The organism is Streptomyces sp. NPDC048192 (assembly GCF_043202415.1).
In the GTDB taxonomy this organism is placed as follows: domain Bacteria; phylum Actinomycetota; class Actinomycetes; order Streptomycetales; family Streptomycetaceae; genus Streptomyces.
The window spans coordinates 57,672-115,342 of record NZ_JBIDAL010000017.1 but is presented as its reverse complement, the minus strand read 5'-3'; the positions used below and the strand labels follow the sequence as shown (position 1 = coordinate 115,342).

Sequence of the window (57,671 nt, the reverse complement as noted above, 5' to 3'; positions counted from 1 at the left end):
CCTGCGAGCATGCCGATGTAGCCCAGCCCGGCGACCCGGGAGACGTTGGTGCCCGCGGCCGTGGGGTCGGTGTGTCCGGCGGCGCTGAACAGTTGCGGGATGCAGCCGGACAGGCCCAGGCCGAACAGTGCCCAGCCGGTCAGCGCCGACCAGATCCAGGGCGATAGGGCCACGATGGTGATACCGGCGGCGGCCAGGGCCGCGCCGTGCCGCAGGACGGCGACCGGCCCGAACCGCCCGGAGATCCGGTCCGCCAGCAACCTGCCGATGGTCATGGACGCCGCGTAAGCCCCGTAGGCGAAGGCGGCGGTGCTCTCCGGCGCGTCAAGGACGGACTTGAGGTGCAGGACGCTCCAGTCGTTGGCGGCTCCCTCGCACAGCATGACCAGCAGAGCCAGGACGGCCAGGAGCCAGATCCGGCTGGGTACAGCGCGCTTGCGCCCCGCGGGGCCGCCCTCGGTTCCGGCTGCGGGGGCAGGGGACGCGGGGGGTAGGAGACCGCGAGCCGACACCAGGGAGACGGTGAGGCCGACGCCCGCGGCGGTGCCCAGTGTGGTGGCCGGCCCCCAGCCGATGTCGATGGCCACGGCGCCGGCGAGCGCGGCCAGGACACCCCCGACGGAGAACGTGGCGTGGAAGGCGGACATGACCGGTCGCTCGTACGCCTTCTCCACCTGCACGGCGTGTGCGTTCATGCTGACGTCGAGGGTGCCGTTTCCGAATCCGAAGAGCATCAGGGCCGCTGCGAGGGCCCACGGTTCCTGGGCGAGACCCGGCAGCACCAGGGTTGCACTGCATAGCGCTCCTGCAAGCGGTACGACGGCGCGTGTACCGAAGCGGTCGGACAGACGCCCGCCGATCTGCATGCCGGCGAAGGCCCCGGCGCCCAGCAGGACCAGGAACCCGCCGAGGGCCGCATGGCCGATGCCCACGCGTTCCTCGATGGCCGGGATCTGCACCACCCACATGCCCAGCAAGGTGCCATTGACTACGAAATAGACGAATGTCACAACACGGGACACCCGCAGCGCTCTCTCCATGCAGCCATCGTAACGAACAAAAGTTGTGTTTGTAAGGTCGAACTTCGAACACCTCCGTTGTTTAGTACGAGTGGTGTTGAATCTCGGTATGAGGACCGTGGAACGTCACCGAATGATCACGCAGGCCGTCCAGGAAGCAGGTACGGCCACTGTTACCGAGCTGGCCGACCTGACGGGGGCCTCGGAGATGACCATCCGTCGCGATTTGGACCACTTGGCCGCGCAAGGCGTCCTCGAACGGTTCCGCGGCGGCGCGCGCACCCTCCTCCTGCGGGGAGACGAGCCCCCCTTCGCGTTGCGCGCCCACGAGGCCGTCGATGCCAAGCGCCGCATCGCAGCTGAGGTTGCCTCACTCATCAACAGCGGGGAGACCGTCCTGCTCGACAGCGGCACAACGTGTCTGGAAGTCGCGCGCACGCTGCGCGGACGTCACATCACGGTGATGCCCCTGTCACTGCAGGCGATCGACGTGCTCAGCAGCGCACCGGAACCGACGTCACTGCTGGTCCCCGGCGGCCGACCCCGCGCCGGCGAAGGAGCCCTCACCGGGCCCCTCACCCTCGCCTCGCTGTCGGCGCTGCGCTTCGACACCGCCGTCCTCGGCTGCTGCGGCTTGACCGCCGACGACGGTATGACCGCCTACGACCTCGAAGAAGCAGCGGTGAAAAAGGCGGTCGTCGCCTCCGCACGTCGCGTCATCGCCGCCGCCGACGGCAGCAAACTCGGCCGCACCACCCACGCCTACGTCGGCCCCTCCACCTTGGTGGACGTCCTCGTCACCGACACCACCGCACCCGCCGATGAAATCACCGCACTCGAAAACAGCGGCAGCATGGTCAGGATCGTCTGAACCGGGCTACCGACCACGCTCAGTCATCGACGCCGTGTCAGCAGACAATGAGCACGCCGTCGGTCGTAAGCGCCGCTGGTACGCGCGATCGAGCCGGGCCGGGCTGCCGGCCAGTACGCGAATGCAGCCGAAGACCTGCCGCACCCCCGGTAGGAGTCAGCCGCGGACGTTCGCGCGGACCGCCTCTTCGATGGGTGTCGACCCGCTGTTGAGTTCGAGGATCTGCCGGTCGATCCGGGGCTCATGCAGCAGCTCAGCAAGGGTGGCGGCCACGTCGTCGCGAGTGATCTCACCGTGGAGCTCCGCCGGCCCGAGAGACACGGTGCCGCTTCCCGGGCCGTCGAGAAGGAGCGACGGACGCACGATCAGCCAATTCAGATCACTGCGGCTGACCGCTACGTCTGCCCCCTTCTTCACGGCGAAGTAGTACTCGACCTCGTCACCGAGATTGCGTTCCCGCCATGACTCCGGAAGCACCGACACCAGCACAAAACGCTCCACACCAGCGAGACCCGCCGCCTTCATCGCCTTCACGACCCCGTCGCCGTCGATGGCTTTCGTGACCTCCTTGCTGCCGCCATTCGACCCGGCACTGAAAACGATCACATCCACGTCGCCGGACACCGCCGCCAGTTCTTCCACCGTCATACCAGCAAGATCACCCACTCGCGCCTCACACCCTGCGCGGCGAGTTCGGCCTGCTGCTCGCCCCGGCGAACGAGCCCATACACGGCGTCTCCCCGACAGCGCAGTCTCTGTGCCAGCAGACCACCGATGCCGCCGGTGATGCCAATGATGAAGACGTCCACGTGCGATGCTCCCTTCTCTCCCGATGCAAACCTTCGACCCCGCCAGCGAGACAGCGCACACGAGCGACAACCCCGTCCGCGGATATTCCCGGCACACGGAGATCCTTCATCCGATGCGTCACGGAGCCACTCAGGTGTCCGGCAAGAGGACCGCCTTGATGTCGCGACCGCCCCCAGCGAGCCAAGTACCATTCGGAGTCGACCTTTTCCTCGGTCTCATCTGCGGCCCGGCTCCCTGCGGCACCATTGGCCGTCGCCACCATCGACCCGCCCGCCGTTCCCTCCTCCCACGTCCAGGCATACTGGCGCTCGGTGCCGCCCTGGCCCGGGAGCCGGCTGAGCGGGCCGCGGGCTCGGCCCTGATCGCCATGATGCGTGACCAGCAGAGAGGGGCACACTTGTGACAGACACGACGTCCTTCCTGCTCGAACGCCTGCACGCGGCCGGCCTGACCGACGTGCTCGCGGTCGAGCCGGCCAATGGAGGCTTCGCCGCGACCGCGGGGCTCGCGCAGCGCGGTGACGGCACGTCGGTGTTCGTCAAGGCGTTCGGCGAGCCGCCGTCGGACGACGCCTTCGCCGACGAGGCGGAAGGGCTCAGTGCGCTGCGCGAGGCAGGCGGCGTCTCCACGCCCGAGGTCATCGTCGCGGACCGCGATCTGCTGGTGCTGTCCGTGCTGCAGCCGCGGCCAGACACCGAGGTCTTCTGGGAGCAGCTCGCGCATGGGCTGGCCCACCTGCACACCACCACGCGGTACCCCCGATTCGGTTGGCACCGGGACAACTGGCTGGGCCGTCGTCGGCAGGTCAACACCTGGAAGGGCGACGGGTTCGAGTTCTTCGCCCAGCACCGTCTGCTGCGCTGGCTCGACGAGCCACGCGTCCAGGAGGCGCTCGACGCTGCGGATCGGGCAGCGCTGGAGCGGCTGTGCGACCGGCTGCCCGAGCTCCTGCCGGTCAGGCCCGCGTGCCTGACGCACGGCGACCTATGGGCGATGAACGTCATGGCCACCAACGACGGGCGGCCTGCGCTGATCGACCCTGCTGTGTCGTACATGTGGGCCGAGGTGGACCTGGCCCACCTGTGGACGACGGCACCGCCGCCCGAGGCCCGCGTGTTCTTCGGCCTGTACGCCGAGTTGACCGGGCTCGACCGCGGCTGGCGCGAACGCATGCCCATCCTCCAGCTACGCCAGCACCTGGCCGTGATCGCCCAGTTCGACCCCGACTGGGGCGCCGCCGACCTCGTGCGCGCCACGCTCGCCCCGTTCCGGAAGCGGCCCTCGACCCAGCTGAATGCCTGAACCGGGTCGTGAAGCGGCTCGCATCGTCTCGGTGTCATGCTGTGAGGGGCGAGCGGTCTGGTCACACTTCCCCCTGTCGCTATGAACCCTTGTGACCAAACAGCCGTTGTTCCGACTGGCCGGTGAGGGACGGCTCATGTCCAGGCCGGCGAAGCGGGTGCAGCGGTATGGACTACATGACTCAGCTGGCTGACTTCCAGGCAGGGCAAGTGCCTCAGCAGAGCCGGCTCCGGGCTCGAGGCCGCGAGCGACAGGGCGCGCGATGAGAGGCGGCACTCGCCGCAGAGCGCACGCGGTGCCGGCGAAGTGCTCCGAATTCCGGCACCACTCCATGAAGCCAGACCTGCCGTCACCAACGGCAGCCTGTTGGCGCTATCATTCCGGCCCCCGGTGATGGCGCGCCGACGCCGGTGGGGGCACAGGCTTTGGTTGCGCGGTGTGCTGGGCGGATGGGGGTCAAGTGGTGGTCCAGTCGCGCAGCTGACGGGCGATCCGGAGGACGCCGCATGCTCCGGAGGCTGCGCGCGCACGAGCGCGACGGCCGCCTTGGGGGAGTAGTCGAGTTCCCGGGCGTTGAGGAGCAGGTAGGCCTCAGACGCGTGCCAGGCGAAGGCCTCGTTGGAGTGCTCCAGGCACGGAAGTTTCGCCAGGGTCTGCAGCAGGGCCGCGGCCTTGAGGTACAAGGATCTGTAGATGTCGCGGCGTGCCCTCGCTCCTGGCCCTCGATCTCCCGCAGCGCGTCCAGCTCGGCCGCACGCTGCCCGGCGCCGGGATCCAGGGTGCTGGGCTCGGCCGCGAAGGCGGCGCCGCTGCGGTTCCTGGATGCCTTGAAGCCCCCAGGAACCGCTGCTCCACGGCGGTCGCGCGGTCGTAGGCGGCCGACAAGGTGTACTCGCATGCTCACCCCCGCCTGCTTGGCCGCTCCCGCGATCGTGGCCCGCTCGAAGGGTCGGGGCAAGCACAGACTCATCGCTTTGGGATCCCTCTTGGTATCTGCGGTATCAGCGATGCCACACCGCGCCTCGGAGAAGAGCGAACACAGGCAGGGCAGTGCTCCCGGGACCCGCGTGGCTGGCAGGCGCCACGGCCCCGCGCGGCCCGGCGGACCCTCACGTCCGGGCCGGCCGCCAGCCGGGCCGACGTCGCGCACCAGGCGCCTCCTAGAGGGATGATCGGATGAGAAGGCCCTGGCCGGGGTAGACGGACACCGGGCCTCTTCCCACCGTGGAAGTCCCCGCTACTCACCCGGCCGGGCACCCCCGGCAAGATCGAAGGACGCAGTATGGCCAGCGGCACCGTGAAGTGGTTCAACTCCGAGAAGGGCTTTGGTTTCATCGCCCAGGACGGCGGTGGACCGGACGTCTTCGCCCACTACTCCAACATCCGGGGCAACGGCTACCGGGAGCTGGTCGAGGGTGAGAAGGTCACGTTCGACATCACGCAGGGGCAAAAGGGTCCCCAGGCCGAGAACATCGTCCGCGGCTGACGCCCCCGCCGGCCTGCAGAGGCGTGCGGGCAGTGGCACCACCGATGAGCATGGAGCAGCTCGGTGGCTCGCTGGACTCATGACTCAGAGGGCCTGTCCCAACTACGCAGCCGACACGAAGGGGCCTGGCCGCTGTGGCGGTCAGGCCCCTGGGTCTGAGAAGAGCGGTGCGCTGACTGTGGTGCTGGTGAGCCTCACGGCGGGCTGACGGTGTCCGCTTCCACGCGGTCCGCCCAGGCGGCCGAGGGCTTTCGGAAGCCCAGTTCGACATTCCAGGAAGAGGTGGCAGTGACGCCTTCACCAGACGACCGACCTCGTGCACCGAAGCCAGCCACGGCGGCAGCAGGGCATGAGGTGACGTTCGCCGTGGTGTTGCTTCGCTGCGCCTGGAGATCCCCGAGGAGGAGATCTCCAGGGTGTCGGGGTACGACTGGTTCGGGTCAGGTCCGCTCGTTCCCGTCGCCACCGCGCTGGCCGGCCCTGCGGAGCGTCTTCGTCGGCCGGCCGTGCTGCGAGATCCGGCTGCGCGGTGCGAACAACCTCCACGGCTGCCTCAACAACCAGAAGGCCACCGACACGACCTGCACGACGGTTGGTTGGCCACCGGCGACCTGGGCTCCCCGGAAGAGGACGGCTATCTCACCGTCATCGGCGCAAGAAGGAGATGCTGGTGACCTCCGGCGGCAGGAGCGTCTCCCCCGGGGTGCTGGAGGAGTGGCGCGTGACCGCCGCTGGTCAACCGGATGCATCGTCGTCGGCAATGAACCGGCCCTACATCCCCGCGCTCGGCACCCACCCTCGACTACGAGGCCGTGGCGCACTGGCCGGCGATGCGGGGCAAACCGCAGGTACCGCCGCAGCAGTTGGTGCGTGACCCGGACGTGGAGCCCGAGGTGCGCCGGGCGGTGGCCGCCGCGACCACCCTGGCTTCGCAGGCGGAGGCGATCCGGACGTTCTGTATCCTGCCCAGCCCATCGCAGAAGAACACGGTCTGCCGACCCCGTCCCAAGAGCTGAGGCGCAAGGTCGTCGAGAACGCCTACGCCCATGAGGCCAAGGTCGCGAACCAGGCCTGACGGCCCTTCAGCTGATGTTCACTCGCAAGATCTCGTCCGATCCGTCGGGCTGGCCGCCGTTGTTGTCGCAGTTGGTGGTGGACAGCCAGAGTTGGTCGGCTCCGAGGACCTTGGTGACGGTGCGCAGTCGGCCGTAGGTGCCCACGTAGTAGGCGGTCGGCGTGCCCACGCTCTCGTTGTCGCCGTTGATCGGGATCCGCCACAGCCGTTCGCCGCGCAGGGACGCCATGTAGATGACGTTGCGGACGATGGCGATACCGCTCGGGGATGCCTCGGAGACGTTCCAGGTGGCCTTGGGGTTGGTCATCCCGGAGACGCTGCAGGTGCCCTCGCAGGTCGGCCAGCCGTAGTTGGCGCCCGGCTTGATCAGGTTCAGTTCGTCCTTGGAGCTGTTGCCGAACTCCGCCTCCCACAACCGCCCGTTGCGGTCGAAGGCGAGGCCCTGCGGGTTGCGGTGGCCGAGGCTGTAGACGTAGTTGCCGAACGGGTTGCCGGGGGCCGGCTTGCCGTCGGTCGTCATGCGCAGGATCTTGCCGTTGAGGGAGTTCTTGTCCTGCGCCAGGCCGGGCGTCTGGGCCTCGCCGGTGGAGACGTAGAGATAGCCGTCGGGGCCGAAGAGGAGCCGTCCGCCGTTGTGGTAGCGGTTCTTCTTGATGCCCTGGAGCAGGATCTTGTAGTCGCTGAGTTTGGTGCCGTCGTACGTCATGCGCACCACCCGGTTGCCCTCGGAGGCGGTGTGCATGAAGTAGACGTAGTGGTTGGTGTCCCACTTGGGGTCGACGGTGACGCCGAGCAGTCCGCCCTCGCCGTTGGTGGTGACGGCGTTCGGGACGGTGCCGACCTGGGTCTTCGTGCCGTCCCTGGTGACCTTCCAGACCCGGAAGTCGTCCCGCTCGGTGACCAGGGCGGTCTTGCCGTCGGGCATCCAGTAGGTGCCCCAGGGGATGGTCCAGCCGGTGGAGAGCGTCGTGATCGAGGACGGCACGCCGCCGTCGGTCGCACACGCCTTCGTGGTGAACGAAACGGTGTTGCTGGGGTCGGAGACGTTGCCGGCCGCGTCCCGGGCGACGACGCTCAGGCTGTACGGGCTGTTGCAGGCGAGGCCGGTGAGCGTGGTCGACGTGCCGCTGGTGACCGTGTCGTAGACGGTGGTGTCGCTGCGCACGTCGTACGCGACGACCGCTTTGTCGTCGGTCGAGGCGCCCCACTTGAGGTCGGCGCTGTTCGCGGTGACGTTACTCGCGGACAGCGTGCCGGGCTTGCTCGGCGGGGTGGTGTCGGAGCTGGGCTTGGTGGTGCAGTCGACGACCGGGCTGGCGGGCGAGGTGTTGCCGGCCGCGTCGCGGGCGATCACCGTGAGGTTGTAGTCGGTGTTCGGGGTGAGCCCGGTCAGCGCCTTGGAGGTCGAACTCCCCGGCGCCTCACTGATCTTGTTCCCGTGCTCGTAGATGTCGTACGCGCTCACGCCCACGTTGTCCGTGGCCGCGCCCCAGGCCAGAGTGAGCGCGTCCTCGCCGATGTCCGAGCAGCTGGGCTGTCCGGGGCGGGTCGGGGCCTGGGTGTCGGCGGCCGCGTCAAGGCTGACGCGGTCGAGGTTGGGGCCGCCGTTGGCGGTGGTGGCGGTGGCCCGGATCTTGTCGGTGCCCGCGGTCAGCGGCACGTTGACGGTCTTGGTGGCCCAGGTGTTCCAGTCGGCGGTGGCCGGGAAGGACACGCCGGAGGCGACGACCGTACCGTTCACGGAGATGTTCATCGGCCGGTCGGTGGAGGTCCCGTTGGCGTAGCGCAGGGTGAGGGCGGACGTGCCGGCGGAGGCCGCGCTCACCGTGAACTCCACATAGGCGCCCGTGACGTTGGTGTAGTCGACGAATCCGGTGCCGGTGTATCCGGTGTGGTTGGTGGCGACGGTGCCCTGGGAGATCTGGGCGTCCTCTGCCTGGTAGTCGGTGGCGGCCAGCGCGGTGCCCTGGCCGAGACCGGCGAGCGGCAGCGCCAGGGCCGCCGCGACGCCGTACGGAAGGACTCTTCTGATGTTCACGGTTGTTCCCCTCAGCCCGCGTACTGGGTGAAGACCTTGAGGTAGTCGTACGGCTGCTGCGTCACGCCGCTGCAGGCATCGCCGTCGGTGCCCGAGCCGCAGGCCCGGTCGCGGTTGACGGCCCAGTAGGTGAGCCGTCCGATGTGGTGCTGCTGGGCGTAGGCGAGCATGGTCTTGAAGTCGGCCACCCGCACGCGCTCACCGGAGTCGTCGGTCTTGCCGTTCATCGACGACAGCCCGATGTGGGTGTAGGCGGCGGCGTCGCTGTAGCCGTACGCCGACTTCACCTGGGCCTTGAGTCCTTCCATGGCCTTGGTGGTGAGGCTGCCCATGTTCGTGGTGCCGCCGCCGAAGTCGAACGGCATGATGCACCAGACGTCGTTCGCCAGACCGGAGTTGGCGGCCCGCTTGATCATGTCCTCGCCGGTGGAGTCGGGGCCGCCGGCGGTGGTGCCGAAGGTGATGACGGTCTTCAGGCCCGGGTTGTTCGACTTCACCGTCTTCAGCGCGTCGACCACCCGTTGCCGCACGGTCGCGTTGGACCACTCGGTGTTCTCGATGTCGATGTCGAGCGCCTTCAGCTTGTAAGCGTTGATCACCTTCTGGTAGGCGCCGGCGAGCGCGGAGGCGCTGGAGCACTTCTCGCCGAGCTTGTTGCCGCTCCAGCCGCCGACGGAGACGACGACGTCACCACCCGCCGCTCTGATCGCGTTGATGGTGGCCTGGTCGCTGCCTCCGGTCAGCGGGCGGGAGCCGTCCCACTCCGGGTTGCAGGTGCCGTCGGAGAGGATGAAGGCGAGGGTGAACCACTTGACGCCGGTCGCGGACATCACGGACGTGGGGTTCTGGGGGCTGCCCCAGCCGAGGTACTCGTAGGGGGCCACAGCGAAGCCGGGTGAAGCGGCCGCCGCCTTCAGGGAGTTGGTCGGCCTGACCCGGATGAGCCTGGTCTCGCCCGAACGCAGGGTGGCGCTGTAGGCGTCGGCGATCACGCCCTTGTGGGATCCGGACCACAGGTCGGTCACGTCCCCCGATCCGCTGAAGCCGACCTGCGACCAGTTCACGCTCACGGTGGCGTTGCCCGAGGTCCCGGTGTTGAACAGGGCCACGACGTACTGCCCGTCGCTCTCCTTCTTGCTCCAGACCTGTTCGACACCGCTGCTCACGATCCGCTTCGCGGCGACCCCGTCCTGGTCGACCCCGATCAGCCGGTCGTTGGTCAGCATCGCCTTGTCGACGGAGTCGAGTTGGGTGAGGTCGGTGCCCAGCAGCAGGGGGGCCGCCGCCATCGACCACAGCGTGAAGTGCGAGCGGCGCTGGTCCGCCGTCAGGCCCACCCGGTCGCCGTTGCCGATCTCCAGCGAGTCCAGGTCGTTCCAGCCACCGGGGCCGGCGTACGGCTGCCAGGAGGCGGCCGAGTCGAAGCGCTTGGAGACGTGGGACCAGTCGGTCAGCGGATAGCCGCTGCCGTTGCTCCCCGGCCCGCAGTAGCACTCGACGTCTCCCTGGGTGCGCCAGCTGTTCGCCAGTTTCCGCCAGGTGGGGGCGTCGGCGATCGGCAGGTTGTTGGACAGGGCGAAGTTGATGGGCCGTCCGCTGGCCCGCAGAGCCCTGTCCCAGGCCTGGACGTCGGGGATGTCGGCGCTGCCCACCCCGTCGATCTTCAGGTAGTCGACACCCCAGGACGCGAACTGCTTGGCCCAGGAGTTGACGAACTCCTGCGCGCCCGGCTTGGAGTAGTCGATGTAGTACATGTTCTTGCAGTTGTAGTTCTTCTCGGTCCTGGACGTGTCCGCGATGTCCTTCGCGTGGTACGAGGTGCCCTCGATCGGCGTGTTCTCGGTGACGGCGTTCTTCGCGATGCCGGGGGTGACGTAGAAGCCGAACTTCAGGCCCTTGGCGTGGACGTAGTCGGCCAGCCCCTTGATGCCGTCGGGGAACTTGCTCGTGCCGACGGCCCAACGGCCGTAACCGTCCACGGTGAAGCCGTTGGAGTCGCACTTCTGCCAGAAGTCGTCGAGGTTGACGTAGACGAAGCCGTGGTCCTTCAGGCCACTGGAGACCAGCGCGTCGGCCTGCGCCTTGATCTTCGCCTCGGTCGGCGTGCGGCGCACGAAGCTCCAGCTGGACCAGCCCATGGCGGGCCGGACGGACTGGCCGTTGTCGGAGGCGGCCGCCGGGTGGGCGGTGCCCACGAGCGGCACCGCCGCGGCGAGCAGCAGGCCCGCCGCCGCGGCCGTGAGCGATCTGACCCGGATCACGACTGTCCCCCGTTCGCGGGTGAGGCGTACGACGTGCCGATCCACGCCTCGTCGACCCGCAGTCGCTTGTAGCGGGTGGTGTCGCTGGAGGCGGCCCAGGTGGTGTCGACCTCGAGCCGGACGTAGCGGGCGTTGGCGGCGGTCAGGTCGATGCCCTGGATTCCCCGGCGGCTCGGCAGCTGGCCGGTCTTGACCGCGGTGCCCCAGGTCGAGCCGTCGTTGCTCAGGAACACCTTGTAGTCCTTGATCCGCGCGGACTGCTCGGTGCTGGAACGGGCGTAGGCCACGGAGTCCTCACGCTGGTTGAGCCCGATGTACTGCACCTTCTTGGCCGAGCCGAGGTCGAAGGTGAGGTTCACGGGCAGCGTCTTGTTGTTGTCCCAGTAGGTGAGGTAGTCGCCGTCACCGGCCGCCGCCGCGCCGTGTCCGCTCGCGGAGGCGCTCGCACTGACCTTGACGCCGGTGAGGATGCCCTGGCGGCCGGCCGTCGTGACCTTGAAGACCGTGTCGTACGGGTCCCAGTTGCCGAGCCCGTTCAGGGTGAGCACGCCGCCGGACTGCGACCACGAAACGGCCGCTCCCGTGCGGAGGTTGGTGACGGAGGCGATGCGGTAGCCGTTGTCCCGCACCCGCAGTGTGCTGGTGCTGGGCGGGGTCAGGACGTGGATGTACTGCCGGTTCGCGTCGTCCTTGGCGATGGTTGTCACGCCGTACGCGCCGTCGTTCCAGGCGCCGGGCTTGAGGCCGCCGTACATGTAGCCGCCGCCCTCGGTGCCGTGCAACGACTCCCAGATGGGGTCGAGGTAGGAGTCGGCGAAGTTGTTGAAGGCGGCCTGGTTCGCCGGGAACTTCCCGTTGACCTGGGCGGTCTCAGCCATCAGGGCCTTCACCGAGGAGCCCACGTTGGTGACGAGGCGGCCGAGGGTGAGCATCTTGTCGACGGACGGGTCGGAGCCGTCGTACCACCAGGCTCCGGTCGAGGGCAGCTTGAAGTCGGCTTCGGTCAGGCGTGGTTGGGCGGTGTAGATGGCCTGCGGGTAGTCGTAGGCCGGGGTCATGCCCGTCTTCTGCTCATTGCTGATCATGTCCATGATCGGCGTGTCTTCGTTGTTGTTGCTGAGCGTGTAGTTCGGGCGCTTGTCGTAGATCTGCTGGTAGAGGTTGTGGCTCTCCCAGTAGGAGTTGTCGTTGTCGATCCAGAAACCGCCGAGGTCGGGGTAGCGGTCCATGACCTCGAAGAAGTTGTCGTAACTGAACTGCCCGAAGCCTTCGTTGGTGGTCAGGTCGACGTTCTTGCCCTTGTAGGCGGAGTACGCGGCCGAGTCGAGCCACTCGTGGCCCCCCTCGTCGTGCCACTGGGGGTCGTTGGTCATGTAGAGGATGACCTTCATGCCCTTGGCCTTGGCGGCCGTGATCAGTTCGCCGAGGAAGTCCCGCTTGGTGGAGCAGGATCCGGGGATCTTGGACGGCCAGGGGCGGGCGTAGCCGAGGCGGCTGTGGAAGGTGGCGAGGACCAGGTACTGGGTGTGCAGCTTCTGCGCCTCGTTGACCCAGTAGTCAGGTGTCCAGCCTCCGCTGGTGACGTCGTTCTCCCAGGCCGTGCAACTGGTGTGGGCGGGCGCGGTCCGCAGACCCCAGTGCAGGAACAGGCCGCCGACGGAGGCGCGGAGAAAGTCCTGGCGGCGGTTCTCCAGGTCGAGTGGCTTCACCGCCGTACTACCGCAGTCCTGGCTGCCCGACACGCGGAGGGCTCCGCCGGAGGTGCTGTGGCTGTCCGTCAGGCAGCCGCCGGTGACGTCCTGGAAGCCCACGTCGAAGGGGGAGTCGTTGCCCTTCTGCGCGGTGAACCGGGTGAGCCGGATACCGCTGGCCGCGTTGGCGATGAACGACGGCCGGCCGTCGTTCGAGGCGAACTTCACCGAGCTGTCGGTGAACTGGACGTTGTCGGCGTTGTGCAGGTACCAGCCGTAGGCGGGCCGGGTGCCGATGCTCTTCGGGTTGTAGTCGGTCGAGTCGTTGCCCGGCACGCCGGTGGACATGGTGCCGTTGCCGCCGGGGACCGTGATGTTGACGTGGGTGAAGGTCACGTTGTTGATGCGGTGCCCGGACTCGCCCCACAGGGTCGGGCTGAAGGAGGGGCTGTTGCCGGTCGCGGTGATGTCGTCGTACGTCACGTTGCTGATCGATCCGACGCCGGGACTGTTGCCGCAGCGCTTGCGGGTGCCGATCTTCTGCATGATCGGCGAGTGGACGTTGGTCATCGTGATGTCGCGGTAGTGGACGTCGGAGATCTTCGAGCCGTCCATCGAGACCATGCCGAGGCCCGACTTGTCGGCGCCGTCGATCCGGATGTTCTCGAACTGGTAGTCCGAGAAGTCGCCGCAGGTCTCGGAACCGAACATCAGGGCGTTGCAGCACTTCGCTCCGAGGGCCGAATCACTCACGCGCACATGCCCGTTGGGCAGCTTGGCGCCGAGCGCGTAGTCGCTCTTGAACACCAGCGCGTCGTCGTTGGCGTGGATGGTGGCGTTGGTGATCGTCGCGTTGGTGGTGGAGATGACGTTCCAGCCGTCGCGGTCGCTCGCGGTGTCGATGGTCAGATGGTCGGAGGTCACGTTGGTGCAGCCGTTGATGAGGGCCGCGAAATGACCGCCCCGGCGCAGCGTGAGACCGTCGCCGATCCTGAGCCCGTCGCACCGGGTCAGCGAGATGATCTTGTCGGCCTCGCCGGACTTCGGGTTGCCCGTGATCAGGTTGCCCGCGCCGTCGATGACGCCCTGACCCGCGAAGCCGATGTCGGTCAGCTTGTCGCCGTAGATCATCGCGTCGTGGAAGTGGCTGTGGCCGTAGTCCTGGTACGCGTCGTACGGGTTGGACTCGGCCTTGTCGTAGGTGCCGGCGCTGGAGGCCTGGAGAGTGGCGCCCTTGTCGAGCTGGAGCGTCACATGACTCTTCATGTGAAGGGTGTTCTTGGACTTGTACGTGCCGGAGGGGAAGCGGACGGTGCCGCCGCCGGCCGCGTTCGCGGCCGTGATGGCCTTGTCGATGGCCGGGCTGTCGTTGGTGGAGCCGTCGCCCTTGGCGCCGTAGTCGCGCACGTTGTACTCGGCGGCGGCGCGCGGGGCGCCGGCCGGGACGGCGAGGGCCGCGGGGTGGGTGAGGCCGAGAACCACGGCCACCACGAACAGGATCACGGCCGCCGCTCGGCGGCCCGGACCGGTGGGGGGTTTCATGTGGCGTCTCCTCACATGAGCTGGTAGCCGCGGAGGTTGGTGAGAAGCAGGTAGGTGTCCTGCAGGGACCCGGAGGTGTCGCCGAGGGAGCGGTAGATGCCCCACTTCGGGCGCACACGGTCGGCCAGGAAGGTGTCGACGCCGGTCTTCGACCTGTCGATGACCGTCGAGCCGCCGGACCTCAGGATCCAGCGGACGGAGCCGGCCGAGCCGTTGCCGACCTTGATCTGGAAGTCGACGTCGGTCCACTGGTCGTGCAGCGGTTCGAGGTCCGTGCGGCCGATGAGGGTACCGGAGATGGGCAGGGTCAGCTCGATGGTCTGCTTGCCGTTCATCCGGCGCAGCGACTGCGTGACGATCGGGGACGAACCGGCACCGGGCTGCTTCATCTGCATGATGTGGGTGAAGGTGGTGGTCGCCTTCAGCGAGTTCGGGATGTACATCGAGTAGGTGACCCGCCAGGTCTGGCCCTCGTTCCACTTGAGGTAGCTGCTGGAGCTCGTGCGCAGACCCGTGACCTCCTGGCGCTGGCGGTCGGTCGAGGTGTCCCGGTCCACCATGTGCATGTTGAAGCGCCAGTTGTTGCCGGTGGCGAAGATGTGCGGATGCCCGGAGGGGTGCGAGTCGGCGCGGTCGTCCTCGATCGTCTCGAAGGCGCCGAGGCCGTCGTTGCTCGCGGAAGGAGCCCATTTCTGCTGCCAGGAGGCGGCGTGGGCGGTGGCGGGCAGACCCAGCGTCACCCCGGCCGTGCCCGCGACCGTGGCGCCCAGCAGTGTCCGTCTGGTCGTGCTCATGACACTAATCACCTCGCAGTTGTTCGTTCATGATCAGGAAGGCGCCCAGTCCGTGGAAGTCGTTGGTGGCCCGGTCACGTGCGATGTAGTACGCGTAGTCGCCGACGTTGGTGCCGATGGAGATGTCGGCGAGGCTGGTGCGGCCGTCGGAGCCGACCGAGAGCTTCGCCAGCACGCCCTGGTAGCCGCGGTGCGCGACGGCGGCGTAGTGCGGGTCGAGGTAGCCCTGCTGGACGCCGCGGGACAGGGCGTAGGTGAACATGCTCGAGCAGGAGGTCTCGGTCCAGTTGTCGGATCGGCTGCCCTTGTCCATCACCTGGAACCAGCGTCCGGTCACCGGGTCCTGGTACTTCTCCAGCCCGGCGGCCAGCTTGCGGAAGATGGTGAGGAGCTGGGGTCGTCGTGGTTGGTTCGCCGGAATGGCGTCCAGGACGCTGACGAGGGCCATGGAGTACCAGCCGACGGCCCGGCACCAGTGCTCGGGGGCGAGCCCGGTCTGCGGATCGGCCCAACTGACGCTCTTGGACTCGTCGAAGGCGTGCTTGAGCAGCCCGTTCGCGACCTGCAGATGACTGCCGTAGACGTACAGTTGCCTGGCCGCCTCGTCGTCGGTGTACGCGCTGTCGCCGAACTCCTTGCCGTACTCGACGAGGAACGGGTTCACCATGTAGGCGCCGTCCGCCCAGAGCTGGTGGGCGCGGCTGGAGGTGTCCGCGTGCCAGAAACCGCCGTCGGCGGTGCGCGGGTAGGTGTTCAGGCGGTCGCGGATCTTCTGGGCCGCCTTGCGATAGCGGTCCTGCCCGGTCTCGTGGTGCAGGATCACCAGCAGCCGGCCGGCCTGCATGCTGTCCAGGCTGTTGAAGGACTGGTCGATGGAGCCGTCGCCCTTCACGAACCGGTCGACATAGCTCTTGATGTAGGTGAGGTAGCGGGCGTCGTGGGTGCGCCGATAGGTGAGGTACTGACCGTAGAGGTAGAGGCCGACGGGATAGGACCAGCCGCCGATGCTGCTCGGCGTGTAACGGGCCATGGTGGAGTCGACGACGGCCGTGGACCAGTCGGTGGCGGCCGGACGGGCCGTGGTGGGGGCCGGGGGCGCTGGTGTGGCCGCGGGCAGGGTGGTGAGGGCCGCGCTGGTGAGGACCAGCCCGGTCAGTGCCATTCGAAGACGACGGCGTCTCATGTTCCTCCCTCTCGATCGGACGAGGCTGGAAACGTCGGAGGAATATCGAAGAAAGTGTTCACATTTATGGATGAGGTTCAGGAGCGCGTTCGCTCGGCTGGTCCAGGGTTGCGGTCGGAGGTTCAGCGGTCAATGGTCCGGACCGCAGACGTCGGATCATTTCCGGCCAATCTTGGCTTCGCGTACTGACCCATCGGTCAGTGCGACTCCGGTCGGAAGTGCGTTCACGCTCGTGATCGTTGGTGATGTGAGGTGTCACCTGTCGACGTTGGAAGGACCAAAGCTCGTGAGAGGCAAGGCCCCCCGATCACCCTCAACAACCGCGTCGAGATGCCTGTCTGGGCTACGGCGTCTGGCAACTGCCGGACGACGAGGCCGAGTCCACAGGCCGCCGGCGACACCAAGTACTTGTACGGACCCGACGGCAACCTGCTGAACCGTCACAGTCCCGACGCCACCACCCTCTACACCGGCGACGAGGGGAGCATCCTCAAGAAGGACGCCACCAGCGCCGACGGCGTCCGGTGCATCTCCATCGTCGGCGAAACTGTGGCCATCCGCTCCTCCGACGGCCACTTCACCTGCCTGGTCCCCGACTGTCAGGGCACCGGAACTGCCTGGCCATCAGTCATGGCAGGCACGGTCGCAGTACCAGCGCCGCAACGCCCGGACGGTGAGCCGCCCGGCTGCGTGTCCGGTCGGACGGTCTGCCATATATGAAGGTAACCTTTGTAGGTAACCTTCGTATGGGTTAGGCTGAACGCATGACCGAGATTGTTGACCTGGCGCAATCGCTGCGCGAGGTGCTTGGCCGGGCGCAGCGCACGCTGCGCGAACAGGGCGGCCGGATGGGGCTGAGCGCCAGCCAGTCCGAAGCGCTGGGGTACGTCGCTCGCGAGGGCCCGCTGACGATCACGGCGCTCGCGAAGCGGCAGCGCGTCCGTTCGCAGTCCATGGGTGCGACGGTCGGTGTCCTTCTCGAGCGGGGACTGGTCACGGTCACTCCCGACCCCCATGACGGCCGTCAAAAGGTCGTCGCCGTCACGGACGAGGCCCGGGCCTTGATCGCCGAGGGCCGCGGTGCGCGTACCGACTGGCTCACGAAGCAGCTCGGGGGCCTCTCCCCGGCCGAGCGGCGGACCCTCGCCGAGGCTCGCAAGATCCTCGATCGCCTGTTCCCTTAAGGAGTCCCGTTGCCCATCACCACCCTCGATTCCCGAACCGCTCTGGTCGTCATCGACCTTCAGGCCGGAAGCGTCGGCGTCGACATGGCGCCTCATTCCGCTGCCGACGTCGTCGCCCGATCCGCCCGGCTCGCCGATGCGTTCCGCGGCCACGGCCTGCCGGTCGTCCTGGTCAACGTCGCGGCCGCCCCAGGCCTGCGCAGCGACCACAATCCGCAGGGCACGCCGTTCGTGATGCCCGAGCAGGCGTTGCCGGTCGTGCCCGAGCTGGGTGAGGCCGGCAAGCGGATCACCAAGCGCACCCCGGGCGCCTTCACCGGCACCGGCCTCGAGGACTACCTCCGCAGCCAGGGCGTCACCCAGGTGGTCGTCACCGGTGTCGCGACCGGCGACGGTGTCGCCGCCACCGTCCAGCAGGCGTTCGAGCTCGGCTTCCACGTGACCACCCCGACCGATGCGATGAGCGACCCCGACCTGGCCCGGCACGAGTTCTCGGTGACCCGCCACTTTCCCCAGCGTGCGCAGACCGGCAGCACCGAAGATGTCATCAAGCTGCTCGCCGCGCGCGCCCGGTGACGCACACAGCCTCTTGGCCCCACCGCTCGGCGAAGACGCCCGACAGGCAGCGCGGATGCTGAGCGAAGATCCACACGATGCGCGGCCCCAACGGGCGTGGCAAGGGAGTTCAGCATGCCGACACAGGCCTCGTCCACGGCGCCGACCCGCACGGCACAAGACCACGCGTTCTCATGGCGTTTCCTCACGCCGTTGTACGTCGGCTCGGCGCTCAACCCGGTCAACAGCTCGTTGATCGCTACCGCCCTGGTCCCGATCGCGCACGGCATCGGTGTGCCGATCGGGCAGACCGCCACCTTGGTGACGGCACTGTACCTGGCCAGCGCGGTGGCGCAGCCCACGGCCGGGAAGGCCGCAGAGGTCTTCGGGCCTCGCCGCGTCCTGCTCGCCGGGATCGCGGCCGTAGGGGCGGGCGGGCTGGTCGGCGGCGTCGCCCCGGACCTGCTGACCCTGCTGATCAGCCGCATCCTGATCGGCATAGGCACCTCTTGCGCCTACCCGACGGCAATGCTGCTGATCCGTAAGCGTGCCCGCGAAGCGGCCTTGGAGCAGCCGCCGGGCGGGGTGCTCGGCGGCCTCCAGATCGCCGGCGTCGCCACCGCGTCACTGGGCCTGCCCGTGGGCGGTCTCCTGGTCAGCGGCTTCGGCTGGCGAGCCGTCTTCCTCGTCAACGTCCCCATCGCCCTGGTCGCCCTCGCGACCGCTTTGGCCTGGGTCGAGGCCGACGGGCCGCTGAAAGGTTTCCGGCTCCGCGAGGTCGCCTCGCGCCTGGACCTGACGGGAATCGTCGGCTTCGCCGCCGCGATGCTGACCCTGCTGGTCTTCCTCTTCGAACTCCCCAGCGCCCACTGGTGGATCCTGGCGCTCGCGATCGTGCTGTGGGTCGCCGACATCCTGTGGGAGCTGCGAGCAGCCAGTCCCTTCATCGACGTGCGCCTGCTGGCCACTCGCCCAGCGCTGACCAACACCTACGTGCTCTTCGGGCTGGTCATGCTCTGCCAGTACGTCGTGCTCTACGGCGTCACCCAGTGGGTCGAAGCGGTACGTGGCTACAGCGAGTCGGCCTCCGGACTGCTCCTGCTGCCCATGACGCTCGTCTCGGGGGTCGTGATCGCGCTGATCTCGCGCCGGAACATGGTGCGCGGTCCCGTCATCGCTGCCGCCCTGACCGCCCTGGCCGGCTCCGCCGGTGTGCTCCTGCTCGACTCCGGCGTCTGGATCGGCGTCGTCGCCGTCCTCACCCTTGTGTTCGGCGCCTCGACGGGATTCGCCGTCGCCGGCTACCAGACCGCGCTCTACACCCACGCGCCGCAGGAACAACTCGGCACCGCCGCCGGCCTGCTGCGCACTTTCGGGTACGTCGGCTCGATCGCCTCCTCCGCCATCACCGGCATCGTCTTCCACCACCAGGTCAGCGACCACGGCATCCACCTCATCGCCTGGATCATGATCGGCATCAGCCTGGGCCTCACCACCCTCACCCTGGCCGACCGAACCCTGCGAAACCGACCGGACCAGCCGACCGAGACCTGAAGCCGTATCGCCGCGCCAGGTACGGACGAGGCCGCTCCGCGGCCCGACGTCGGGATCAGCCGGTCTCGCATGATGTGACAGCTGACCGCCGGCCCGTGCGAGGTGCCCAGCGCTCATCCCTCTCCGCCCGGCCCGCACCGGCCGGAGCGACCTCACCGAGTGCGGCGACCACCCGGCCCCGACGTGGGGTTGCATCTCCGCCGAGCGATACGGGTGTCCGCGAGGGCAGGTGGGGAAAGGCTCACTTCCTTCGCTCGCCGCCCCGTCCTCGTCACCGGTGCGGCAGGCCTGCTGCTTTGCGGCACCCTGGCCTTTCTCTGCGGCGATCTGCGCCTGGATGCCTCATTGCCGACCGGGTCGGAAGACGGCCCGTACGCATCCGTCGAGCTTCTCCTTGAAGAGGTGGCATCCCTTCGGCCCGTCATCGAGGCACATGCTGTGGGTGGCCAGGTGGGCTGTCTTCGGCTGGCCCCTCTCCAGGCGCCCAGGAGGGGCTGCGAGTCGTTCGGCCTTGGTGGTGAAGGAGAGTCGTGAGGGTCGTTGGGCGCAGGCTCCAGCTTGGTCCGCGCGCGCCTCTCATGCTTCGGACAGGAAGCCCGGGATCACCCCTGCGTCCGCGACCCGCCTCAGTGTCTCCTCTACGCCGTCCAGGACGCGGTAGCGCTCCGAAGTCCTGATGTCGTCCGCCGGCTGCCGCAGGTAGGCGGCCTGCAGCCGGGCCGTTTCGTCGTGGGTCGGGTCGCGCCCGAGTGCGGCTCGGAAGATTGGTTTCCTGGACGAAGGGGATCGGGGCGGAGAGGTCGCAGAGGCCGGCTCCGAGCAGGGGGAAGGCGTCCGTCCCGCTGGTGGCGAGGGGCGCGGTGGCAGGTTCCGGATCCCGTGGATGGTTTCCGGGGCGGTGGCGTGGGGGCTGCTGCCGTGGACCAGTCGGGTGCCGGGTGGGTCTGCGCGGCGTGTCCTGCCGGTTCCACGGCGATGGCTCGGTGCGGCTGAAAAAGCCGAACAGAGGGACTTGACGCCTCACAGGCGCGGTGAGAACGTTCTCTCACCTCGAGTGGGAGAACGTTCTCCGATTCGAGGGAAGGGCGGCGCGCTGCACGCGCGATCACTCAGGTGGTCACGGTCTCGGACGCCGGCCGCTGCCTTCCAGCTCCAGCGACCATGTCATCTCACTGGCACCATCGTCCGTCCCGCGACTCGGAATCGGACGTCAGTCAGCGCACCATGTCCCAGCCTGCTTGGAGGAGCAATGACGAAGTTCGGTTCGGCACGGGGGGTGATCGCCGCGGTGGCTCTGTCACTGCTCACCGCCACCGGCTGCAGTGCCGGTTCGGCGGCCGGTACGGGCGGGTCGTCCGCGACGTCAGCAGGGGTCGCCCACGCGGGAGTCCTGAAGATCGGTACCTCGAACAACATGAAGCCCTACGCGTACGAGGAGAACGGCAAGCTGACCGGCTTCGAGATCGATCTCATCTCGGCAGCCGCGAAGAGGCTCGGGCTTCAGCCGCAGATCGTGTCGCTGGACTTCTCGGGACTGCTGCCCGCGGTCAGCAACCGGCAGTTCGATGTGGCCGCCGCGGCAATCGGCATCACCGCGCCGCGCAAGAAGATGGTCGACTTCTCCGACGGCTACCTCGCCGGCTACTTCGGCGTCCTCACCAGGGCGGAGAGCGGGATCACCTCCGCCGTCGCGAGCGTGAAGGGCAAGCGGATCGCCGTACTGCAGGGCTCCATCGAGGACGCCAACGCCGGCACGTTCCTACCGGGCGCGGACATCGTGAGGTTCCCTGACGACAACTCCGCCGACCTGGCGCTGAAGAACAACCGGGTCGCTGGATTCTTCAACGACTTCGAACCGAACCTCGGCATCGCCAAGAAGTACCCCGACCTGCACCTCAAGCAGCCGATCACCATCCCGGCCACCGCGTTCCCCGCCGGCTGGGCAGTACGCAAGGGCAACACCAAGCTGGCCGGCCGGCTCAACGGCGCGCTCAAGCAGCTGGTGGGTGACGGTACCTGGCTGAAGCTGTACAAGAAGTACTTCCCGCAGGATCCGGTCCCCACCGGCAGCCAGCTGCCCCCGTACACCGCCAAGGGGCAGTCATGAATGCACTCCTGCACAACTTCTTCGACTGGCAGCTGATCGGGCAGGTGCTGCCGGACCTGCTCACCTACGGGCTGCGCAACACGCTGGTCCTCGCGGTGTCCTCCGCGATGCTGGGCAGCGTCATCGGGATGGTGCTGGCGATCACGGGCCTGTCGCACCGCTGGTGGCTGCGTCTGCCCGCCCGGGTCTACACCGACCTCTTCAGAGGTTTGCCTGCGGCACTGACCATCCTGGTCGTCGGCGAGGGCGTTTTCTCCGCGCAGATCAGCTGGCTGACCTCGCCGTACCCGGTGGCCGTCCTGGCCATGAGCCTGATGTCCGGTGCGTACATCGGCGAGATCTTCCGCTCGGGCATCCAGAGCGTGGACAAGGGCCAGGGCGAGGCCTGCCGGGCCCTCGGGCTCACGCACGGCCAGTCGCTGCGCCTGGTAGTGGTGCCGCAGGGCGTGCGCAGGGTCCTGCCGGCGATGGTCAACCAGTTCATCGCCATCATCAAGGACTCCAGCCTGGTGTACTTCCTGGGCCTGGTCACCAGCCAGCGAGAGCTGTTCCGCATCGGGCAGGACGACTCGATGACCACCGGCAACCTCTCCCCGCTGCTGGCCACCGGCCTGTGCTATCTGCTGCTGACGGTGCCGTTGACCCACTTGGTCAACTACATCGACCGGAGGCTGCGTGAGGGCTCCCGCCCGGCCGCGGCGGTCCAGGAGCCGTCCCGCGTCGATCCGAAGGAGGCCCTGGTATGACGACACCGGACGTGACTGTTCCCCTCGACTCGCGGCGCTACGAGGGAACTTCGCTGGAAGCCCGCGATGTGCGGATGCGGTTCGGGCCGGTGGATGTGCTGCGCGGTGCCGACCTGCTCGCCCCGGCCGGCGAGGTGGTGTGCGTCATCGGCCCGTCCGGTTCGGGAAAGTCGACGCTGCTGCGCTGCCTGAACGGGCTGGAGACCCGCTCGTCGGGGCAGATCCTGCTCGGCGGCGAGGACACCTCGACCATGGACGTCAACATGCTGCGGCAGCGGGTGGGCATGGTCTTCCAGCACTTCAACCTGTTCCCCCACAAGACCGCGGAGCAGAACATCACGCTCGCGCTGCGGCATGTGAAGAAGATGCCCCAGCAGGAGGCGGAGGCGATCGCCCGCCGGCGGTTGCGGGACGTGGGCCTGGCCGAGCGCGCGGGACACCGGCCGGCCCAGCTGTCCGGCGGCCAGCAGCAGCGGGTCGCCATCGCGCGGGCGCTGGCCATGGAGCCGCAGGTGATGCTCTTCGACGAGGTCACCAGCGCGCTCGACCCGGAGCTGGTCAAGGGGATCCTCCAGTTGATGGCAGACTTGGCACAAGGCGGCATGACGATGATCGTCGTGACGCACGAGATGGGGTTCGCCCGGAAGGTCGCCGACACGGTGGTGTTCATGGACGCGGGGGTCGTGGTGGAGTCGGGGACGCCCGAACAGATCTTTGACGCGCCCGCGTCGCCGCGGCTGAAGAACTTCCTCTCCCAGGTGCTGTGATGTCGGCTGGTGCAGGAGCCTCGAGCGGGCGCCGGCGTCCCACGGTGGCCGACGTCGCCCGCGAGGCAGGGGTGTCGGTGGCCACGGCCGGCCGGGCGCTGGGCAACTACGGCCGTGTCCGGGCGGACCTGCGCGCCCAGGTACAAGCGGCCGCGGACCGGCTGGGGTACTCGCCCAACGCCGTGGCGCGCAGCATGCGTTCCGGAGGCACGCGCAGCATCGGCTTCGTCGGCGCCGACATCTCCAACCCCTACTTCGCCACCGCGATGCGCGGTCTGTGCGACGTGGCCCGTGAGCAGGGCTACGAGCCGATCCTGGCCAACAGCGACGACCGGCTCGAGGTGGAGCGCGCCGCCGTCAACGTCCTGCTGGACAAGCAGGTCGAGGGGATCGTCGTGGCACCGACCTCGGTCACCGACGTCGCCCACCTCAAGCGGGCGCAGGAACTGGGCGTGCCCGTCGTCCTGCTCGACCGGCCCATCGGTACGCTCGACGCCGACAGCGTGGTGATCGACAACGAGGCGGCCGCCTACGAGGCGGTGTCGCACCTGCTCGCGCTCGGCCACCGCCGCGTCGGTCTGCTGGCCTGCGTCGACCCGGAGGAGAGCCCGGAACTGGTGGCGCGCGGCGGCACCGGGCGGCTGGCGGTGCTGGGCGCGGCCCGTCCGTCCATCGACCGTATCCGAGGCTACCTCGCCGCCGTGGACGACCACGGGGCGACCTCCGCGGCCGAGCTGATCCAGTACACGCCGCTCAGCGACACGGCGCAGGCCCAGCGCCACGCGGAGACCCTGCTGAAGCTGGAGCAGCCGCCCACCGCCGTCTTCGCCACCGACAACGTCACCACGCAGGGCCTTTTCATGGCGGCGCGCCGCTGCGGGCTGACCATCCCCGGCGACCTCTCCCTGGTCGGCTTCGACGACCTGGACTGGACCACGCTCGTCGACCCGCCGCTCACCGTGGTGGCCCAGTCACCGCTGGCCATGGGCCGCGCCGCAGCAGAACGCCTCTTCGAACGGATCAAGGGCGACGACCGCCCCGCCGAGCGGCTCGTGCTGCCGACCGAGCTGATCGTCCGCTCCAGCACCGCCGGGCACGGACAGGGTGCGTAAGCGCCCCGTCTGATTCGCCCCGTCCCACTCCCACTCCACTCCGTCCCCGGCGGGAGCGCCTCCGGCGCACCGCACCCAGCCCGCGGCAGGCGCTGTGCCCACGTGGGTACCACGGCCATGCCTGTCACCGGAACACCGAGAGGTTCTCCATGCGTACTTCCCCTTCCCGCGCCCGTGTCGCCGTCCTGGGCGGTGGCGTCATCGGGGTGGCGACCGCGACGCAGCTCGCCCGCCGCGGAGCCGAGGTCGTCCTGGTCACCGAGGCCGAACTGGCCGACGGGGCATCGGGCCGCTCCCTGTCCTGGCTCAACTCCTTCGGCGGCATGCGCTCGCAGGCCTACCACCAGCTGCGGCTGCTGGGCATCGACCGGTACCGCACGCTCGCCGCCCGCCTTCCGTCCCCCGACTTCCTGAAGTTCGACGGCGGACTGACCTGGGCGGCGCCGGGGGAGGAGTCGCACCGCGTGGCGTTCGAGCACATGCGGCACAACGGCTACGACGCCGTCTGGCTGACCCGCGACGAGGTCGCCCAGTGGACGCCCGGCGTGGACCCGGCTGCGATCCCCGACGAGGGTGCCGTCTTCAACCCCGGCGAGGGCTGGGTCGACCTGGTCGCGCTCGTCCAGCGCCTGGCCGGGCAGTTCACCGCGGCCGGCGGCCGGATCCTCACCGGTGGCGGCGCCGCCGATGTAGTGGTCGAGAGCGGCCGGGCGGTCGCCGTGCGCACGGGCGCCGGGGAGCGGATCGACGCCGACGCGGTCCTGCTGGCGACGGGCGCCGACGTGCCGCGCATGGTGCGCCAGTACGGGGTGGAGATCCCGGACGCGACACCGCAGGCGCTGCTCGTGCGCACCAAGGCGGTCGACACCGCCCTGCGCGCCACCCTCAACACCCCGCGTGTGGCGCTGCGCCCCGCACCGGGCGGGACGCTGGTGATGGACTCCGACGCCTCGGCGGCCGAGGTCATCGCGCACGCGGACGGCAGCTACGAGGTCAAGGACTCCACCGTCGAGCAGCTGCTGCGTGAGGCGTCGGCCGTGCTGGCCGGCCATCCGCAGCTGGAGCTGGACTCCTACGGCGTGGGCCGCAAACCCATCCCCGGCGACGGCGAGCCGGTCTTCGGCGAGCTCGACGTGGTGCCGGGCCTGTTCGTGGCCTTCACCCACAGCGGCGCGACCCTCGCCCTGATCGCCGGAGAACTGCTGGCCGACGAGATGACGACCGGCGAGCGCAGCCCGCTGCTCGAGGCGTTCCGGCCCAGCCGCTTCCGCTGACCACCGGCCACCACGACCAAGGGATCACGCATGACCACGCCCGTACGCATCGGACTGGCCGGTTACGGCTTCGGAGGTCGCTTCTTCCACGGGCCGCTGCTCGCCTCCGCACACGAGTGCGAGTTCCTCGGGGTGGTCACCACCTCGCCCGAGCGTCGTGCACAGGTCGCCCGCGACCTGGACCGGCCGATCTTCGCCTCGCTCGAGGAGCTGGCCCGGGCCGGTGCCGAGGCGGTCGCCGTCTCCACGCCGGCGGCCACCCACATGGCGCTGGCGCAGGAGGCGATGAACCTGGGCCTGGCGGTGGTCTGCGACAAGCCGTTCGCGCTCGACGCGGCCTCCGCACGGGAGACCGCCGAACTGGCGGACCGGCTGGGGCTGACGCTGACGGTCTATCAGAACCGGCGCTGGGACTCCGACTTCCTGACGCTGAGACGCCTCGTCGACCAGGGCAGGCTCGGCACGCTGACCCGGTTGGAGTCGCGGTTCGAACGGTTCGATCCCGAGCCGGGCCCGCCCGCCGCCGGTGGCGGCACCCTGCTCGACTTCGGCAGCCACCTGGTCGACCAGGCGCTGGTGCTGTCCGGGCCGGTGGAGCGGGTGTACGCGGAGACGCGCCACCGTCGCGGCGCGGGCCGGCTCGACGAAGACGTCTTCGTCGCGCTGACGCACCGAAGCGGCGTGCGGTCGCACCTGTGGGGCAGCTGGCGGCAGGGCGCCCCGGGGCCGCGCTTCCGGGCGACCGGCACCTCGGGGACCTTCCTCGTCGACGGCATGGACGGGCAGGAGGCGCTGCTGACCGCCGGTGCGTCCCCGGCATCCGAGGGCGAGCGCTGGGGGGTCGAGCCCGAGAACCGCTGGGGACACGTGCTGCGCGGAGCGTACGCAGAGCCCGTACCGTCCGCCCGCGGCGCCTGGGACCTGTTCTACCCCGCCTTCGCCGCCGCGGTCCGCGGCACCGGCCCGGTGCCGGTCGACCCATGGGACGCGGTCGAAACCGCCACCGTCCTGGACGCCGCCCGCGCCGCCGCGCACAGCGGCCGGACCATAAGCCTGTCCTGACCCCGCACCAACCTCTCGACCCGGCGAAGGAGCCCCGACCGTGCGTGTGAACGACCCCGTCCTGCAGCCATTGCGGATCAACAACCTGGTCCTGAAGAACCGGATCTACAGCACCGGGCACGCACCCTCCGGCTATCTGCAGGGCGGAGCGCCGGGCCTGCGGTACGAGCTGTACCACGAGGAGAAGGCCAAGGGCGGGATCGCCCTGACGATCATCGGAGGGTCGAGCAACGTCGCGGCGGACTCCGCGAACGTCTTCGACCAGATCGACGCCGGGGACGACGCCGTCCTGCCGTTCTACCGCTCCATCACCGAGCGTCTGCACCGGCACGGCACGGCCGTCATGATCCAGCTGACCCACCTGGGCCGCCGGTCGAAGTGGGACACCGACCGATGGCTGCCCGCCCTCGGCCCGTCCCCGGTGCGCGAGCGGGCGCACCGCAGCTTCCCCAAGGAGATCGAGCTCTACGACATCCACAGAATCGTCGAGGCCTACGGTGCGGCCGCGCGCAGGGCACGGGAGGGCGGCCTGGACGGCATCGAGATCGCCGCCATGGCCGGCCACCTGATCGACCAGTTCTGGTCGCCGCGCACCAACCACCGCACCGACGAGTTCGGCGGCAGCCTGGAAAACCGGCTGCGCTTCGGCCACATGGTGCTCGAAGAGGTCCGCAGACAGGTCGGCGACGACTTCGTCGTCGGCATGCGCGTCCCCGGAGACGAAGGCGTGGCCGACGGCCTCACACCCGCCGACTGCGTCGACATCTCGACCGCGATGGCCGGCACCGGCAAAATCGACTTCCTGTCCGTCATCTACGGCTCTGGCAACACCGACCGCGAACTGGCCGACGTCATCCCGGTGTTCGGCCGACCTCTAGGCGCCCGCCTCCCGGCGGCGGCAGCGATCCGCAAGGAGGTCGGCATCCCGGTCTTCCACGCCGGCCGGATCGCCGACCTGCCCACCGCCCGGCACGCCCTCGACGGCGGCTACGCCGACATGATCGGCATGACCCGGGCGCACATCGCCGACCCGCACATCCTCGCCAAACTGCTCGCCGGCCAGGAGGAGCGCATCCGCCCTTGCGTCGGCGCCACCTACTGCGCTTCCCGCGTGGAGACGTTCTGCCTGCACAACCCCGCGACCGGCCGGGAAGCGGTGATCCCGCAACTGGTCACCCGGGCAGAGGTCACCAAGCGCGTGGTCGTCGTCGGCGGCGGCCCGGCGGGGCTCGAGGCCGCCCGTGTCTGCGCGGCACGCGGACACCAGGTCACCCTGCTGGAGGCCGCCGACCGGCTCGGCGGGCAGGTCCTGCTCGCCGCCCGGACGCCACGGCACGCCGAGAAGGCCGGCATCGTCCACTGGCTGGCCCGGGAGATCGAGCACCTGGGAGTGACCGTCCGACGGGGGTGCCTCGCCGAGCCCGCCGACGTCCTGGCCCTGCGGCCCCACGTCGTGGTGGTCGCCACCGGCGGCCTGCCGAACACTGCCGTGGGCCAGAGCGGGGAGGAACTGGTCGACTCGACCTGGGACGTACTCGGCCGCACCCCCCGGCCCGGCCACCGGGTCCTGGTCTTCGACGACCACGGCGGCGAGCAGGCGCTGACCGCCGCCGAGCGCCTGGCCACCGCCGGCGTGGCGGTGGAGCTCGTCACCCCCGACCGGACGGTCGGAGCCGACGTCACCGGCACCCTCTACCCGGACTATCTACGCGTCCTGTACGCGCATGGCGCAGTGCTGACTCCCGACCATGTGCTGCGCGCGGTACGACGCGAGTCAGGTGCCCTGGTGGCCACGTTGGCCAACGCCTACACCGACGCGGTGACCGAGCGCGTGGTCGACCAGGTCGTCGTCGAACACGGGACCACCCCCGCCGACGACCTGTACCACCGATTGCGGGCGGGTTCCCGCAACCTCGGCGAGACCGATCCGACCGCGCTCGTCGAGAGCCGGCCACAGGACCGGGCGGCCAACCAGCACGGCACCTATCAGCTGTTCCGAATCGGTGACGCGGTCGCCCACCGCAACGTCCATGCGGCACTGCTCGACGCCCGGCGACTGTGCATGGCCATGTGACGGTCCAGTCCTGATCACCTCGAGGCGGCCGGGCTCCGCGGGCGGCGACGGTCGACTGGACCGGCGACACGCCCTGACCGGCTGAGGGCGGCACGGCCGGGCAGCCGCCGGCAGTTGGGCGCCGAACGCCGGGTGTGTTCATCCGGGCCTCCGCGTCGACCCGCTCCCTGGATCAGGCTCCCCGCTCCAGTCCGGCGCATCCGAACCGTGCCGGTCACACGCCGTCCTGCTCAGCATCATGTCGCCCCCGGCTTCTCCTGGTACGTCGGGGCCGCCACCTCCTGCGAGGCGGCGGCCCCGACGCCGATTCACCACTGTGGCCGGTTACGTGCGGAGCAGTTGACGCCCGACGACGTTCAGTTCCAGATGCCGGTGATGTCGGATGCGTTGGCCGCGGCCCCTGCGTGGGTGGTCAGGCCGGCCAGGTCCTCGATGGTGCGCAGGGTGTCGTAGTGGTTGTAGCGGTTCGAGGTGGAGCTACCCGGCGCCACGTGCGCACCGTAGAACACGGTGGCGATGTGGTTGCCGTGTGCACTGTCGTCCTCGTCGAAGGTGACGGCCAGGATGCTGTTGTGTGCCTTGGCCCAGGTGGCGTAGGCGCCGAGGTTGTTCTGCAGCCAGGTGTCACCTGTGCTGATGGAACAGTCGTGCATGTCGTTGCACAGGTTCGGGATGACGAACGAGACCTTGGGCAGGGTCGTGTAGTCCGTCGGGAACTGGGTGAAGGTGTGCGCCGTGTTCAGCGGGACGTTGTTGAAGGCGAACCACGGGTTGTGCTTCCGGGCGTATTGGGTGGCGGAGTTGGTGCACACAGTGGAGCCCTGGGAGGGCAGGCCCTCGTTGTAGCTGCCCCACGTCTTGCCGGCGGCGATGAGCTCGGAGCCGAGGTTCGCCGCGCTGCTGAACTGCGGTGTGTAGCAGTTGTCGTTGGTGATGCCCTGGTTGTTGCCGGAGAACAAGTCCAGGTAGTTCGGCTGGCTGGGGTGGGTGATGGCGTACGACTGGGTGAGGTTGCCGCCGCCGGCCACCAGAGTGTTGTTGAGGTACGGGGCGCTCGTGCTGCCGATGACCTGCTCGTAGGAGTGGTTCTCGAAGACTGCCACGACCACGTGGTCGGGGGCGGGGAGAGCGGCGGCCTGCGCAGCCGGGGCAGCGGCCCACAATCCGATCAGGGCGCCGGGGAGGGCGGCGAGGGAAAGCGCCCGGCTCGAGCGCTTCTTGCGGGACAGCAAGGACACGGTGGACCTCCTGTGGGAGCGGTTGGAACAGCACTCGGGGGTTGTCTGCTGCTCAGGCGGTCGTCTTTGCTTCGGGCAGTAGGAGACTAGGAGGCCTCTCCCGAGGTCTTCAGCTTTTCTGAGATGACGGCCCGCCAAACAGTTGTCGTCAGCCGCTGAGTGACACCGTGCACTGCGTTCATCCGTCAAGGGATTCCGAGAAGTCATCGATATCTGTGGATCTCTGGTGCCGCTCTCGCCTTGATCAGTTGCGTCGGAGCAGTCGTGCAGCGGTATGAGCCGGAGTCTCGTCGGTGGTGTGAACCGCCCGTTACGCGACCAGCTGAGTGCCGAGGTGAGACCTGGTCGGGGTGGTGCAGCGTGCCGTCCGGGTTCGCACTCAGGTCGATCAGGAGACCGCGGTCGGCCGGCCGGCGTTTCGGTGAGAAGACGAGCAGGGTACGCGTCGCCGGACCCTCGGGCGGACCGGGTGGTGATTTGTGATGGAGTGCGTGTCAGAACGTCAAACGCGTGCCTGAGGCACCCTCGTCCGCGGCGAGAAGGTCGCGATCGTCGTCGGTGGCGGATCCGGAATCGGCGCTGCCTGTGTACGGGAGTTCGCCGCGACCGGCTACCGGGTGGTCGCGATGTCGCCGTCGGGCCGGGCCCGCGCCCTGGCCGAGTCGCGGTTCGCTGTGCCTGCTCGTGGTGTTGAAGTCGGCGACCGTCGACCAGTTCCGGCGGATCGCAGCCCCGCAGCTGGCCTACCGCACACCAAGCCGTTGCCCCGCGCCATAACCATGGGTGCGGGGCAACCACGTGATGCTCCGCCTCCGGCCGCCGACACGGAGCAGCGGCCTTTTCGGCTCAGCCCAGGTCGAAGGTGTTGGGCAGACCCAGCCTGTAGCGTGCTTCGTCGATCCGCTTCAGCGGTTCCATCTCCGGCGGCCGGTACAGCTCCCACACACGGCACCGCTCGGCGTCCGAACGGTCCGCATCGAGCAGGGCGTTGACGGCTCGCCGCGCGGACTCGTTGGCGCCTTCCATGGTCGCGAGGTCGACGTCGGTGCGGACGTAGTCGCCTGCGAGGAAGAAATTGGGGATTGCCGTCCGGGCTGAGGGACGATGGTAGAGCGTTCCTGTCGGGTGGATGAGCAGTTGTTCGCGGTTCTGCGCGTTCGGGCCGCCGAGGCCTGTCACCGCCGGGTCCATGAACCAGCCGAGGCGGTCCTCGTCCCTGAGGGTCGTCTTGCCCGCGTCGTTCAGCCCGTCCTTCAGCTGCGCCCACAGCTCGGCGACGATCTCGTCCTTGGTGCACTCCTTGGCCGTCTTGCCGTACAGAAGGCCGGGTTTGTCCCACTCCGAGATGATCGCGGACAAGCAGTCGTGGGCTCGCCCGTCTCCGTAGTCGCGGGAGAAGTCCCGTACGTTCCAGAACTGCGCCTGGCCGATGGCCGTCACCGACCAGGGTGAGTCGAGGCAGTTGATGTGGCCGTGCACGACGGGCGTGGGCGTGCGCAGGTAGAACATCACGCCGGTCATCCAGTCCGTCTTCAGCGCGTCGCACCGTCCGAGCTGCGGGTCGGCGGCGCGCAGAGCCTTGCCCCAGGTGGCGCGGGCGTGTTCAACGGGCATTGCGGAGATGTAGTGGTCCGCGGTGATCGTGCGTTCGTGGCCGCCGTCGCGGGCCGCGACGCGGACGCCGGTCACCCGCCGGCCCTCGTAGCCGACCTCCAACACCTGCGTGCCGGTCACGAAGTCGACGCCGAGCGAGCGCAGATGCGCCTCCCAGGGGTTGATCCAGGCCTCGCTGGTCGGGGCGTTCAGGACGCGGTCGATGTCGGCGTCACCGTCCATCCCGCGGCCGAGCAGGCCCCACAGGATGAGGGCCTCGATGATGACGCGGCCGACCGTTCTGGTCGAGGCCACCTCGGCGCGGGTGGCGACGAGATTGCGGGTCTGTCCGATGCCCAGGAGCGTCTGGTATTCCCTGCTCATCTCTCCGGCGCGGATGAAGTCCCACCAGGCGACCTTCTCCCATTGGCCCTCGCGGCGGGCGTCGCAACTGGTGAGGTGGACAAGGAGACGGTCGGCGAAGTAGGCGGCCTCGTGAGCGGGCAGCCGGGTGCCCACGTCCAGGACGGACAGGATCTGGTCGCGGAGCCAGGACGCGGTGATGTCGCCGGGTGCGGGCGGGGTCGTGAGCCGGCGCAACGGGAAGTGCAGGTCGGGGCGTCCGGAGCTGCGGGCGAACAGCTCCTCGGTGGCGTTGCGGAGGTTGCCGTGGACGCCGTCTGCGTTGCCGGGGAAGGGGATGCGCCGCATCGTGTCCGGCAGGTTCCGGTAGAAGCCGGGGAAGAAGCGGAAGCCGTGCTCGCCGGGCAGGGGCTTGCGGCCCCCGGAGGCCGTGCCGGGCACGTCCATCGAGCGGGCCTTGCCGCCAAGGGTGTCGTAGTACTCGTAGACGGTGACGGCGTAGCCGCGTTCGGCGAGTTCGTGAGCGGCGCTGAGCCCGGACACGCCGCCGCCGAGGACGGCGACGCGCCGACGGGAGGGAGTGGCCGCTGCTGCCCGCGCTGCGGGCCCTAACGCGGTCGCGCCGACCGCGCCGCCGGCGGTCGTGAGGAAACGTCTGCGGGAATGTCTGACGGTCGGACGGGACTCCTGCACGTGTTCTGCTGCCATGCTTCCGGGAGGTTAGGGAGGCTCTCCGAAGCCCGGAAGACTGTTTGCCGGCCTCCACAGCATCCTCACCAACACCGGGGCAATGCCACGCGTTTTCGTGCACGCCGGCTCGTCGTCTTGTATCCGCTGTCCGCTCGGGGCCCCGCGCGGCTCGGTGCGACTGATCACCGAAGTCGGCGTCAGCGCAGTCCCGGCGAAGAGGTCGTTCTCGGGCACGGCCGCGCCGGTGCTGTCGTGGACGTGTACGAAGCTCTCGACACCCATCAGTTCGGTGAATTTCTTCTGGCCCATCTTGAGGAAGAAGATGTTCTCGCCCTGACGGGCGTGCGCGGCCAGCGCATCGAACTTCTGACCGCCGAACGCGGTGGTGTCCACCCAGGTGGTGATCTCCTCGTCGGGGAGCCCCATCTCGGCCTTCGCGGCGGCCTCCGCGGGATCCGGCTCCTGCCAGCACGCACCGAACTCCCGCCACCTTCGATGCCGACTCGGTCATCGCCAGCGCCGCCATCGTAATGCGGTGCGCCTGGATGTGGTCGGGGTGGCCGTAGAAGCCGTTCTCGTCGTAGGTGACGACCACGTCGGGCCGGTAGCGGCGCATGAGTTCCACGAGCCGGGCGGCACCTTCCTCCACGGGTGTCCGCCAGAAGGAACCGGGAAGTTCGTTGGTCGGCCAGCCCATCATCCCGGAGTCGGCGTAGTCCAGGGTCTCCAGGTGACTGACACCCAGAATGGCGCAGCTCGACTCGAGTGCCTGCCTCCGCATCGCGGCGACGGCCGCCGGGGCGTGCCCGGGATCGCCCGGCTTGACACCTCTCCCCGGGTCCGTCACCGCACCTGCCGGCGGTACACGTCACGAGGACCGTGCGGACGCCTTCCGCCGCGTACCGCGCGAGGACGCCTTTCGCGGGCACTGCGGTCTCATCCGACCAGCTGATGCGGGCACCAATCGGTCTCAAAGCCGGAAGATCGGCTGTGAGCCGGCGATCATAGCGTGTGGGCTGAAGGATTCACGGTGCCTGCATCGCGCAGTGACCGGTCAATCGCAGAATCCAGAGACAGATCGCGAACCAGGACGCGAGCCGGCCACCGACACGCCAGGCGGCCGGGCGCACCGGCCGGTCCACGGGGCCTGGCGGGCAGCGACCCCGGCCTTCCCCGCCGGGACGCTGTTCGGACACCGCGTGGTCAGGTGTGGTGCTCGGAGGCTTTCGCAACCTGCTTGAGCGCGGACGCCGTGACAGGGTCTCCGACCTTCGCGGGTTGCTCGTGCGTGTGGCGACCGGGATCTTCATGGTGAAGATGGGACGGCGCCAGCCGGTCGCCGGGACCATAGTGCTCGGTGTCGGTGGTTTCCGAGGGGGTGGTGCTGCGGTCCGCCATAGCGGGCCGTGCCCCGGTCTCCGCCATGTGGCCCTGTGGGCTTGCGGCCGCGTGGTCCTCGGCTGTCTCGGTTCGTGCCTGTTCTGGGGTTCGCGGCTGGGTGAGCCATGCGACAGCCGCACCGGTGACTGCCAGGGGCCATTCCACCACCCCGGCGACGCCGAGCACCCCGGCCCCGGTGTAGACCGCCATCCGGCGGCCGCGCGGAGAGATAGCTCCGATCCAGTCCAGTGCGCTGTCGGCGGCCTTGTTCACCAGCCCGGCTCCGGGCAAGCGACTGAGCACCGAGCCGACGGCCTGCAACGGCTGACGAAGATCCGATGAACCCGCTTCGACCTGGCTCATATCGAGCTCCCTCCGCGCGTCTGGCAGAGTTGCCGGTTTCGGAGTTCCCCAATATCACGTCGTCAAGCCGTCTGGGGCAGTGGCCGGGTCGCCCTTCCCGTCGCCGCCGCCCCGCGCATCCTGCCCGTCAAAGGCGGACTCCCCTGTACGCCGGCCTCGGCGCCCTCGCCCTTGCGTGGGTACTCGAGTGGCCTGTTGCTGCCGGAATCGGGATCGGTTACGCCGTACTTCGCCGAGGGGGAGACCTTCCGCCCTCGTCAGCGCATCAGGCGCCGGCGCACACCGTCAGGCTCGACGAACCCGCAGCCTCGGAATCCGAAGCCGGCGCGAGCCGACGAGCCCTCTCCGAGCGAGGTCAGCGTCGGGCCGGGCGGAAGGCGGTGACGGCGGTCCTGCCGCTGACCTCAGACCCGGTGGCCGATCGGTTTGAGGGGAGACGGGGGAACAGGAACACACGCGGTGTCATCAGGAGTCGTTGCCGACCGGCGTGCCCCTCTCGGCTTCGGTGACCGTTTCGTACACCCGCAGCAGGGTGTCTACGCCGGTTGTGTCCAGCATGTGCATCAGAGGCGGCGGGAAACTGGCCAGAACCAGCGTGGCACCGTTTTCTCGGTCCGCTGCCAGGCCCACACCGGCACGTTCAGAGCGGCGGAATCGCAGAACGAGACCGTGGACAGGTCCAGCACCACATTCCGCTGGCTCTCGGGGCTCTCGTCCAGCAGACGGTTGCGGAGGAACGGGGCGGTCTCATGGTCCAGGGTCCCGTGGACCCGCACGGTCAGGCGCCTGCTCGCTACTGCCACCTCGACTGAGGACGCAGTCATCACGTCTCCCGGTCGCCTCGTCGGGAGACGCGACCGGTTGTCAGCGAGCCTACCGAAGTCCGCCTGCGCCGTATGCCGTGGCTGCGGCCGTGAGCGCGGCAACCGCCGCGACGTGGAGGAGATCATCGTTCGCCTGCGGCGGGGATGCGTACGGCGAGGACAGCGACGTCGTCGGTACTGTCGGAGGCCAGGCCGGTGAGGAGTTCGTCGCAAAAGGTGTCGGGGTCTTCGCGGGCGAGTGCGGCGGCGTGCTGGCGCAGCCGGGTCATGCTCTGGTCGAGGCCTTCGCCGCGTCGTTCGATGAGGCCGTCGGTGTAGAGCAGGACGGTGGATTTCGGCGGCAGTGGTTCGGTGGCGCTGGAGCGTGGCAGGTGGGTGCTGACGCCGAGCAGGAGGCTGTGGCCGCCGTTGAGGTAGTGGGTGTCGCCCTGGTCGGTGACGAGCAGGGGCGGCAGGTGGCCGGCGCTGGCGTAGGTGAGCTGCCAGGGGCCGCCTTCGGGACCGTTGATGATCGCGTACACGCAGGAGGCCGTCGCCCCGGGATACAGCGTGTGCTGCGCCAGATCGAGGCGCCGCAGGATGGCTCCGGGGGGTTCCTGACGGTCGCAGGCGATGCCGCGGAGCATGTTGCGCAACTGGCTCATGGTCACCGCGGCTTTCAGATCGTGCCCGGTGACGTCGCCGATGATCAGGGTGGTGTCGCCGGTGGGCAGCAGGAAGCTGTCGTACCAGTCGCCGCCGACCTCGGCGGTGGCGTGGGAGGGGGCGTAACGGGCGGCCATCTTCAGGTGGTCGACGTGCGGCAGCGCGGGCAGCAGGGAGCGCTGCAGGCGTTCGGCGATGCGCTCGGTCTGCGCGTGCAGGCGGGCGTTGTCCACGGCCAGCCCGACGCGGTGCGCGATGTCCTCCACCAGGGGCAGATCCTCGCTGCCCAGGGCCGGATGGGGGCCGAAGCGGCTGATGGTGATCGCGCCGAGCACCTCCCGCCGGGCCCGCAGCGGCGCCAGCACCACGCTGTTGGCCTGCTGCGAGGCGAAGACCTGCGCCGGCTGCGCATCCCACGCATCCGTACCGGCCGAGAGATCCAAACTGTCGCCCGTCAGCAGCAGCGGGCCGGCTCCGCGTAGCACCCGTGCGAACGGCCCGCTGGCCGTCTCCGGCAGCGCAGGCAGACCGCGCATCTCCTGAGCGGACAAAGAGCCGGCGTCCTTGCGGGTGACACAGATCCGCTCCATCCGGCCGCCTTCGGACAGCAGGTCGACAGCACACCAGTCGCCCAGACGGTGTGCCACGATCCGGCATACCCGGTGCAGCCCCTCGAAGGCGTCCAGAGTGCCGGCCAGCGCCGTGTTGATGTCGGCAAGAACCGTCAGCCGGTCCAGGGCCCGCTGGAGGACTTCATCCACGTCGTATTCGTCCACAACCCACACCTTCCCCAAGACGGTGATCTCGGCCGGCCGCTCTGCAGGAACCGACCGTCTGCCACCTGTGGGACCTCCAGGGCCGGTTTCCAACCTCGGGGGACACACGTGCCGTTGCGTACACGCCGCGATGCCTAGGGTGGTCGTTTCCGGGTACCGGCCCGGCAGACCGCGCCTCATGGTGGCGCCCGTGGCTCACCCTCATCCAGGACACCGTAGGCCGCGGTGTCGCGGTGCGCCGAGCCCGCAATCGTCTCGGAGCCGGTCAGCGAGTACACCCGCTTCCTCTACGACGGCACCTTCACCAACATCGCCGCGGGCGAGCACGTGCCCTGGCCGCCCCGCCGGCAGGCCTCGGCCATCGCACTGCCCGGCAACGACTGCTGGCTCATCGACGTCCGCCTGATCCGATGGAACCACTTCACCGGCGAAGGAGTCTCGGCGGGCGGCGAGGTCAGCGAGGACCCGGCCGCCGTGAAGCTGTGCGCCGACGCGTTCGAAGCGGTGTGGGCGCGCGCGATCCCGCACGACCAGTACACGATCAGCTGGCCCGGAAGGCGCACGGCCGGCTCATGCCCATCTCCCCGTCCTCGTCGGCGCGGGCCGCACGCGAAGCCGTCGCGCAGCGCCAGAACGCCGGGCCGACGCCGGGATCACCGGCGCCCGCCCTGTGCCGGCGTCCGCACGACGACTCAGTCGTCGTGCGCCGCTGCCTGCGCGGTGGTGTGTCGACCCCCGAGCCGATGTGCTGGGGCCTGCCGTGGGGCCGCTGCGGGCCGGACGCGACGGGCGGATGGCAGCACGCAGGGCGGCTCCGAAAGTCACGGTTGTCGAGGCCCGAGCGGACGTTTACGCTGTATTCGCATACTGAACATTCGTACGCTATGCGAACAGGATGGCTCGGGTGAGTGACTCATACGTCTATTCGGCAGTCCGAACACCGTTCGGCCGCTTCAACGGCGCCCTGGCCGAGGTCAGGCCGGACGACCTGGCAGCCACGGCCCTGAAGGGCGCCCTCGCCACCGTCCCCGGCCTCGACCCGGCCGACGTCGACGAGGTGGTGTGGGGCAACGCCAACGGCGCCGGTGAGGACAACCGCAACGTCGGCCGGATGGCGGTACTGCTCGCCGGGCTGCCGGTGAGCGTCCCGGCGACGACCGTGAACCGGCTCTGCGGCTCAGGGCTCGACGCCGCGATGATCGCCTCACGCCTCGTCGAGACCGGCGACGCCGATATCGTCGTAGCGGGCGGCGTCGAGTCCATGACCCGCGCTCCCTGGGTGCTGCCCAAGCCCTCCAAGGCCTTCCCGGCCGGCAACATCACCGCCGTCTCGACGACGCTCGGCTGGCGCCTGGTCAACGAGCGCATGCCCGAGGAGTGGACGGTCTCCCTGGGGGAGTGCAACGAGCAACTGCAGGAACGGTTCGGCATCTCACGCGAACGGCAGGACGCCTTCGCCGCCCGCTCGCACCAACTGGCCCACGCGGCCTGGGAATCTGGCTTCTACGAGCCGATGGTGGTGCCCGTCGAGGGGGTCGGACTCAGCCGGGACGAAGGCATCCGGCCCGACACCACCGTGGACAAGCTCGCCGGGCTGCGCCCCGCGTTCCGCAAGGACGGGACCATCACGGCCGGCAACGCCTCGCCCCTCAACGACGGCGCATCGGCCGTCGTCATCGCTTCCGGCCCCGCCGCCGAGCGGCTGGGGCGAGACCCACTGGCACGCATCGCCGGACGCGGAGCCCACGCCCTGGAGCCGCAGATGTTCGGCTACGCACCCGTGGAGGCCGCGGCGACGGCGCTGCGGCGCGCGGGCATCGGCTGGTCCGACGTGGGCGCCGTCGAACTCAACGAGGCCTTCGCCGTACAGTCCCTGGCCTGCATCGGCGCCTGGGGCATCGACCCCGGGATCGTGAACGTCAAGGGCGGAGCGATCGCCATCGGCCACCCGCTCGGCGCCTCGGGCGGCCGCATCCTCGGCACGCTCGCTCATGTCCTGCGCGAACGGAACGAACGCTGGGGAGTCGCGGCCATCTGCATCGGCGTCGGCCAGGCACTGGCCGTCGTACTGGAGAACGAGGAGGCGGCCCGATGAGCCCCACCGCCGTCACCGCGGACGCCGACCAGGCGGTCGCGGGCATCGAGGACGGCTCGACCGTCCTGATCGGCGGCTTCGGCATGGCCGGCATGCCGGTCAGCCTCATCGACGCACTCATCCGGCAGGGCGCGAAGGACCTCACGGTCGTCTCCAACAACGCCGGCAACGGCGACGACGGGCTGGCCGCGCTGCTCGCTGCGGGCCGGGTACGCCGCATCGTGTGCTCCTTCCCGCGCCAGCACGACTCGTGGGTGTTCGACGGGCTCTACCGAGCAGGCCGCATCGAACTCGAGGTGGTGCCCCAGGGCAATCTCGCCGAACGGCTGCGGGCGGCGGGTGCCGGCATAGGCGCCTTCTACTGCCCTACCGGCGTGGGCACCATGCTCACGGAGGGCCGGGAGAGGCGCACCATCGACGGCCGCGACTACGTTCTCGAATATCCGATCAAGGGCGATGTCGCCCTCATCGCCGCCCACACGGCCGACCGCATGGGAAACCTCGTCTACCGGAAGACCGCCCGCAACTTCGGCCCGGTCATGGCCACTGCCGCGAGGCTGACCATCGCCCAGGTCCACTCCGTGGTCGACACCGGCCGACTCGATCCGGAGTCCGTCGTCACCCCGTGCATCTACGTCGACCGCGTCCTCGACCTCAGCCGCGCCGCCCAGGCCCAGGAGGCATCATGACCCTCGCCACCGACTCGGCACGGACGACCGAGCATCTGGACCGTGGCCCCCTCGATCCGGAGGAGGTGGCCGCACTGGTGGCCCGCGACATCGCCCCGGGCTCCTTCGTCAACCTCGGCATCGGACGGCCGACGAAGGTCGCCGACCATCTGGAACCCGAGAAGGGCGTCGTCCTGCACACGGAGAACGGCATGCTCGGAATGGGGCCGGCCGCGCACGGTGACGAGACCGACCCGGATCTCACGAACGCAGGCAAGACACCGGTCACCGAACTACCGGGGGCCTCCTACTTCCACCACGCCGACTCGTTCGCCATGATGCGCGGCGGACATCTCGACGTCTGTGTGATGGGCGCGTTCCAGGTCTCGGCGCACGGCGACCTGGCCAACTGGCACACGGGCGCACCCGACGCGATCCCCGCTGTGGGAGGTGCCATGGACCTGGCGATCGGCGCCAAGGACGTCTTCGTGATGATGTCCCTGTTCGCCAAGGACGGAACGCCCAAGCTGGTCCCTAGGTGCACCTATCCGCTGACCGGCCTGGCATGCGTCAGCCGCGTCTACACCGAGGTGGCCACCTTCCTCGTGGGGGCCGGCGGAGCCGTCGTACGGGAGACCTTCGGAACCTCGTTCGAGGACCTGGCCGCACGCCTGGACGTTCCGCTGCGACGAGTCGAGGAGAGCGTGCGCTGATGGCGGAGCCGCACCTCCTCCCACCTAAGATCGACGCCATGGTGAGCGAGAAGCCCGAACCCGGAGATCAGTACGTCCAGTCTCTCGCCCGCGGTCTGTCGGTGATCATGGCGTTCGATGCCCAGCACCGCGAGATGACCCTCAGCGAAGTGGCCGCACGCACCGGTCTGAGCCGGGCCACCGTACGTCGCCTGCTGCTCACTCTGGCCGAACTGGGATTCGTCCGTGTCCTGGACAACCGCTTCACGCTGACGCCACGGATCCTGCGCCTCGGCACGGCATACCTCTCGGGCCTCGAACTGCCGCAGATCGTCCAGCCCCACCTCGAACGACTCTCCGCCCAATTGGGCGAGTCGACGTCCCTCGCCGTGCTCGACGGAACGGACATCGTGTACGTGGCACGCGTCGCGACCCGACGGATCATGACCGTCGGCATCACCGTCGGAACCCGCTTCCCGGCCTTCGCCACCGCCATGGGCCGCGTGCTGCTGTCCGCTCTGCCGGCGAGCGGGCTCGACGACTACTTCACCCGGGCGGATCTCACACCGCCCACCCCCCGAGCGGTGCACGACGAGGCGTCCTTGAGACAGATCCTCACGACGACACGCGTCCAGGGGTGGGCCTACGTCGAAGAGGAGCTGGAGCGTGGTCTGTGCTCCCTGGCCGCACCGGTGGTCAACGGATCCGGCGACGTGGTGGCCGCGGTGAATGTGTCGACGACGACTCAGCACGACGAGTCCACCGTCGACCGTTACCGCCAAGCGCTGCTGGCCACCGCAGCGGACATCAGCGAGGACGCGGCCGCTGCCGGAGTGCGGCCCTGACCGACGGCGTCCGGCACGGGACGCCGTCGATCAGGCACCGGCATCCGCCCGGCCGACGCCGGTTCCCCGTGCCGCGGTGGGCTCCCGCCGGCCACGGGAGCCGGCGCCCAGGCGGGAAGCCGGCCACGGCTATGGGCGGCCTGGCCGGCCCAGGCCGTCGGCGGGCCGGTTCCGCCCGGCGGACCACGGGAAGGGGGCTCGGCTCCGGTGGGGGAGAGGGCTTCGCGCGACGTACGGCAGATCTTCGACGCCGCCCGCCACCCAGGGCCCTCGTCGCGATCCCGGGCGCCGACCATGTGCTCACAGATCGGACCGACACCGCGTACGTCACCCCGGTGGCGGCGGTCCGGCCACACGCTCCTCGCCGGACCCCGGACCGGGTAACCGGCGTGGCGCCGTCGGCACCCGGGCTCATGACCGGTCAGGGACATAGCGCCCTCGCGTTGCGACAACACCGCCCTGAGCGAAGGCCGACGGCTGACGGCGTGCCCCGGAACGAGACAGAGCTGTACGACCGGGCGTGACCGTCGTTCCCGTACCGGTGGGATGAGATCTGGGAGCCGGCTGCCGGCCCAAAGGGATCCGGGAAGCCCGCTGGGTCCACAGGCAGCCGGCTCCCGTCCGGACCGTGCAAGGGACCGCCCCGGTGCCGTTGGCGCAGGCCGGCGAGCGCCGCCGGCGCTGTGCGCACAACGACGCTTCGGTGAGCACTGCAGGAGCTTCCGCGAGCTGAAAGCGGCCTGTTCGGGCGTTCTGCCACGCGGTCGACTCCTGCATCCGCCGAGCGATGCGGCCGGTCGAGCGACTCATCGAGGAACGGCAGCGCCTGCCCCCGCTGCCCAGACGGCCGTGCACCGGGGTATTCCGCACCACCTGGCGGGCGAACCGGCAGTCCAGATCTCGGCCGAGGCGGTGCGCCCCTCCGTTCCGCACCGATTGATCGGCAACCGCGTCCCGGCCCGGTTTCCATCGCAGCCATGGCTGTTTGCCGCGTCGCACGCCGCACCGGCCGCAGTCCCGGCCGCGGCTGCTCAGCAGGCCGCCGTCCGCGCCAACGGGCCGGGCGTACCGTTCAGTCCGCCCCGTCGGTGAGTTCACCGTGTTCGATCGCCAGCCGGGTCAGTTCGACTCGTGTGTTGATACCGAGCTTGGCGAAGATGTGCTTCATGTGCGTGTTGACCGTGTGCACGGACACATACAGCCTGTCGGCGATGGCCCGGTTGGTCAGGCCGTCCACGACAAGAGGGATCAATTTCCGCTCGGACTCGGTCAGGCTCCTCCACTCCGGCGAGCCGGTAGTGTGGCGCCGTGGTGCGCTACTGCGCACGCCGAGTTGTCGAAGGCGCCGCCTGATCCGTTCCTGATCGCGCAGGGCTCCTGAGGCAGACGCCAGCTGAACCGCTTCTTCGAAGTACGGGATGGCCGCCGTCGTATCGGCCGACGCGGCCATCAGCTCGCCGAGGTCCTCGCACGCCGCGGCCAGGCCCAGCCGCCGGCCGGTGCTGCGGTAACCGGTGATGGCGGACGTCAGTGCGCCGGGGTCGTCATGGAGCAGACCGTCCACGTGGGCGCGGACTGCCTCGGTGATCCGCGGGCCGGCGTGCTGCGCGGTCAGGCTGCTCAGTGCGCCGGACACGGCCTGGGGGACCGAGGCGTCCTCGCCGCGGAGCGCCATGCGCACGATCCCCGCCCACTGGGACGGAGGTACCGCGAGCAGCCGCGTCGGTCCAGGGGCTGCGAAGCTGGCCCTGAGTGCCGCTGCCGCCGAGGCGTCCCGGCCCTCCGCGTCGGCCAGACAGGCGCGCGCGAGCGCCAGCCACGGTCCGTACCGCTGCGCTTTCGTGCCCGAACCGGCTTCGGCGGCGCGAAGATGGTCCCTGGCCTTCGCGAGGTCGCCGCGTCTGATCTCCACCAGCGCCAGCACGGAGCGGGGCTGCGGATTGGGCTGAGCGATCTCGAGCTCGTCCGCCACCGTCAGACTGGCCTCCGCCTCCACAGCCGCGTCGTCCAGAGCACCCTGCTCGAGCAGTGCGCAGGCACGGACGGCATGCCAGTGGGGGAGGGACCAGCCGAGGCCAAGCCCCTCCGCTTCCCGCTGTCCATCCCTCAGTACCCGCTCGGCCTCCGCGATCCGGTCGGTGGCGACGAGCACCGTCGCCAGCCACAGCGCCGGAATCCGCGGGGGGCGCAGATGGAGCCCGGCGGACTCCGTGCCGGCGTGCCGGGTGGCCTCCTCGGCAAGCTCCAGGGCGCGGGCCAGGCGCCCGCGGTAGAAGGCCGTCTGCGACCGGAACACCATGGCGCTGACGACGAGGGCCGGATCGTTGCTGCGATACGCGGCCTCGACCAGTCCGGTGTCCGTCTGTTCGGCAGCGGAGATGTCACCGAGGTACACGTGACCCGTCGCCTTGGTCTTCAGCAGCCGGATGCGCACGTCGGGCGGCAGCGAGGGCAGGTCCAGGGCGTGCTGGAGGTGCGTCATCGCGGCGGCGTCGTCACCCGCAGCCTGGTGGATCTCGGCGGCCACCAGGCGCAGACGTGCCTCCTGCGGCGCCTCAGGACCGTCCGACAGGGTGGTGCCGACCAGATCGAGAGCCTCCTGCAACCGGTGGGTCCGGCCGAGGTACTCGGCGGCGTCGGTCAGCAGGGTGATGCGACGCCGGTCGTGCGGCGGCAGCAGCCCGGCGATCCGCTGAGCGAAGTCCGCGGCCGCGTCGGGGGCCGTCGACGACTGTTCCCGTACGGCGCTGGTCAGCGCGGCCACGGCATCATCGCCGAGCGGACCGCCCGACATGACGACGTGCCAGGCCACCTCCGCCGCTGGTGCCCCGGTATCACGCAGAGTGTCGGCCGCCGCCCGGTGCAGAGCCGTCCGCACGGCCGGCGGCAGGTGCTCGTGGACAGCCTGCCGCAGAATGTCGTGGCGGAAGGCCAGCCGCGGCCCGTCGGCCGAGAGCACACCGGCGTTGAGGGCGGCCTCGACGCCCGACAGGAGGCTGCCGACCTGCCTGCCGAGCATGCGGGCGGCCGTGCCGAGGTCGAATTCGCGGCCGAGGACGGACCCGATCTGGAGCAGACGCACGGCGTCCTCCGGGAGCCGGTCCAGACGCGCGGCGACACTCAGCCGGAATCCTGCGGGGATGTCGTCGTGCAGCAGGCTCGCCATGCCCGCCTCGACCTTGACGGCCTCTGTGCCGGCAAGAGAGCGCATCAGTTCGATGGCCAGGAACGGATTGCCCGCGACGCCTCGCAGGAGCCTGGCCAGACCGGGTGACGGCCTCGCTCCGAGCACATCGGCAGCGATCTGCTGCAGCTCCTGCTGTGGCAGGGGGCCCAGGGTCAGCCATCGGGCTCCGTGGCGTTCGAGGTCCTCCCGCAGCCTGGCCACGGTCGGCCGCTCGGTCTCCGACCGTACCGCCGGCACCCACAGGACGCTCGAGGCGGCCAGCCGCCCGGGCAGGGTGCGGAGCGCGAAGAGCGTGGCCGGATCCGCCCACTGCACGTCGTCCACGAGCACGGCCACCGGTGCACGCTGAGCACGGTCCTCCAGAGCCTCCGTGATGCTGTCCAGCAGCCACAGCCGCCGGTCCTCGGCGGAAGCGGCGGCTGGACCGGATCCGCCGGAAGACTGCAGGGCGGACTGAAGGGCGGCTCCCGCTGCGTACTGGTCGAACTCGTCGGCCCGTACCGACACCACGTCGAACCCGAACCGCCGGGCCAGCTCGGCCAGCTCCGCCAGCAGCCGGCTCTTGCCGACGCCCGGCGCTCCTTCCACGACGACGCAGGCGCCCCGTCCGCCACGCACCGCTTCCAGGGCCTCACGGACAGCCGTGATCTCGCGGTCCCGTCCCCTCAGGCGCAGCCCGGTCACGGCCCGGTCACCGCGCCCGGAGGGCCGTTCCCCCGGGGCGTCTGTGCTGCTCATGGGGCCAAGCATGCCGCACGGCCACATCCGTCCTCAACGCCGGTTCCCCTGCGTTCGACGCCTTTCACCCGGGTGATTGTCGCTTCCGCGCCGTCCTCTCACCCGACCGCGACGCATGCTCCGAACCGCCCAGAACTCTTGCCCCTGAGAGGAGCACGACGTGCGTACAGGCAAGGAATACCTGGCGGCACTGAACGACGGCCGCACGGTGTGGGTGGGTGACGAACTCGTCGACAACGTGGCCACCCACCCCAGGACCCGGGCGTACGCCCGCAGGCTCGCGGACTTCTACGACCTGCACCACCGGCCTGACCTCCAGGACGTCATGACGTTCGTGGACGAAGACGGCGTCAGGCGGTCCATGACGTGGTTCCGGCACCGGACCAAGGACGACCTGAAGCGCAAGCGCCGCTACATGGAGACGGTGCTGCGGGAACTCGGCGGCGGGGCGACCCCGCGCACCCCGGACGTCAACAACTACGTCCTGCTCACCTACGTCGACGACCCGGAGCCCTGGAGCAGCCAGTCCGTCGGCACCGACGGAAGGGACCTGACCGAGGGGATCATCGACTTCTGGGACCTGGTGCGGGAGGGCGACCTCAACACGACGCCGGCGTTCGTCGACCCGCAGACGGACCGCTCACGCGAGTCGGCACAGGCCGAGTCCCCGGCCCTGCGCGTGGTGAGCACCTCGGAGGAGGGCATCACCGTGCGGGGCGTGAAGGCGATCGGCACCGGCGCCGCCTTCGGGGACTGGATCCACATCGGTGTTTTCTACCGCCCCGGCATTCTGCCGGAACAGATCGTCTTCGGGGCGGTGAAGCCCAACGCCCCGGGTGTCACCATCATCTGCCGGGAGAGCAACGTCCGGGACGGGGAGGAGGTCGAGCACCCGCTGGCCTCCCAGGGTGACGAGCTGGACAGCGTCATCGTGTTCGAGGACGTGTTCATCCCCTGGAACCGCGTCTTCCACATCGGTAACCCCCAGCACGCGTCGCTGTACCCGCAGCGCGTCTTCGACTGGCTGCACTACCAGGCGCTGGTGCGCCAGATGGTGCGCGCCGAGCTGATGCTCGGTCTGACCCTGCTGATCACCGAGCACATCGGCACCTACCAACTGCCGCCGGTCCAGACCCGGATCGCCCGCTTCGCAGGCTTCCACCAGACGCTCAAGGCTCATGTGATCGCTTCGGAGGACGAGGGGTTCACGACACCCGGCGGCCTCTACAAGCCGAACGTTCTGATGTTCGACTTCGGGCGGGCCTATTACCTCGAGAACATCGCCGGCATGGTCAACGAGGTGATCGACCTGGCCGGACGCGCCTCGCTCATCTTCCCGACCGAGGGCCAGTGGCAGCGACCCGAACTGCGGCCCTGGCTGGAGGCACTGCAGACCGGACCGGTCGGAAGGCCGCACGACAGGCTGAAGATCAGCCGCGTGATCCGCGATCTGTTCCTGTCCGACTGGGGCGACCGCATCAGCACCTTCGAGAACTTCAACGGCACGCCGCTGCTGGCCATCCGCACTCTCACCATGAAGCGTGCGGAACTCTCCCCGAGCGGCCCCGTCGCAGACCTCGCGCGCAAGGTATGCGGCATCGAGGGCGCGAGCGACGAGGCGGACACCGCGTACAAGGCTCAGGCGAGCTACGCACGACGCCAGGACGCCTCCTAGCCGCATGCCGGGGCCCGGGTCAGAGCACGCCGCACTCCCGGGCCCTGGCGACCGCTCCGCTCCTGTCGTGCGCGTCGAGCTTGCGGAAGATCGCCCGCACCTGTGTCTTGACGGTGTTGTGGGACACATACAGCTCGGCGGCGATCTCACGCAGCGTCAGCGGACCGCACAGGGCGCGGAGCACCCGGCGCTCCCCCGGGGACAGGTCCTGGCGGACAGGCGCGGAAGGCCTCACGCCCGTGTCCTTGCCCGCTCGGCGGAGCAGGTCCGTCAGGAGCCCTGGCGACTCGCACCGGGCCACCGCGCGCTCGGCCGCCTCGCGGGCCTCTCGCGCCGCGTTCGTGTCGTGCCGGGCGCTCTCCAGCCGCGACCGCGTGAAGTGGCACAAGGCGCGCAGGTGGGGTTCGCTCCCGGTCCGGGGCAATTCCGCGAGCGCCGCTTCCGCGCCGGCCAGAACCCGTTCGGCCTCGTCGACCTCTCTGTATTCCAGAAGCAGCCCGGCGCGCCCGATGTAGGCGGGCACGGCGACGAAGTGCCCGCCCAGCCCGGCGGTCGCGGCCGTGTCGAGAGCCTCGTCGCTGAGGATCCGCGCCGGCTCGTGCCGTCCGGCCAGGAGCGCGCACACTGCCCACAGGCCCAGCGCACGGACGAGCGCCAGGGTGTGCCCGGCGGCATGTGCGTCACGGGCCGCCTCGCCGAGCAGCGCCTGCGCCTCCTCGTACCGGCAGGACCACAGCAGAGCCGTACCGCGGGTCGTACAGGCCAGGGCGCGCCAGAAGGTCAACGGCATGGTGCCGGCAACGGCGGATTCGGCGAGATGGTCGGCGGTCAGGACGTCCCCCTGGAGACAGCAGGCCACCGCCTGCGCGACGGCTGCCGCATCGGACACCGTGCTGGCCTCGCCGACTGTCTCCGGCCCGCTCTGTCTGAGCTGGGCGACGTCCAGCCAGCGCCGGGCCGTTTCCGGGGCGCCCGACGCGAGAGCAGCCATCGCCGCCACGACGCACAGCCTTGCGTCGGCGGCGACGGCGCGGGGCGGCAAGAGGTCCAGCCAATGCGATACCTCCACGTGACGGCCTGCCGAGATCGCCCGCTCCCAGCCGTCGAGGACCGCCGCGACGGCCGCGGACTCGTCGCCGCCCAGTACCCAGTGCCGTACGGCAGCGGTCGTCTTCCCCTGCCGGGAGTACCACCGAGCCGCCGCCTGGTGCAGGGACACGACGGTGTCCGGCCGTTCGGACGTGAGGACGTCGGACAGCAGCGCGGACAGTGCCGGGTGACGTCGGTACGCCGGCGGGCCGGCGGCCACGGGCACGAGCAGTTGCACGGTCCGTGCGAGTTCGCGCAGCAGTACACCCGCCCGGTCCCCGGCGAGGGCCTGGCACGGACCGGCACTCAGCTCGTCGAGCACAGTGGTGCGCAGGAGGAATTCGCGCTGTTCGGTGGTGAGCCGGCAGAGCACCTCGGTCGCCAGATACTCGGTGACCGCCTGCCTGCCACGGGCCAGGTTCCCTGCCGCGTCAGCCTCGTTCGCCGAGCGTGCGAGGGTGCGCCCCATGATGCACAGCCCCGCCGCCCACCCCTCGGTGGCCTCGTACAGCGCGTCCGAAGCGTCCGCGGTCGGTGCGGACCCGAGCAGATCGGTGAGCACTGCCTGTGCTTCCTCAGGGGTGAAGGCCAGGTCGTGCTGGTCGAGTTCGGCGACCAGGCCCCGGGCGCGCAGGGCAGGAAGGGGCCTTCCGGGAAGGTGCCGGGTGGACACAACGACGCGCAGCCCCTGAGGGACCCTGGTCAGGAAGTCCGCCAGGCTGCGGACCGCGTCGTTGTCCGTGATGCATTCCAGTCCGTCGAGGATCAGCGTGAGCGGACCCTCACCGCCCAGCCCGGTCAACAGACCTGGCAGGACCTCCTCCGGCCGTGTGCCGAGCGTCCACTCATCGCTGTCGAGGCGGGCGGGCAGTTCCGGTCGTGCGTGGTGCAACGCCCAGAGGATGCCGGCCCAGAGCCGGCCCGGGGCGTTGTCGAACGTGTCCAGGCTGACCCAGGCGCACCCGCCGCGAGCCGCCAGGCCTTGTGACCACTCGGTCAGGAGCACCGTCTTTCCGGCACCGGCCGGCGCGGAGACCACCATCACGGGCTCGGTCGCCGCGTCGAGCCGGCGCAGCAGACGTGGACGTGTCAGCAGATGCGGGGGCTGGGCCGGAGGATGAAGCTTGAAGGTCGGCACGGAGCTGGTCATGGCACCTTCCGTGGAGTCGTCAGGACGGGCCGGAGCCCCCGCCGGCGATGGCTCCCTCGCAAGAGCCGGACCTCGGGGGCGGTGACGGGCCGGTCGGGAGCCCGCAACGGCCTGTTTGGGCCGCTGCCGCCGGACAAGGGCGTATGCGCGAAAGTCCCGCCTGCCTCGCGAGGCCGTGACGCACTCTCGCCGCGGGCGCACCTGATGCCGCGAGGCCGGCCCTTCGGGCGTACGGCGGGACTTTCCGGGACGCCCTAGTGCTGGGCCCTGAGCGCGCCGAAACCTCCCGCGAAGTACAGCAGCGGCCGGCCGTCCACGCGGTGCGCGCAATGGCGGACGTCACCCACGAAGATGGTGTGGTCACCGCCCGGGAGTGCCTCGGCGACGTCGCACACGACAGCCGCGATGGCGTCCTTCAACAACGGCACACCGTGGTCGTCGAGGGTCTCCACGCCCGCGAACTTGTCCGGTTTGGAGACGGCGAAGTTCCGCGCCAGGGGTTCGCTGCCCTCGCCGAGGACATTGACGGCGAAGCGGCCGTGCTCCGCGATCGCGGTTCTGGTGTACAGGCGGTTGTCGATGCACACGATCAGTTGCAGCGGATCCAGGGACAGGGCGGACACGGCGCTCGCCGTCATGCCGATGGGCGTCGTTCCCGAACAGGTGGTGATCACGCTGACACCCGTGGCGAGCCGGCTCATCGTGGCTCGGAAATAGGCTGTCATGTCAAGGACTTCAGTCATCGGAGGACCTCCGTGAAAATCGCGAACAGCGTCGGCCTGTGGCGCGGGACGCTGGATGAACACACCGTCCTGGTAGGTGCGTCGGCGGGCACGTCCGTCGAGGACGGAGAGAAGGCGGGGTGGCCGCCCTTAGACGTACGCGAGGTCGTCGCGCGTGTGGTGGACGGTCGCGCTGCGCCGGGCACAAGGCACCTCGAGCTTCTTCATGGCGCTCAGGTAACCGATGCGGCGGCCGCGACGCTCAGTCCGCGGGGAGGAGTTCCAGGACGAAGGTGCGGCGCAGCAGGGTGTACGGCACGTCGGTCCGCCCGCTGCAGGGACCCGCGTCGGCCGCGTACGCGGTGTAGGACTCGATCAGCGACTCCTTGACCCCGAACACCGGATCCGCATCGAGGTACGGGTCGTCCGAAGGGAACAGCATGGTGGTGACGCGCTGGAATCCGGGGGCCTCGATCAGCAGGTGCACGTGGGCGGGACGCATGAGCGATCTGCCGGTCGCGCGCATGAGTTCGCCGACGGGGCCGTCACCGGGTATCGGGTAGCTGGACGGGCGAATGGAACGGAATCGGAAGTGTCCCGTGTCGTCGGTCCGGAACAGCGCGCGCATGGCCGGGTCGACTCGGCCGGGCACGTCCACGTCGTAGTGGCCCTCCGCGTCGCTGTGCCAGACATCCACCGCCGCGCCGGTCACCGGCGCGCCGTCACGGTCCACGACGCGCCCCTCGAAGAACAGCGGGGTGCCCGGCAGGCCTCCGGAGATGTCGGCGGCGTCGGCGTGCTGCGGCCGGTCCTCCCTGAAGAAGGGGCCCAGGACGCTGTTCTGTGTGGCTTTGGCGGGGCGTCGATTGCTCAGGGCGTCGACCAGCATGGTGATGCCCAGCACGTCGGACAGCAGGATGAATTCCTGACGCGCCGGCGTGCACATGTGCCCGGTGCGCGTCAGGAAGTCGACCCCCCGGGCCCACTCGTCCTCGGTCAGTTCGACATCGCGGACGAAGGCGTGGAGGTGCCGCACCAGTGATTCAAGGACCTCCGCGAGGCGGGAGTCCTTGGTGCCCCGCATGGTCGAGATCACGGCTTCGGTGATGGTGTCGCTGGTCAGATCACGCATGGCGCGCTCCTGTGGCGATGGAGTGTGGGATGGCGGAGTGGGGCTGGCGGTGTTCGCTGCCGGATGGCGTCCAGGGCGGTTCCCCGGCCCAGGCGCGGGTCAGAAGGGTGCGGACAGCGGTCCGGTCCACTGGGCGCGGATTCCAGTACCCGTCCCGCACGATGAGTTCGGTCGCCTGCTCGATCCCCGACTCCGCCAGGCCGAGGTCCCGCAGCGCTCTGGGGACGCCGAGCCGTCCGGTGAAGTCGAAGAGGCCGCCCGCGGCGTCGTCCCCTGCCAGCGCCTGCACGATGCGCGCCATGGCTTCGGGGGCGGCCGGCCCGTTGTAGGCGACGACGTGCGGCAGGACGACTGCATGGGTTTCGGCGTGCGGAAGCCCGAATGTGCCGCCCAGCACGTGGCACACCTTGTGATGCAGGGCCATGCCCACCGTGCCGAGGCACGTGCCGGCCAGCCAGGCCCCGTACAACGCATCCGACCGCGCCTCACTGTCGTCCGGGCATTGTGCGATGACCGGAAGGGAGCGGGCGAGGGCATCGAGCGCCTCTCCTGCCATCAGGAAGGAGACCGGGTCCCGGTCCTGTGCGTACAGGGCCTCCACGGCGTGTGCCATCGCGTTGACGCCGCTGACCATCGATACCGTCAGGGGGAGTGTGAGCGTCAGATCGACGTCGTACACCACCGTCTTGAGCAGCACTTGCGGCAGCCGCCGGGTCGTCTTCCTGCGGCCTTCGGTCTCTCCGAGGATCGGTGTCATCTCCGCGCCGGCATAGGTGGTGGGCAGCGCCAGCTGGGGAAGACCGGTCCGTGCCGCGATCGCCTTGCCCAGGCAGATGGCGGAGCCACCGCCGATGGCCAGCACGGAGTCCGCTCCCACGGATCCGGCGTACGCGACGGCTTTCTCCGTGACCTCGACGGGGGTGTGCGGGACCGCTTCGCCGAAGGTGCCTGCTGCCGCGGCACCGAGCTGGTCGCTTGTCTGCGCTGCGAGTTCCACCTGAGCAGGTGTGCACAGGACGAGCACCCGGCGGCTTCCGAGAGCATCGACCTCTTCAGGGACACGGCTGCGTGTGCCGCTGCCGAACACCACCTTGGTGATCTGTCCCCGATGCACGAATGTCTTCATGAGAATGTCCTCGGTTCCGGCCGCTCATCTGGTTGTGGGGGAAAGCGTCGGCACGTGGAAGACGGGCGTCAATGGATTCCGCGAGCGATAACGAGGAGCAGCGTCGAAATACCGTGTTCGCGCGACAGGCGCCGACGCCCGGGACTCGGGGGGTCGCGACGGATATCACTCATCTGGGGGATGCGGGAGCGGGCCGAGGTGTCGGACGATCCGTCCCTGGGGATCCGCACGCCCGCCGGCAGCACCGGGGAAGTGGGCGGGTCCAGCCGCTGACGACCTCGGGCTGAATAACCGATTCCAGCGATGGATGCCGATGGCAATCCTCGTAGAGTCGCGAAATAGGGCAGACCCCGGCGGGCCGCCGGCTTCCCTCATGTCGTCGGCCCATCCGTGACGGCGGTCCCTGCGGTTGCGAGCCGGCAATTGGCCGGCGGCCTTACGTCTCTCGACTCGAAGGTATCTATGTCTCTCGCCATCGACGCAGTGGCCCAAAGCATTCTCTTCCGCGACGCCCGCACCGCGAACGTCTTCACGGACGAACTCGTGACGGACGAGCAGGTGCGCGCCATCTACGATCTGGCGAAGTTCGCACCCACCTTTATGAACCAGCAGCCGCTTCGTGCGCTTCTCGTCCGGTCCCGGGCCGCCCGTGAGCGCCTGGTCCGGCATATGGCCGAGGGCAACCAGGCCAAGACCGCCGCCGCGGATCGGGGCGCGGCCGGGTCGGCCCGGACTGCCGGCGTTCGCGCGGCCTCCACCGGAACACGGGGGACAGGTGCGCGCGGGCGGAGGTCTGCGCCGGCCACCAGGAACGCACCGGGGGCAGGCTCCGTGGCCTCAGCACCGAGCTTGTGTCGGCACCGAGCCGGTTCGCTTCGTGAACATCTCCGCGGGGACGGCGGCGTCGAGGAGCTTCACCCGTCATGGACGAGGATCGCGACCCGATGCGTAGCGGAGCACCCACCCCCGCTGCCCGCCTGTCCGGATCCGGGTGATTCATGGCCGGACCGAGGCGGCGCCGGACGGCTGTTGGTCGCAGGGTGGAAGACGGACGCACCGTCCAGTCGAAGCACACTGACAGCGGAAAGCACAGAGAACATGAGCGAGACAATCGCGGGCGTGGAGATTCCTGAAACGGCGGCGGTCGCCGAAGCGACCCGCGTCATACAGGAGATGACCAGCCCCCTCATCTACCATCACTCCCGGCGCGTTTTCGTCTTCGGCGCCATTCATGCCCACCGGCTCGGCCTGGAACCGGACCCCGAGCTTCTGTACCTCTCCGCCATGTTCCACGACACCGGCCTCTTGACGCCGTTTTCCCACGTGGAGCAGCGCTTCGAGGTCGATGGGGCTGATCACGCACGTAAGTTCATGCTCGACCGTGGGTTCCCGGCCGCGGCCGCCGACGTGGTGTGGGCGGCGATCGCGCTGCACACGACTCCGGGAATTCCCGGGCGGATGGGCCCGGAGATCGCCGTCACGAATTTCGGGGTACTGACCGACGTGCTCGGCTTCGGTCTGGACGAGCTGGATCGCAGTCAGGTGGACGAGGTCGTCGCCGCCCATCCGCGGGGCGACTTCAAGAACGAGTTCATGCAGGCCTACGTCGACGGACTCAAGCACCGCCCGGAGACCACGAACGGAACCGTGAATTCCGATGTGCTGGAGCACTTCGTTCCCGGCTTCCGTCGCATCACCACGGTCGAGCGCATGATGGGCGCTCCCTGGCCGAGCTGATCAGGACGCCACAAAGGCAGCGTGATGACACGTGGGAGTCGCTCTCGCGACAGGCGTCGTCTCGGGCGACGTGCGGCCTTCGCCGTGCTGGTCTGGGCCACTGTGGTGATGATGGCCACGGCAAGCGCACCGTCACCGATCTACCCGCTGTACCGGGAGCGCTGGGGTCTGTCCGTCACGATGCTGACGGTGGTCTTCGCGGTGTACGTCGTCGGTCTGCTGGGCGCGTTGCTGACCGTCGGATCGCTCAGCGACCACCTGGGGCGCCGCCCCGTGCTGGCCGCCGCCCTTGTGGTGGCGGCGGCCAGCACGGCGATGTTCTGGACGGCCGACGGTATCGTCTCCCTCCTGATCGCCCGGGTCGTACAGGGCATCGCCACGGGGACGGCCACGGGCGGTCTCGCCGCCGGACTGGTCGACCTCTCACCCGAGCGGCGCCCGCATCTCGGGTCGACGATGACGGCGGTGGGCACGAGTATCGGCATGGCCACCGGTGCCGGAGTCGTGGGGTTGCTGGTTCAGTCGACTTCACGCCCCGATGCGTATGTCTTTCCGGTCCTTACGCTGACCTTCGTCGTGCTGGCCGTGGTCGTCCTCAGGATCCCTGAGACACTCGCCCCGCGAGTGTTCCGGCTGGCGTCGCTGCGACCGAGAGTCCGGGTTCCTCGGGAGGCCCGGCCGGCGTTCCTCGCCTCCGTTCCCGCCCTCGTCGCAGGGTGGGCCGTTACGGGTCTGTTCCTGTCGCTCACTCCGTCCCTGGTGAGGAACGTGCTGCATGTGCGGTTCGGCGCCGCGGGCGGGCTCAGCATCGCGGCGCTGTTCCTGGCCAACAGCGTGGGCGGGTTCTGGTCCGTTCGGCATACGGCACGGCGCGCCACCTTGCTGGGGGCGGTTCTCCTGACTCTGGGTGCGTTGGGACTGGCGGTGGCCATCGCTGTTGCGTCGCCGGCCATCTACGTGGCCGGAGCAGTCGTCGCAGGGCTCGGCGTCGGCCTGACCTTCAACGGCAGCCTCCGCGCCATCAGCGCGGTCACCACCGCGAAGTCGCGCTCGGAGGTCTTCTCGGCCGTCTATGTGATCAGCTATGCGGCGTTGAGTCTTCCGTCCCTCGCGGCCGGGCTCGCGGCACCCTCATGGGGGCTGGCGGCCACGGGCTACCTGTACGTCGGCTTTGTCGGGGCGCTGTCTTTGGCTGCGGCCCTCCACGCCGGACGATCGCGCGCTCACAGGCCGACCGGAGACCCGATGCGGACTGCCCGGGAAGGCGAGTCTCATAGCGAACGGACCCGCTGCTGAGCGGGCCGCAGCGAGTGGCTTCGGGGTGGGATCGCCCCATGGATGGCGGCCCCACCAGAAGCCCGCCGTACTCCGACACCATCCCCGAAGCAGCTTGATCACGACCTACGGCCGCCGTGTCAGAGCGGGCTCCTGAGGTCGACTCACTACGCTGGCTCCGCAAGCTGGAGGAGGTTGCGATCCGTATGGGTGACGGGTACGGGCCCGGACGGTCTGAGCAGGACGACCCGCTCGGCGCCGAATGGGACAGGCACCGGCCCGCGGTGTTCGGTGTGGCCTACCGGCTGCTGGGAAGTGTGGCCGATGCCGAGGATGTGACCCAGGACGTCTGGCTGCGGGCGGCCGGAGCGGACCTGCAGGACATCGGTGATCTGCGGGCCTGGCTGGTGACGGTGGCCGCGCGACGGTCGTACGACATCCTCAAGAGCGCCCGTTTCCGCCGCGAGACCTATGTCGGACCGTGGCTGCCGGAGCCGCTGCTGACAGGGCCGGACGCGTCGCAGCCGGTACTCGTCGACGAGTCGGTCAGTTCCGCGATGCTCCTGATCATGGAAGAGCTGAGCCCGCCGGAGCGGGTGGCCTTCGTCCTGCACGACGTCTTCGGTCTTGGGTTCGACCGCATCGCCGACGTGCTGGATGTCTCCGGGCCGAGCGCCCGGCAGCTCGCCTCACGGGCACGACGGCGGGTGGCCAAAGCGAAGCAGTCCACGCCGCAGGCGTCGAAGGCGGAGCGCGAACACGTCCTCGCGGTCTTCCGCGCCGCCTACGAGGCCGGGGACCTGGCCGGCCTGGTCAGGCTCCTGCACCCGGACGCCGTCTACGTCACCGACGGCGGCGGCAAGGTCTCCGCGGCGCGCAAGCTCATCCACGGCGGCGAGCGCGTCGCCGAGGTCATGGTGCGTACGGGACGCCAGTGGCGTCCGGACCGCATCGACTTCGCCGAGGTCGGCGGCGAGCTCTCCCTCGTGTTCCACCGGGAAGGCCGGGTCTACTCCGTCGACACGGTCCAGATCACGAACGGTCTGATCACCGCATACCGCAGGGTCATAAACCCCGACAAACTCGCGCGCGTCTGAGCCGTCACAACCGGAGGGCCTGCCTCGTCTCCCTGATGAGGACGCACAACGGGCGACGAAGGAACACGAGGCAGATGAGATCGATCATGCAGCGAGGCATGCATCCACCTGCCGCCGCCATGAGCTCTCGTGTGAGCGGGCTGTGCGCTCGGATCGCCCCTCCCAGTAAGGACCCCTATGCAAGCCATCACTGTGCGAGACCGTGGTGCCGGTCTCGCCGGCATGTCGCTGACGGACATGCCCTACCCTCATGCGGCCGAGAACGACGTCATCGTGCGGGTGCACGCGGCCGGGTTCACCCGTGGGGAGCTGGACTGGCCCGCCACGTGGACCGACCGTGCCGGCCGCGACCGGACGCCGAGCGTGCCGGGGCACGAGCTGTCCGGCGTGGTCGCTGAGCTGGGATACGGCACCACCGGCCTGAGTGTCGGACAGCGGGTGTTCGGCCTGGCCGACTGGGCCCGTAACGGCACGCTCGCCGAGTACGTCGCGGTGGAGGCCCGCAACCTCGCCCCGCTCCCGGCCGGTATCGACCACGCCGTGGCCGCCGCGCTGCCGATCTCGGGGCTGACCGCCTGGCAGGGCCTGTTCGACCACGGCCGCCTCACCACGGGCCAGACCGTCCTGATCCATGGCGCCGCGGGCGGCGTCGGCTCGATCGCGGTGCAGCTCGCCCGCGAGGTGGGCGCCCGCGTCATCGGCACCGGGCGGGCCTCCGACCGGGACAGGGCACTCGAACTCGGCGTCGACACCTTCATCGACCTGGACAACGAGCGGCTGGAGGACGCCGGCGAGGCCGACGTCGTGTTCGACGTCATCGGCGGCGACATCCTCGACCGCTCGGCCGCGCTGGTCCGCCCGGGGGGCACGCTGGTCACCATCGTGATGCCGCCCAAGGTCCGGCCCAAGGACGGGCGGGCCGTCTTCTTCGTCGTCGAACCCGACCGCGCCCGGCTCACCGACCTCGCCGCGCGGCTGAGGGACGGCCGGCTCAAGCCGGTCGTGGGCGCCGTGCGCCCGCTCGCCGAAGCACCCTCCGCCTTCGCCCCCGGCACGCGCACCCCGGGCAAGACGATCATCCGCGTCACGGAAGACTGAACAGGAGACCGACCATGATCAGACTGCGAATCGCCGCCGGCCTCCTGGCTGCGACCATGCTGACCGGGGCCACGGCCTGCTCGGCCGCCGACCAGCCCACCCATGCCAAAGCGCAGACGACGGTTGCGGCATCAACGCGCCCCGCCGAAACCTTCACACCGCTGCTCCAGCAGGTCCTTCCGAATGTGAAGGGCAAGACGTTCACCTCGGCGATCGTCGCCTTCCCGCCCGGCGCACGCGCGGTGCCGCACCGGCACGGCCAGGCCTTCGTCTACGCCTACGTCCTCGAAGGCACCGTGCGCAGCCAGCTCGCCGGCAAGCCCGTGAACACCTACCACCAGGGCGAGAACTGGATCGAGCAGCCGGGCGCCCACCACGTCCTCACCGAGAACACCAGCCGGACAAAGCCGGCCAAGCTCCTGGTCGTCTTCGTCTCCGACACCGGAGCCAAGCTCAAGGTCGACGACCCGAAGTCGTAACCCCGGGGGATACAGCGGGGCGGCAGCTCTCTCCACGAGGTCCGCCCCTGCCAGAGCACGCCCCATCCACCGCCACGACGTGCCGAAAGCCACGGCGCGAACCACACGAAAGAAACAAAGGAACCATGACCGACCCCCAGCGCGTCAACATCGGCGAGCAGCACCCGGCCGCCTACAAGACCCTCATCGCCCTGTCGTCGGAGGTGGACAAGGCCGCCGCAGCAGCGGGCCTCGACCCGCTCCTGGTCGAGCTGTTGAGGATCCGCACCTCCCAGATCAACGGGTGCGCGTTCTGCCTGCGCATGCACACCCGCGACGCCCTCAAGAAGGGCGAGAACCCCGACCGGATCGCGGTGCTGCCCGCATGGGAGGAGACCGGTTACTTCTCCGACACCGACCGCGCCGCCCTCCGCCTGACCGAGGCGATCACCCGCGTGCCGGACGGCCACGTCAGCGACGAGGACTACGCCACCGCCGCGGCCACACT

Annotated in this window: 42 protein-coding genes and 6 pseudogenes (2 of these 48 cut by a window edge); 29 read left to right on the top strand and 19 right to left on the bottom strand. The window is 69.5% G+C overall.

All coding sequences use genetic code 11. The features are described 5' to 3' along the window. On the bottom strand, nucleotides 1–1,040 hold the 5' portion of the coding sequence (locus ACGFZN_RS31605; protein WP_393861860.1) for an MFS transporter. Its footprint begins 148 nt before the window's first position; 1,040 of the gene's 1,188 nt are visible here — the first part of the coding sequence; its start codon is at nucleotides 1,038–1,040; its stop codon lies off the left edge, out of view. A gap of 88 nt (nucleotides 1,041–1,128) precedes the next feature. On the opposite strand from ACGFZN_RS31605, the gene ACGFZN_RS31600 reads away from it, so the two are divergent. Beyond that, nucleotides 1,129–1,890, top strand: a complete 762-nt coding sequence (locus ACGFZN_RS31600; RefSeq protein ID WP_393861859.1) for a DeoR/GlpR family DNA-binding transcription regulator — start codon at nucleotides 1,129–1,131, stop codon at nucleotides 1,888–1,890. 156 nt (nucleotides 1,891–2,046) lie between these two features. On the opposite strand, the gene ACGFZN_RS31595 is transcribed toward ACGFZN_RS31600, so the two are convergent. After that, nucleotides 2,047–2,760 carry an NAD(P)-binding oxidoreductase gene (locus tag ACGFZN_RS31595; RefSeq protein WP_393861938.1) on the bottom strand — a complete coding sequence of 238 codons (714 nt, stop codon included), beginning with the start codon at nucleotides 2,758–2,760 and terminating at the stop codon, nucleotides 2,047–2,049. A gap of 339 nt (nucleotides 2,761–3,099) precedes the next feature. Between ACGFZN_RS31595 and ACGFZN_RS31590 the strand changes: the two genes are divergently transcribed. Then, nucleotides 3,100–4,002 carry a fructosamine kinase family protein gene (locus tag ACGFZN_RS31590; RefSeq protein ID WP_393861858.1) on the top strand — a complete coding sequence of 301 codons (903 nt, stop codon included), beginning with the start codon at nucleotides 3,100–3,102 and terminating at the stop codon, nucleotides 4,000–4,002. Between the two features lie 456 nt (nucleotides 4,003–4,458). Here the strand turns inward: ACGFZN_RS31590 and ACGFZN_RS31585 are convergent. After that, nucleotides 4,459–4,715, bottom strand: a pseudogene (locus tag ACGFZN_RS31585) (fic family toxin-antitoxin system, toxin component); the annotation flags it as partial. Between the two features lie 569 nt (nucleotides 4,716–5,284). On the opposite strand from ACGFZN_RS31585, the gene ACGFZN_RS31580 reads away from it, so the two are divergent. Continuing rightward, the gene (locus ACGFZN_RS31580) at nucleotides 5,285–5,488 is read left to right on the top strand and encodes a cold-shock protein (protein ID WP_393861857.1); all 204 of its coding nucleotides are present in this window, start codon (nucleotides 5,285–5,287) and stop codon (nucleotides 5,486–5,488) included. Between the two features lie 513 nt (nucleotides 5,489–6,001). Continuing rightward, a pseudogene (locus ACGFZN_RS31575) lies at nucleotides 6,002–6,563 on the top strand (long-chain fatty acid--CoA ligase); the annotation flags it as partial. A gap of 7 nt (nucleotides 6,564–6,570) precedes the next feature. Here ACGFZN_RS31575 and ACGFZN_RS31570 read toward each other — a convergent pair. Genes ACGFZN_RS31570 through ACGFZN_RS31550 form a run of 5 tightly spaced genes read right to left on the bottom strand, consistent with a single transcriptional unit; the run spans nucleotide 6,571 to nucleotide 16,072 of the window. Beyond that, nucleotides 6,571–8,601, bottom strand: coding sequence for a PQQ-dependent sugar dehydrogenase (locus tag ACGFZN_RS31570; protein ID WP_393861856.1), 2,031 nt, complete (start codon nucleotides 8,599–8,601; stop codon nucleotides 6,571–6,573). Nucleotides 8,602–8,612: 11 nt separating this feature from the next. Next, nucleotides 8,613–10,862: an alpha-galactosidase gene (locus tag ACGFZN_RS31565; RefSeq protein ID WP_393861855.1), complete on the bottom strand. Its 2,250-nt coding sequence runs from the start codon at nucleotides 10,860–10,862 to the stop codon at nucleotides 8,613–8,615. Then, nucleotides 10,859–14,095: a glycosyl hydrolase family 28 protein gene (locus tag ACGFZN_RS31560; protein ID WP_393861854.1), complete on the bottom strand. Its 3,237-nt coding sequence runs from the start codon at nucleotides 14,093–14,095 to the stop codon at nucleotides 10,859–10,861. Before ACGFZN_RS31560 ends, ACGFZN_RS31565 begins: the two co-directional genes overlap by 4 nt. A gap of 11 nt (nucleotides 14,096–14,106) precedes the next feature. Beyond that, nucleotides 14,107–14,889, bottom strand: a complete 783-nt coding sequence (locus ACGFZN_RS31555; RefSeq protein ID WP_393861853.1) for a Tat pathway signal sequence domain protein — start codon at nucleotides 14,887–14,889, stop codon at nucleotides 14,107–14,109. A gap of 4 nt (nucleotides 14,890–14,893) precedes the next feature. Beyond that, the gene (locus ACGFZN_RS31550; RefSeq protein WP_393861852.1) at nucleotides 14,894–16,072 is read right to left on the bottom strand and encodes a glycoside hydrolase family 105 protein; all 1,179 of its coding nucleotides are present in this window, start codon (nucleotides 16,070–16,072) and stop codon (nucleotides 14,894–14,896) included. A gap of 252 nt (nucleotides 16,073–16,324) precedes the next feature. On the opposite strand from ACGFZN_RS31550, the gene ACGFZN_RS31545 reads away from it, so the two are divergent. The 11 genes from ACGFZN_RS31545 (at nucleotide 16,325) to ACGFZN_RS31495 (ending at nucleotide 28,507) form a co-directional block, all read left to right on the top strand. Then, on the top strand, nucleotides 16,325–16,792 hold the full coding sequence (locus ACGFZN_RS31545; RefSeq protein WP_393861851.1) for a hypothetical protein: 468 nt from the start codon (nucleotides 16,325–16,327) through the stop codon (nucleotides 16,790–16,792). Between the two features lie 44 nt (nucleotides 16,793–16,836). Then, the gene (locus ACGFZN_RS31540) at nucleotides 16,837–17,256 is read left to right on the top strand and encodes a MarR family winged helix-turn-helix transcriptional regulator (RefSeq protein ID WP_393861850.1); all 420 of its coding nucleotides are present in this window, start codon (nucleotides 16,837–16,839) and stop codon (nucleotides 17,254–17,256) included. Nucleotides 17,257–17,265: 9 nt separating this feature from the next. After that, nucleotides 17,266–17,832 (top strand): isochorismatase family protein, encoded by a 567-nt coding sequence (locus ACGFZN_RS31535; RefSeq protein WP_393861849.1) that lies wholly within the window; start codon nucleotides 17,266–17,268, stop codon nucleotides 17,830–17,832. Between the two features lie 114 nt (nucleotides 17,833–17,946). After that, nucleotides 17,947–19,365, top strand: coding sequence for an MFS transporter (locus ACGFZN_RS31530; RefSeq protein WP_393861848.1), 1,419 nt, complete (start codon nucleotides 17,947–17,949; stop codon nucleotides 19,363–19,365). A gap of 1,249 nt (nucleotides 19,366–20,614) precedes the next feature. Next, a complete protein-coding gene (locus tag ACGFZN_RS31525) occupies nucleotides 20,615–21,472 on the top strand; it encodes an ABC transporter substrate-binding protein (RefSeq protein ID WP_393861847.1) in 858 nt (285 codons plus the stop codon). Beyond that, a complete protein-coding gene (locus ACGFZN_RS31520) occupies nucleotides 21,469–22,218 on the top strand; it encodes an amino acid ABC transporter permease (RefSeq protein ID WP_393861846.1) in 750 nt (249 codons plus the stop codon). Before ACGFZN_RS31525 ends, ACGFZN_RS31520 begins: the two co-directional genes overlap by 4 nt. Continuing rightward, nucleotides 22,215–22,985, top strand: a complete 771-nt coding sequence (locus ACGFZN_RS31515) for an amino acid ABC transporter ATP-binding protein (protein WP_393861845.1) — start codon at nucleotides 22,215–22,217, stop codon at nucleotides 22,983–22,985. Before ACGFZN_RS31520 ends, ACGFZN_RS31515 begins: the two co-directional genes overlap by 4 nt. A 44-nt stretch (nucleotides 22,986–23,029) precedes the next feature. Next, nucleotides 23,030–24,097 (top strand): LacI family DNA-binding transcriptional regulator, encoded by a 1,068-nt coding sequence (locus ACGFZN_RS31510; protein WP_393861844.1) that lies wholly within the window; start codon nucleotides 23,030–23,032, stop codon nucleotides 24,095–24,097. Between the two features lie 149 nt (nucleotides 24,098–24,246). Then, nucleotides 24,247–25,371, top strand: coding sequence for an NAD(P)/FAD-dependent oxidoreductase (locus ACGFZN_RS31505; RefSeq protein ID WP_393861843.1), 1,125 nt, complete (start codon nucleotides 24,247–24,249; stop codon nucleotides 25,369–25,371). A gap of 30 nt (nucleotides 25,372–25,401) precedes the next feature. Continuing rightward, nucleotides 25,402–26,433 (top strand): Gfo/Idh/MocA family protein, encoded by a 1,032-nt coding sequence (locus ACGFZN_RS31500; protein WP_393861842.1) that lies wholly within the window; start codon nucleotides 25,402–25,404, stop codon nucleotides 26,431–26,433. Between the two features lie 40 nt (nucleotides 26,434–26,473). Continuing rightward, complete coding sequence (locus tag ACGFZN_RS31495) at nucleotides 26,474–28,507, top strand: NAD(P)-binding protein (RefSeq protein WP_393861841.1); 2,034 nt, start codon at nucleotides 26,474–26,476, stop codon at nucleotides 28,505–28,507. A gap of 356 nt (nucleotides 28,508–28,863) precedes the next feature. On the opposite strand, the gene ACGFZN_RS31490 is transcribed toward ACGFZN_RS31495, so the two are convergent. After that, entirely contained in the window at nucleotides 28,864–29,736 is an 873-nt protein-coding gene (locus tag ACGFZN_RS31490) for an alkaline phosphatase family protein (protein WP_393861937.1), read from the bottom strand. A gap of 557 nt (nucleotides 29,737–30,293) precedes the next feature. On the opposite strand from ACGFZN_RS31490, the pseudogene ACGFZN_RS31485 reads away from it, so the two are divergent. Beyond that, nucleotides 30,294–30,380 (top strand): annotated as a pseudogene (locus tag ACGFZN_RS31485) (ketoreductase); the annotation flags it as partial. Nucleotides 30,381–30,591: 211 nt separating this feature from the next. Here the strand turns inward: ACGFZN_RS31485 and ACGFZN_RS31480 are convergent. The 5 genes and pseudogenes from ACGFZN_RS31480 to ACGFZN_RS31460 form a co-directional block, all read right to left on the bottom strand. Further along, nucleotides 30,592–32,409: an FAD-dependent oxidoreductase gene (locus tag ACGFZN_RS31480; protein WP_393861840.1), complete on the bottom strand. Its 1,818-nt coding sequence runs from the start codon at nucleotides 32,407–32,409 to the stop codon at nucleotides 30,592–30,594. A gap of 189 nt (nucleotides 32,410–32,598) precedes the next feature. After that, nucleotides 32,599–33,365 (bottom strand): annotated as a pseudogene (locus ACGFZN_RS31475) (PIG-L family deacetylase); the annotation flags it as partial. A gap of 229 nt (nucleotides 33,366–33,594) precedes the next feature. Beyond that, nucleotides 33,595–34,134, bottom strand: coding sequence for a hypothetical protein (locus tag ACGFZN_RS31470; protein ID WP_393861839.1), 540 nt, complete (start codon nucleotides 34,132–34,134; stop codon nucleotides 33,595–33,597). 563 nt (nucleotides 34,135–34,697) lie between these two features. Then, the gene (locus ACGFZN_RS31465; protein WP_393861838.1) at nucleotides 34,698–34,958 is read right to left on the bottom strand and encodes an STAS domain-containing protein; all 261 of its coding nucleotides are present in this window, start codon (nucleotides 34,956–34,958) and stop codon (nucleotides 34,698–34,700) included. Nucleotides 34,959–35,080: 122 nt separating this feature from the next. Continuing rightward, the gene (locus ACGFZN_RS31460; protein WP_393861837.1) at nucleotides 35,081–36,379 is read right to left on the bottom strand and encodes a PP2C family protein-serine/threonine phosphatase; all 1,299 of its coding nucleotides are present in this window, start codon (nucleotides 36,377–36,379) and stop codon (nucleotides 35,081–35,083) included. A 161-nt stretch (nucleotides 36,380–36,540) separates the two neighbouring features. Between ACGFZN_RS31460 and ACGFZN_RS31455 the strand changes: the two are divergent. The 5 genes and pseudogenes from ACGFZN_RS31455 to ACGFZN_RS31435 all read left to right on the top strand — a co-directional run. Continuing rightward, nucleotides 36,541–36,922: pseudogene (locus tag ACGFZN_RS31455) on the top strand (DUF6879 family protein); the annotation flags it as partial. A 352-nt stretch (nucleotides 36,923–37,274) separates the two neighbouring features. Continuing rightward, nucleotides 37,275–38,474 (top strand): thiolase family protein, encoded by a 1,200-nt coding sequence (locus tag ACGFZN_RS31450; protein ID WP_393861836.1) that lies wholly within the window; start codon nucleotides 37,275–37,277, stop codon nucleotides 38,472–38,474. Continuing rightward, nucleotides 38,471–39,163, top strand: a complete 693-nt coding sequence (locus tag ACGFZN_RS31445; protein ID WP_393861835.1) for a 3-oxoacid CoA-transferase subunit A — start codon at nucleotides 38,471–38,473, stop codon at nucleotides 39,161–39,163. Before ACGFZN_RS31450 ends, ACGFZN_RS31445 begins: the two co-directional genes overlap by 4 nt. Further along, entirely contained in the window at nucleotides 39,160–39,855 is a 696-nt protein-coding gene (locus ACGFZN_RS31440) for a 3-oxoacid CoA-transferase subunit B (protein WP_393861834.1), read from the top strand. The genes ACGFZN_RS31445 and ACGFZN_RS31440 overlap by 4 nt, the downstream gene beginning before the upstream one ends. Nucleotides 39,856–39,893: 38 nt before the next feature. Beyond that, nucleotides 39,894–40,679 (top strand): IclR family transcriptional regulator C-terminal domain-containing protein, encoded by a 786-nt coding sequence (locus tag ACGFZN_RS31435; protein ID WP_393861833.1) that lies wholly within the window; start codon nucleotides 39,894–39,896, stop codon nucleotides 40,677–40,679. 1,072 nt (nucleotides 40,680–41,751) lie between these two features. On the opposite strand, the gene ACGFZN_RS31430 is transcribed toward ACGFZN_RS31435, so the two are convergent. Next, on the bottom strand, nucleotides 41,752–44,604 hold the full coding sequence (locus ACGFZN_RS31430; protein WP_393861832.1) for a helix-turn-helix transcriptional regulator: 2,853 nt from the start codon (nucleotides 44,602–44,604) through the stop codon (nucleotides 41,752–41,754). A gap of 160 nt (nucleotides 44,605–44,764) precedes the next feature. Between ACGFZN_RS31430 and ACGFZN_RS31425 the strand changes: the two genes are divergently transcribed. Continuing rightward, entirely contained in the window at nucleotides 44,765–46,279 is a 1,515-nt protein-coding gene (locus ACGFZN_RS31425; protein ID WP_393861831.1) for a 4-hydroxyphenylacetate 3-hydroxylase family protein, read from the top strand. 19 nt (nucleotides 46,280–46,298) lie between these two features. Here ACGFZN_RS31425 and ACGFZN_RS31420 read toward each other — a convergent pair whose 3' ends face one another. The 4 genes from ACGFZN_RS31420 to ACGFZN_RS31405 form a co-directional block, all read right to left on the bottom strand. Next, a complete protein-coding gene (locus ACGFZN_RS31420) occupies nucleotides 46,299–48,518 on the bottom strand; it encodes a LuxR C-terminal-related transcriptional regulator (RefSeq protein WP_393861830.1) in 2,220 nt (739 codons plus the stop codon). A 254-nt stretch (nucleotides 48,519–48,772) separates the two neighbouring features. Further along, nucleotides 48,773–49,243, bottom strand: a complete 471-nt coding sequence (locus ACGFZN_RS31415) for a flavin reductase family protein (RefSeq protein ID WP_393861829.1) — start codon at nucleotides 49,241–49,243, stop codon at nucleotides 48,773–48,775. Nucleotides 49,244–49,502: 259 nt separating this feature from the next. Then, on the bottom strand, nucleotides 49,503–50,372 hold the full coding sequence (locus tag ACGFZN_RS31410) for a dioxygenase (protein ID WP_393861828.1): 870 nt from the start codon (nucleotides 50,370–50,372) through the stop codon (nucleotides 49,503–49,505). Then, a complete protein-coding gene (locus tag ACGFZN_RS31405; protein ID WP_393861827.1) occupies nucleotides 50,365–51,459 on the bottom strand; it encodes a maleylacetate reductase in 1,095 nt (364 codons plus the stop codon). The genes ACGFZN_RS31410 and ACGFZN_RS31405 overlap by 8 nt, the downstream gene beginning before the upstream one ends. A 501-nt stretch (nucleotides 51,460–51,960) precedes the next feature. Here ACGFZN_RS31405 and ACGFZN_RS31400 point away from each other — a divergent pair. From ACGFZN_RS31400 to ACGFZN_RS31370, 7 genes and pseudogenes are all read left to right on the top strand, one after another. Beyond that, nucleotides 51,961–52,227, top strand: a pseudogene (locus ACGFZN_RS31400) (nitroreductase family protein); the annotation flags it as partial. 369 nt (nucleotides 52,228–52,596) lie between these two features. Next, nucleotides 52,597–53,235: an HD domain-containing protein gene (locus ACGFZN_RS31395; RefSeq protein ID WP_393861936.1), complete on the top strand. Its 639-nt coding sequence runs from the start codon at nucleotides 52,597–52,599 to the stop codon at nucleotides 53,233–53,235. A gap of 84 nt (nucleotides 53,236–53,319) precedes the next feature. Further along, the gene (locus tag ACGFZN_RS31390) at nucleotides 53,320–54,531 is read left to right on the top strand and encodes an MFS transporter (protein WP_393861826.1); all 1,212 of its coding nucleotides are present in this window, start codon (nucleotides 53,320–53,322) and stop codon (nucleotides 54,529–54,531) included. 185 nt (nucleotides 54,532–54,716) lie between these two features. Further along, entirely contained in the window at nucleotides 54,717–55,607 is an 891-nt protein-coding gene (sigJ, locus tag ACGFZN_RS31385; RefSeq protein WP_393861825.1) for an RNA polymerase sigma factor SigJ, read from the top strand. Between the two features lie 177 nt (nucleotides 55,608–55,784). Continuing rightward, nucleotides 55,785–56,705 carry an NADP-dependent oxidoreductase gene (locus ACGFZN_RS31380; RefSeq protein WP_393861824.1) on the top strand — a complete coding sequence of 307 codons (921 nt, stop codon included), beginning with the start codon at nucleotides 55,785–55,787 and terminating at the stop codon, nucleotides 56,703–56,705. A 14-nt stretch (nucleotides 56,706–56,719) separates the two neighbouring features. Next, on the top strand, nucleotides 56,720–57,184 hold the full coding sequence (locus ACGFZN_RS31375) for a cupin domain-containing protein (RefSeq protein ID WP_393861823.1): 465 nt from the start codon (nucleotides 56,720–56,722) through the stop codon (nucleotides 57,182–57,184). 125 nt (nucleotides 57,185–57,309) lie between these two features. Continuing rightward, nucleotides 57,310–57,671 carry the 5' portion of a carboxymuconolactone decarboxylase family protein gene (locus ACGFZN_RS31370; protein WP_393861822.1) on the top strand. Its footprint extends 97 nt past the window's final position, so the window shows 362 of its 459 coding nt (coding positions 1–362); it begins with the start codon at nucleotides 57,310–57,312; its stop codon lies off the right edge, out of view.

Excerpts from the sequence above, each read along its gene's own strand:
- ACGFZN_RS31470 (WP_393861839.1), bottom strand. The coding sequence starts at position 34,134 with ATGAGCCAGGTCGAAGCGGGTTCATCGGATCTTCGTCAGCCGTTGCAG.
- ACGFZN_RS31450 (WP_393861836.1), top strand. The coding sequence starts at position 37,275 with ATGGCTCGGGTGAGTGACTCATACGTCTATTCGGCAGTCCGAACACCG.
- ACGFZN_RS31435 (WP_393861833.1), top strand. The coding sequence starts at position 39,894 with ATGGTGAGCGAGAAGCCCGAACCCGGAGATCAGTACGTCCAGTCTCTC.
- ACGFZN_RS31480 (WP_393861840.1), bottom strand. The coding sequence starts at position 32,409 with ATGGCAGCAGAACACGTGCAGGAGTCCCGTCCGACCGTCAGACATTCC.
- ACGFZN_RS31505 (WP_393861843.1), top strand. The coding sequence starts at position 24,247 with ATGCGTACTTCCCCTTCCCGCGCCCGTGTCGCCGTCCTGGGCGGTGGC.
- ACGFZN_RS31540 (WP_393861850.1), top strand. The coding sequence starts at position 16,837 with ATGACCGAGATTGTTGACCTGGCGCAATCGCTGCGCGAGGTGCTTGGC.
- ACGFZN_RS31500 (WP_393861842.1), top strand. The coding sequence starts at position 25,402 with ATGACCACGCCCGTACGCATCGGACTGGCCGGTTACGGCTTCGGAGGT.
- ACGFZN_RS31380 (WP_393861824.1), top strand. The coding sequence starts at position 55,785 with ATGCAAGCCATCACTGTGCGAGACCGTGGTGCCGGTCTCGCCGGCATG.
- ACGFZN_RS31465 (WP_393861838.1), bottom strand. The coding sequence starts at position 34,958 with ATGACTGCGTCCTCAGTCGAGGTGGCAGTAGCGAGCAGGCGCCTGACC.
- ACGFZN_RS31525 (WP_393861847.1), top strand. The coding sequence starts at position 20,615 with ATGACGAAGTTCGGTTCGGCACGGGGGGTGATCGCCGCGGTGGCTCTG.
- ACGFZN_RS31520 (WP_393861846.1), top strand. The coding sequence starts at position 21,469 with ATGAATGCACTCCTGCACAACTTCTTCGACTGGCAGCTGATCGGGCAG.
- ACGFZN_RS31420 (WP_393861830.1), bottom strand. The coding sequence starts at position 48,518 with ATGACCAGCTCCGTGCCGACCTTCAAGCTTCATCCTCCGGCCCAGCCC.
- ACGFZN_RS31395 (WP_393861936.1), top strand. The coding sequence starts at position 52,597 with ATGAGCGAGACAATCGCGGGCGTGGAGATTCCTGAAACGGCGGCGGTC.
- ACGFZN_RS31530 (WP_393861848.1), top strand. The coding sequence starts at position 17,947 with ATGCCGACACAGGCCTCGTCCACGGCGCCGACCCGCACGGCACAAGAC.
- ACGFZN_RS31445 (WP_393861835.1), top strand. The coding sequence starts at position 38,471 with ATGAGCCCCACCGCCGTCACCGCGGACGCCGACCAGGCGGTCGCGGGC.
- ACGFZN_RS31415 (WP_393861829.1), bottom strand. The coding sequence starts at position 49,243 with ATGACAGCCTATTTCCGAGCCACGATGAGCCGGCTCGCCACGGGTGTC.
- ACGFZN_RS31375 (WP_393861823.1), top strand. The coding sequence starts at position 56,720 with ATGATCAGACTGCGAATCGCCGCCGGCCTCCTGGCTGCGACCATGCTG.
- ACGFZN_RS31410 (WP_393861828.1), bottom strand. The coding sequence starts at position 50,372 with ATGCGTGATCTGACCAGCGACACCATCACCGAAGCCGTGATCTCGACC.
- ACGFZN_RS31440 (WP_393861834.1), top strand. The coding sequence starts at position 39,160 with ATGACCCTCGCCACCGACTCGGCACGGACGACCGAGCATCTGGACCGT.
- ACGFZN_RS31560 (WP_393861854.1), bottom strand. The coding sequence starts at position 14,095 with ATGAAACCCCCCACCGGTCCGGGCCGCCGAGCGGCGGCCGTGATCCTG.
- ACGFZN_RS31550 (WP_393861852.1), bottom strand. The coding sequence starts at position 16,072 with ATGAGACGCCGTCGTCTTCGAATGGCACTGACCGGGCTGGTCCTCACC.
- ACGFZN_RS31515 (WP_393861845.1), top strand. The coding sequence starts at position 22,215 with ATGACGACACCGGACGTGACTGTTCCCCTCGACTCGCGGCGCTACGAG.
- ACGFZN_RS31555 (WP_393861853.1), bottom strand. The coding sequence starts at position 14,889 with ATGAGCACGACCAGACGGACACTGCTGGGCGCCACGGTCGCGGGCACG.
- ACGFZN_RS31430 (WP_393861832.1), bottom strand. The coding sequence starts at position 44,604 with ATGAGCAGCACAGACGCCCCGGGGGAACGGCCCTCCGGGCGCGGTGAC.
- ACGFZN_RS31580 (WP_393861857.1), top strand. The coding sequence starts at position 5,285 with ATGGCCAGCGGCACCGTGAAGTGGTTCAACTCCGAGAAGGGCTTTGGT.
- ACGFZN_RS31600 (WP_393861859.1), top strand. The coding sequence starts at position 1,129 with ATGAGGACCGTGGAACGTCACCGAATGATCACGCAGGCCGTCCAGGAA.
- sigJ (WP_393861825.1), top strand. The coding sequence starts at position 54,717 with ATGGGTGACGGGTACGGGCCCGGACGGTCTGAGCAGGACGACCCGCTC.